This is a genomic window from Algoriphagus aquimarinus (assembly GCF_007997215.1).
Taxonomy (GTDB): domain Bacteria; phylum Bacteroidota; class Bacteroidia; order Cytophagales; family Cyclobacteriaceae; genus Algoriphagus; species Algoriphagus aquimarinus_A.
In genome coordinates, this window is sequence record NZ_VORW01000024.1 from 1 (window position 1) to 57671 (window position 57671).

Below are 57671 nucleotides of genomic sequence, written 5' to 3' on the forward strand. Positions count from 1 at the left end.
TTCCAATTTAGGCGGCCTAGCGCAGGGGTCCCACCTCTTCCCATCCCGAACAGAGAAGTTAAGCCCTGCAGCGCCGATGGTACTGGGGTTACACCCGGGAGAGTAGGTCGCCGCCTCATTTATTCAAGCCCTTTGGTTCATTCCAAAGGGCTTTTTGGTTTTTTAGACTTTCGTACACTATTCCACATATAGTAGTTCTCCAAAGGAATAAATAGCAGTAGCTTTAATTTACAAGTCCTTATGCTATTTATAGTAAGAGTTTTTGGGGTTATATACGAATTATATATTTAGGCTTTTTCGATACTATTTGAATTTACATTTTTCATTTTTAGAATATTATTGCAGTTTTGCATCAAAGCCAAATTTGAATGTCCATTCTATTTAGAGGTCTCCGTATTGTTAATTCTAATGGTTTATCACAACCAAAAGATTACGTTTTTGAAAAAGGAGAATTTACACTTGTTGCCAATAGCAATTCATCGGAATTTAATAAGGAAGTTAATGCAAGTGGTTGGCTCTTGTCTGCTGGTTGGATTGATCTCAGATGTAGTATGGGTGAACCTGGCCATGAATATAAGGAATCAATAGAAAGCCTTGCTGATTCCTTAGTAGCTAGTGGTTTTTCTGCTGCAGTGATTTTGCCTAACACTGATCCTGTAATCCAGTCTAAGGGAGATGTAGACTTTGTTCTCAATCGTGCAAAACGGTATACTCCTGAATTTTTGATCCAGGGTGCAGTTACAAAAAATACTGACGGTGAAAATCTCACTGAGATTCTAGATATGCACCATCAGTCTGGGGTATCTGTTTTTGGAGAAGGTATCAAGCCTCTATCCAATGGAGATCGTTACATGAAGATCCTCCAATATCTCCAGAAATTTAATGGAGTTCTTTTTGATCATGCATACGATCCTTTACTAGCAATTTTTGGACATATGCATGAGGGAGAAAATTCAACAATGCTAGGAGTAAAGGGTATTCCAAATCTAGCTGAGGATGTTGCAATCCAGAGAAATCTAGAGATACTCCGATATGCTGGAGGACGTGTTCATTTTCAAACAATCAATACTGCAAAAGGAGTAGATCTAATCAGACAAGCAAAGTCAGAGGGGCTTAATGTGACCGCCGATGTATCAATTTACCAATTGTTATTTTCTGATGGAGATTTGATGGATTTTGACCCAAATCTTAAAGTATTACCTCCTTTTAGAGGGGAATCAGATCGGATTGCTTTATTGGAAGGTATAAAGGATGGAACAATTGATGCCTTAGTCAGTAATCATCAACCAGAAGATCGTGATTCTAAGTTTATGGAATTTGACTTAGCTAATTTCGGCATGGTCGGTTTGCAGACATTTCTTCCTGCACTAGTCTTGCTAGAAAAAGAATTAGGCTGGGATTTATTAATTGAAAAAATCACATCTGGCCCAGAATCCATTTTGCCTCATAACCTGACTAAGTCATGGACAATTTTTGATCCAGAAGCTGAATGGACTTACAATGAGAAATCAAACAAGTCACTTTCTTCGAATTCTCCATGGTATGGAAATGAATTAAAAGGTCAAGTAAAATACGTAATTCAAAAAGGGCAATTAATAGAAGTTAATGTATAGATTCTTCAGTTCAGCATACAAGTTTGGTGGAATCGCCGGAGCTTTAAGTATTATAGCATTTATCACACTTTCTTTTTTGTATCCAGATCCAACTAATCTTAACCTGGTTTTTGGTTATGTAATTACTCCCATAGCAATATTTCTAGCAATCAAATTTTTCAAGGAATATAGTAACAATGGCTATCTGTCTTTTGCGGAAGGCATGTCAGTAGGATTTGTTGCCTATATGTTGGAAGCCATTATCTCCTTGGGTGGAATATGGCTTGTGTTGTTAATAAATCCTGATTTGTTTGATCAAGTTAAGATTTCGAAGCTTGATGTATTGGCCACCAACAGGGAATCTATTGTCGCTCAGGTAGGTGAGAATTCATTTGACATGACGCTGGAAAGCATCAAAAATATGGTGCCGTGGGACATAGCTTTGAATGATGCCCTATGGAAAATCATCCCTGGTCTTTTTTTTACTATTATTATTTCAATTATTTTAAGAAAAAATCCTAACTAATAATCTTATGGAAGAGCAACAATCTCCTTTTCAGGCTGCAATTAAGCCTGGTTTAACAATCGGCTTGGTATCTTTGGCGCTTACTTTTATAGCATATTTTATTGATGCCACACTTTTAGGGTCAGGATGGTTTGGACTAGTGGCTCTTGTCATGTTCTTTGTATTGATTATATATTTTGGTGCCCAGTATAGAACTGAATTAGGAGGTTTCATGAGTTTTGGAACTGCATTTAATTTTAGCTTCGTTACTATGGTGATTTCGGGTTTGATTAGCTTAATAGGGCAACTCCTTTTATTTCATGTGATTGATCCTTCCCTTGCTGGGGTATTGGCAGATCAGGCGTTTGAGACTAGTTTGTCCATGATGGAAAAATTCGGTCAAGATCCAGATGCTATGGACCCGGCTATGCTTGAAGAAATAAGAAAAAGTACCGCTGGAAGCTTTACCTTAGCTGGTCAAATAAAGAGTTTTGGTATTGGACTTATTGTGTATGCAATTATTGCCTTAATTTTGGGAGCAATCCTAAAGAAGAGAGACAAGTCTCTCGATTATTAAATTATGACCCAAATTTCAGTTGTAGTTCCTGTATTTAACGAAGAGGAGTCTCTGCCTGAATTAACTCTTTGGATTAGCCGTGTCATGCATGATCACGGCTTTTCTTATGAATTGATTTATATAAATGACGGAAGCTCGGATAATTCATGGGCGATTATTAATTCACTTTCCCAAGAATCTAGTGAGGTAAAGGGCATCAATTTTACCAGAAATTATGGGAAATCCGCTGCATTGGATGCCGGCTTTAAAAAAGCCTGCGGTGATGTTGTAATTACTATGGATTCTGACCTACAAGATAGCCCAGACGAAATGCCTGGCCTGTATGTAATGATCACTGAGGGAAAATTTGATGTGGTGTCTGGTTGGAAAAAAGATCGTCATGATCCTTTAGGGAAGACTATACCATCACGATTTTTTAATGGAGTGACACGCTGGATCTCAGGAATCAAACTGCATGATTTTAATTGTGGATTGAAAGCCTATCGACTTAAAGTAGTGAAGAACATCCATATCTACGGAGAAATGCACAGATACATCCCCTTACTTGCTAAGTGGAATGGCTTTGGGAAGATAGGAGAGAAAGTGGTGCAGCATCAAGCTAGAAAATACGGCTATTCTAAGTTTGGAATAGAGCGATTCTTAAATGGTTTTCTGGATTTGATCTCCGTTTCTTTTGTACATCGTTACAAAAAGAAGCCGATGCACTTTTTTGGATTCTTAGGAAGCTTTTCTTTTTTCACAGGATTTATAATCACTTGTTGGTTGATTTTTGAGAAAGTATATGGCTTAAGCAAAGGACATAAAGTACGGGAAATTACCGATCAGCCTTTATTCTTTTTGGCACTGGTGGCCTTAATTATAGGCGTGCAGTTATTTGTAACTGGGTTCATAGCCGAGTTAATGACCTCTAACCAATCCAAAGAAGCTGAGTATAAAATTGACGAGGAGATTAACTTCGATTTCTGATGAAGTTCTCGGTAATCATACCGGTTTTTAATCGACCTGACGAATTACGTGAATTACTTCATAGTCTCACCAAGCAGAGCATTGCGGATTTTGAAGTTGTAGTGATCGAGGACGGGTCCACTATTGATTCTAAAAAAGTGATTACCAGTTTTGACGATCTACTCCAATTCCAATATTTAGTACAGGCGAATACAGGGCAAGGTTTTGCCAGAAACAATGGGATGAAGATCGCCAAGAGTGAGTTTTTTGTCATTCTTGATTCTGATGTGATTTTACCAAAAGATTATTTGCAGGAATTAGCAAGAGCTATTGACATCAGAAAACTTGATGCTTTTGGTGGGCCAGATGCTGCGGATAAGGATTTTTCGGCTTTGCAGAAAGCAATGGATTTCGCAATGACATCTTTTTGGACCACAGGTGGAATTCGTGGGAAAATGAAAGATCCTGCCAAATACCAAGCTCGTGGGTTCAATATGGGAGTATCGAGAAAAGTATTTGAAGCTACTGGTGGTTTTGTAGATCCAAATCAAGGAGAGGATATAGAATGGAGTATTCGTATTAAGAAAGCAGGATTCAAGCTAGAATTGGTAAAGGATGCTTTCGTGTATCACAAACGTAAAAACACGCTTACATCATTTGCCAAGCAAGCTTTTTCATTTGGGAGGAATCGAGTGAATGTATCCAGGTTCCATCCTGGAGCTATAAAGTTGGTTCACTGGTTGCCAACAGCTTTTTTGCTGTTTAGTCTTTCAATCCCTTTTTTCTTTTTTGTGAATAAACTACTATTTCTACTCAGTACAGGTGTGTTTATAATATGGAGTGTAGGCGTTATTATTTCTTCTGCAGTGCAAAATAAGTCAGCTAAAGTCGGGATTTTAAGTTGGTTCACTTCAGTTTTGCAGCTTTGGTCCTATGGACTTGGATTGCCTTTGGAGCTTTTTAGGAAATATGTAAAAGGTTAATTACCCTTTCTACAAACAAAGATCACTTCTTCAGATGGGAGTGCGTTTTGCTTAACAATAGCTGAGGAGATTTCTTTTACAAAATGGTTTTCTTCAATCAACAATCCTGATTTTCTCAAACGCTCAGCATAGTCTTTTCCGAACTTTCGGACATGGTCTCTCTGCCCAAATATGCGTTCGCGTTCTGCTGGGTCTGTGATTTTCTTGTCTTCTAACGTCTTTTCGATAGGATAGACAGGCGACTGGAGTATCCCCCATCCACTTGGTTTCAAAACACGATTGAACTCAGCACAAGCCCTAATGTCATCCTCCACATGTTCCAAGACATGGTTACAAAAAACTACATCAAAGCTGTTTTCTGGGAAAGGAATGTCGTGTACATCCATTTTTACTTTTGCCAAAGGCGATTCTATATCTGCTGTGATGTAATCTAAATTTATCAACCTTTCGAATCTCTCAATAAAGCAATGCTCCGGCGCCACATGAAGCACTCGAAGTGGAGCTGTGAAAAAGTCTGTCTTTTCTTTAAGAAAAAGCCACATCAAGCGATGACGCTCCAGTGATAAGCAATTTGGGCAAAGTGCATTTGCTCTTGCTATTCGACCGTATGGGAGAAATTTCTTATAGCTATGATCACATACAGGACAAGTGACATCTTTACCAGAATTCATCTGAGCAAAAACTTTCATCACTAAAGGACTAACTCTCTGTAATAGCGGCCTTGGGACGTAGCGAATAACGAAACTGATAATAGATTTCATGATTGATTGTAATCAGGCTGCAAGTTAAGCAAAGGGCCAAAAGGAGCGTAATGAAAGTGAATGTTTTACTTTTTTTAGATTTTTTATGAATTCAAGTATAATAACTCTCTTGTTTGTGGGGAATCAATCAGTATTTTAGTTGATGTGAATAATTCTTCAGTTAAAATCCAAAAATTCGCCTTTATGAAGATCAGGAGATTACTTTTTTTACAGTCCTTTTTTATACCTCTTACTTTGGGAGCAGCTTTCAATTTTGCGCAAGCTCAAGAAGCCACTACGTTTACCTTAAAAGAAGTGGTGCAGCATGCCAAGGATAATTCTTCATATGCACTCCGAATAAAGACAGTTAGAGAGAATAGCTATTGGCAGTACAGATTATTCAAGGCAGACTATAATCCTCAATTAAGATTGACAGGGACTATTCCACAATATTATCAATCCTACAATCAAATTACTCAACCAGATGGTTCTATTGAATTTCTCGAAGTGAAACAAAACCTGATGGATTTGGGATTGGGATTAGAGCAAGTAATAGGAGCAACAGGTGGGACTGTTTCGGTGAATACTTCTACCAATAGGTTTGATAATTTCCTTGCTTTTCCAGGCGAGCCACAGACCCAGTATTCTGGCGTACCTGTAAGTGTGGCATTGCAACAGCCAATTTTTGCTTATAATCGATTCAAATGGGAAAAAAAGATTGAGCCTTTATTGTATGAAGAGAGCAAGCGTGAATATGTGGCGGATATGGAAGGGGTTTCTGTCTACGTGACCCAATTGTATTTTGATTATTTAATCGCACAGGTTAATGCAGAGATTGCTACTACGAATCTAAAGAATACGGAAGATATTTTCTCCATAGAAAAGAAACGGAATGAAATGGGAGTGACTCCTGAAGATGAGCTTTTGCAAATAGAATTACAGGTGCTAAATGCTAAGCAGGCAAGAGCAGAAGCACAACTATCTTTAGAAAAGACAGCTTTTGCAATGAATTCATTTATTGGACTTAATCAATCTTCCAAGCTGAATCTAATCTCACCTGTTGATATTCCTGATTTTGAAGTAGATGTTGATCGTGCAATTGAGCTTGCTTTTCAAAACAGAGCTGAGGCAATTGGCTTTGATCGACAGAAAACCGTGGCTGAATCTCAGGTGGCTCAGGCAAAAGGAGAGCGTTTCCAAGTGCTCCTAAATGCTAGGTATGGCTATAATAATGCGGCGCTTAATTTTCCTGACCTCTATCAGAATCCCAACACTCAAGCACTTGTAAGTCTAGGGCTTTCGGTTCCAATATTAGACTGGGGTAGAAATAAGGCAAGAATGTCTATGGCAATGGCTAACCAAGAGCTAGTAGAATATACTGTAGACCAGGAGTTGATTAATTTTCAACAAGAAGTTTTTACTCAAGTGAAGACTTTCATAATGATCAAAGATCGCCTAAATGTGAGTAAAGTATCGGATGACGTCGCTCAACGCAGATATGATATCGCACTGAGAAGATACCAGACAGGAAATGTGACTATTACCAATCTCAACATAGCACAAAATGAAAAAGACTCTAATAAAAGAGCCTTTTATACATCCTTGCAGGATTTTTGGGTAGCCTATTATGAGTTAAGAGCACTCACTTTGTATGATTTCGAAAATGAGACATTGCTCTATAGACCTGAATTAGATTAGCAAAACAATGAGTACTTAGGTATTTTTTTTAATGTACTCTTCTAGCTTACGCATCTTTTTGTCAAGCTTCTCGATGGACTTGGATTGCTTACTCATCTTTTTGGTGATTTTCTCCACGTCATTTGGAGAAAGCTTCCCTGCTGAGTTCTTTTTGTCATAGTCAGCTCTTGCTTTCGCAAGTTTTTCGACTGCTTTGCGGTGATCCTCTTTGTACTTTTCGAGTTGAACTTTTGATTTCTCTATTTTTTCTTGAGTTTTTGCATCTGCAGTTGAGGTGCTTACTACTTGTGCCATTACTTCAGATGGAGATAAGTATATCAATCCTCCTAAAAGTATAAATGCATAGATTAGTTTTTTCATGAATTTTCTCGAGTTATGTGACAAAGATACAACAGATAAATACTCGATCTGGTTTATTCTAAATTAGAATTCCCTGGATCTCCCTTAGGTAGGCGCCCAGCTTTTTTAAGCGATTCACGAATGACCCATTCAAGTTGTCCATTGGTACTACGGAACTCATCTGCGGCCCATTTTTCGATCGCTTTCATCATGTTCTCATCCAGCCGTAGTGCAAATGCTTTCTTCTTTGGCATAATTTATTCCTCCATCCAGTTTTCTATAAAGCCTGTAAGTTCTTTAGACTTCATCGTTCCGATCAATATTTTTTTCTTTTCTCCCACATCCAAAAGAATGCCTTCATCACCGAGCACTGAGTATGCCTTGGTCGTTTTGTTTCCCTTAATTCCCCATCCTCCATAATCTGAAATTGGACTGTATTTAATTACCTCAGCTGAGGCAATTATCGCTTTAGGGTATTGCCTCCATGTTCTGATGAAGGGCAAATACCTAAAAGAAATATTGTCATCATCTATTCTAGTCTCCAGCTTCAGGTTCAGAATTAGGGAAAGAATCAAGGCCATTGTGCCAAGAACTACTCCTAATGCAATCGCCATTTCTTGCTTGTCTTCCGAAGTAGCGTACAATACAATCAATAATATCAGTATGGGCACCTCTGCCAAGATGATAAAGTACATGACCCAAGTACCTATATAAGTTTGGCTTTCTTTGAAAATTCGATTAGCCATTGCTACTGATTTAATGTCCCGACGTTTAGCACTGGAGTTGCGCTCTTGTCAGAGCAAAGTACCACCATGAGGTTAGATACCATCACTGCTTTTTTCTCATCATCAAATTCAATGATGTCTTTCATCTTGAGATCGGCCAGAGCCATTTCTACCATTCCGACTGCACCTTCTACTATTTTATGACGTGCTGCTACGATTGCTGTAGCTTGCTGTCTTTGGAGCATCGCCGATGCGATCTCTGAGGAATAAGCCAAGTGTGAAATTCTGGCTTCGATCACTTTAATCCCTGCGTGATACAGTCGATCGCTAATTTCTTTTTCCAAGGAATGATTGACCTCTTCAACTCCTGACCTCAAAGTGATTTCAGCTCCTTCAGCTTCAAAATTATCATATGGATATAGTCCTGCCATTTTGCGTATGGCTGCGTCAGATTGTAAATGGACGAAATTTTCATAATCATCCACATCAAATGTAGCCTTGAAAGTATCTTCCACTTGCCAGACTACGATGGTTCCTATCATTACAGGGTTACCAATTTTATCATTTACCTTCACTGGTTTGTTTTCGAAGTTTCTCACTCGAAGAGATATTTTCTTCTTGGTCATGAAAGGATTGACCCAGTAAAACCCGTTGGCTTTCACGCTTCCTTTGTAGTTGCCAAAAAGTAACATAACCATCGATTTATTTGGTTCTACTATAAAGAACCCACCAAGACAGATCAAAGCTGTCACAACCGATAAAATACCGACTACTATCATGATTTGCTGAATAAAAAGTGCTACTGCAAAAATGATAAGTCCAAGAACGAACAGGATCATGAAATATCCTGACATAGGTTTGGTAATCTTTTCCATATTGTTATGATGTTAAAATGATATCATATTAAATTACGAAAAAAAAATTAGGTTGGTTCAAGTTTTACGAAAAAAAAATACCCCGATGTTGGTCGGGGTATTAAATTGGATGTGGTTTTATTATTTCTTCGTGAAGAGTGAATCGACAAATTCCTTCCGATTAAAAATCTGTAAGTCAGTCATTTTTTCTCCTACACCTATGTATTTGACTGGGATTTTGAATTGATCAGAGATACCAATTACTACCCCGCCTTTGGCTGTGCCATCAAGTTTGGTAATGGCAAGAGCGGTAATTTCAGTCACTTTCGTAAATTCCTTGGCTTGAATAAAAGCATTCTGTCCTGTGGATCCATCTAGCACCAATAAAATTTCATGAGGAGCATCAGGGATAAATTTCTGCATTACGCGTTTGATTTTCCCAAGCTCGTTCATCAAGTTGACTTTCGTGTGAAGTCGACCTGCAGTATCGATGATGACCACATCGGCATTGGTATCCACCCCTTGTTTTACCGCATCAAATGCTACAGAAGCGGGATCAGTGTTCATGCCATGAGAAACTACAGGCACGCCAACTCTTTCTCCCCAGAGAATTAACTGATCTACAGCTGCAGCTCTAAAGGTATCGGCTGCGCCCAAGATTACTGACTTTCCAGCAGACTGGAAAAGATTGGCAAGTTTCCCGATAGTGGTGGTTTTGCCTACCCCGTTGACTCCAACTACCATGATCACATAAGGCTTCTTACCTTCAGGAAGATCAAAGTCAAAGAGATCCTGTGAGTTGTTTTCTTTGAGAAGGTTCTCGATTTCTTCCTTGAGAATGACGTCAAGTTCAGCAGTGTTGACATATTTGTCTTTGGCTACTCGCTCTTCGATTCTTCGGATAACTTTAATAGTAGTATCCACCCCCACATCAGAGGTGATTAGAATTTCTTCCAATTCATCCAAAACCTCATCGTCCACTTTGGACTTGCCTACAACGGCTTTACTGAGTTTTGTGAAAATATTTTCGCTTGATTTCTGAAGGCCTTGATCGAGGCTTTCTTTCTTATCTTTTGAAAAGAAACCAAAGATTCCCATACTTATGCATTTTAAAAGTGGAATATAACGAAAAAGTCCCTGCTGACCGATGGACAGAGGGACTAGAATGCCTTATGCTGCGATGTGCAACTTATTTTTTCAAGGTTTCCTGTACCAAAGGGGAAGGAACCATTTCTTCTCTGAAGGTATAAGCGCCAGTCTTCTCAGATCTTACCGCCTTGATGATTTTGGCGTAAGACACGCCACCTTCTTTTTTAAGGGTTGCTACTACTTTCTTAGCCATGGTTTTGTCGTTTTAACGGAATTGCTTCCGAGCTAAATTACTTAATTTCTTTATGAACAGTTACTTTCTTCATGATTGGGTTGAATTTCTTCAATTCCAATCTCTCAGTAGTGTTTTTTCTATTCTTTGTAGTGATATATCTTGAAGTACCTGGCAAGCCAGAAGCTTTATGCTCCGTGCATTCCATAATCACTTGTACTCTGTTGCCTTTCTTAGCCATCTTTTATTGATTTAGGGGTCGTGACCTTGATTATCTGATTACAATCATCCCGTTATCCTGAGCTTCTTTCAAAACTGCAGTGATACCTTTCTTATTGATAGTCTTCAATGCCTTAGTACAAACTTTCAAAGTGATCCATGCATCTTCTTCTGGAACGTAGAACGTCTTCTTATGAAGATTAGGGTAGAACCTACGCTTAGTTTTGTTGTTTGCATGGGAGACGTTGTTACCTACTCGAGGTCTTTTTCCGGTAATGTCACAAACTTTTGCCATGGTAATGTATAGTAAATTGTATCCGTTTCTGTAATGAGTCTGCAAATATCGGAACTTTTCGGGGATTTGCAACAATGCGTTTCAAAAATATTCCCTTTTATCTCAACCTTTTGGATATGGGCAGTTTTTACAGCCACTTCCGCAGCAATAGCCACGTTTTAGGTGATAATTTTTTGTAAAAACCATCAGTCCCTGCTCATTAAAATAAAAGTCTTCCGAACCTAATCTAGGTGTTGGGAGAGGCTTCTTGCTGTCTTTCATGGTTGGGGTAATGGCATTTGCTATATTTGGACTTGACGAGTCCTTATTATAGTACACAAAATTACGAAAAACATGCAGACTATCACATCCAGTAAGCAAGCAATAGAATTAGAAGATAAATACGGCGCACATAATTATCATCCTTTACCTGTGGTGTTGGCAAAGGGAGAAGGGGTTTTTCTCTGGGATGTAGAAGGAAAGCGTTATTACGATTTCTTGTCTGCCTACTCTGCCGTAAACCAAGGACATTGTCATCCTCGTATCAAGGACGCTTTAATAGAGCAAGCTGGCACTTTGACTTTGACTTCTCGGGCGTTTCATAATGATGTGCTTGGTCCATTTGAAAAATATATCACTGACTACTTCGGATTTGATAAAGTGCTTCCTATGAATACGGGCGCTGAAGGAGTAGAGACTGCTATTAAAATTGCAAGGAAATGGGGATACGAGAGAAAAGGTGTAGATGAAAACCGAGCTAAGATCTTAGTGGCTGAAAATAACTTCCATGGAAGAACTACCACAATCATCTCGTTTTCTAATGATGAAAATGCACGAAAAAACTTTGGCCCATATACAGCAGGATTTGTCAAGATTCCCTACGATGATATTTATGCATTAAAAGCTGTTCTTGATGATCCGGATGTAGTTGCTTTTTTAGTGGAGCCTATACAAGGAGAAGCGGGTGTGTATGTGCCGGGTCCAAATTATTTAAAAGAAGCAAAAGCAGCATGCGAAGCAAAAAATGTATTATTCATTGCTGATGAAATCCAGACTGGTATTGCACGAACAGGATCACTCTTGGCAGTGTGCGGAAATTGCACCTGTGAAAATTCTTGTGAAAAGCAGTCTACTTATGTTAAACCGGATATGTTGATCTTAGGCAAAGCCATCTCTGGAGGATTTTACCCAGTATCGGCTGTTTTAGCTGACTCTCATATTATGGATGTGATTAAGCCTGGGCAGCATGGTTCTACTTTCGGTGGAAATCCGCTTGGTGCCAAAGTCGCTATGGCAGCACTTGACGTTGTTTCAGATGAAAACTTAGCTCAAAACGCTAGAAGGCTTGGAGAAATATTCCGCGATCGTATGCAAGTGTTAGTTGATAAATATTCCATAGTTAAACTGGTAAGAGGCAAAGGGCTTTTAAACGCTGTGGTGATTAATGATTCTGAAGAAAGTAGCACTGCTTGGGATATTTGTGTCGCGTTGAAAGATAATGGACTTTTGGCTAAGCCAACTCATGGGAATATCATAAGATTTGCTCCACCACTTGTGATGACTGAAGAGCAGATTCATGAGTGCTGTGATATTATAGAGAAGACAATATCTTCTTTTGAAAAGTAAAAGGGAGTAATTGACTGCTTCAATTAACCCTCCTGTGTTTTTGGAACTTGGGAGGGTTTTTTATTGTCTTATGCTTAATTTTGCAACTCTTAAAACTGAACCAATACATGTTAAAAGCTGTCATTTTTGATATGGATGGAGTGATTTGTCATACCAATCCATTTCATTCTGTTGCCTTCCAGAAATTTTTCGCAAAGAGAAATCTAAATCCCTCTCAAGCTGAATATGCTGAGCATATGTATGGGAAAAACAATGGTTATATTTTGAGTCATTTCCTAGGTAGGAAAATTGAGGGGGAGGAATTGGCTTTGCTTGAAGACGAGAAGGAAGGGCTGTTCAGAGATATCTATAAGTCTGAAGTAGATCCCATATCGGGTTTTAGGGAGTTCTTTGCGAAGTTGAAATCAGAGGATATGCTCACAGCTGTTGCTACTTCTGCTCCTAGGGCTAATCTGGATTTGATTATTGGTACGCTTGGAATTGGGGGACTAATGCAATCTCAGCTTGCTTCAGAAGATGTGTCAAAGCATAAGCCCGATCCAGAAGTATATTTAAAAAGTGCAGCTAAACTTGGAGTGAAACCTGAGAACTGTTTGGTGTTTGAGGACTCTTTCTCAGGAGCAAGTGCGGGATTGAATGCAGGGATGAAAGTGGTTGGTGTGCTTTCTAGCCATACAATTGCTGAATTGCCAAAATGTGACTTATATATAGACGACTACAAAAAATTAGATCTTAACCAGATTCAACAACTTTTCAATTAATCATGCTAAGAAGACCTAGAAGAAATCGAAAATCCGAAGCGGTGCGAAACTTGGTAGAAGAGACTAGTCTCTCTGTCAGGGATTTGATATTCCCAATGTTCTTGGTGGATGGTGTGAAAAAGAAAGTAGCTATTGATTCCATGCCAGGGATATATAGACACTCTCTAGATACCATGCTTTCCGAGATAGAGTCTTGTATGAAGCTGGGTATACAGGCGTTTGATGTGTTTCCGGCTTATCCAGATAGTTTGAAAGACACTATTGCATCAGAGAGCTATAATCCAGAAACTTTCTACCTAAAGGCGCTTCGCGAAATCAAAAAGGAGTTCCCTGAGGTTTGTCTGATGTCTGATGTAGCTATGGATCCTTACAGTAGCGATGGCCATGATGGTTTGGTGAAAGGCGGCAAAATCATCAACGATGATACCTTGGAGATTTTGGCAAGGATGTCATTAGCTCAGGCTGATGCTGGAGTAGATATCATTGGTCCTTCAGATATGATGGATGGGCGAGTGGGTTACATACGCGAGTTGCTGGATGAAAGTGGTTTTACTGATACTTCTATAATGTCGTATACAGCGAAGTATGCAAGTGCCTTCTATGGACCTTTCCGTGATGCATTGGATTCTGCACCTAAATTTGGAGACAAAAAGACGTATCAGATGAATCCTGCTAATTCTCAAGAAGCTTTGATCGAAGGAGATTTGGATACGGAGGAGGGAGCAGATTTTCTAATGGTGAAGCCAGCCCTTTCCTATTTGGATATTATAAAGTTGTTAAATGACAACTTCCCCTTGCCAATAGCTGCATATAATGTGTCAGGAGAATATAGTATGGTGAAGGCTTCTGCGGGAAGAGGATGGATTGACAATGACCGAGCAATGCTTGAAATCTTATTGAGTATTAAACGGGCTGGAGCGAAGGTGATTCTTACATACTTTGCCAAAGAATATGCAAGTTTGGTGAGATAGTCCTATTGGTTTTACGTATTAAGTAAAAAACCGGTATTGTCCGGTTTTTTTATGCCTATTGGTCAGAATTTGATTCATTTTATTCTAATTCTGACTATTTTTTTGAATGTCGGGTAAAATAAATATCATTTTTTTGAATTTTTATATTTTTCATAAAAGGCAACTGTTTGGTTGAAATCTTGTTTTTTCTCTTTTTCAAGAATATTGTTCCAAATCCATCTATTTTTTTTTAGGAATGTTCTGAATCGCTCAATTAGCAATCGGTTTCGTAAAATATTATAGATATTGGCCGAATAATATTTTCTTTATAGTTTGGTTCAAAAAACACCTTCTTTTTATTAATTCTTTACATAAAATGTAAAAAATGGATAAAAATTGACATCAAAAAACACTTTTGGATATCTATTTTGTAATAATGGATTTGTTTTTTTAGTAATAATATAATTACATTCGATTATATATTAGTCACACAAACCTATCGTAAATTCTGAAAAACGTTTAAAAACTATATCTAACCTATGAACTATTTCGTAACTCTGTTGGCCCAAGATGCGGCCGCGACAATGGACTTGTCAGCTGAGATTTCACAGAATCTCTTTACCACAAACAATGTTTGGATGATGCTTTCCACAGCCTTGGTGTTTATTATGCACTTAGGGTTTGCGGGAGTGGAAGCTGGATTTGGCCAGGCCAAAAACACAGTAAACATTTTATTTAAAAATACGATTACCCCTATTATCGGAATTTTGTCCTACGCTTTTGTTGGGTTTTACCTGATGTATCCTGGTTTTGAAACTCCAGGCTGGTTGAGTTTTGATTTTGCTGGCTGGAATATGTTTTGGTTTTCGCCTGCAGATGCTGACGTGACAGTAGGGTATGCTGATGGCGGTTATACTTACTGGACTGATTTCCTGTTTCAGGCTATGTTTGCAGCTACCGCAGCTACGATTGTATCTGGTGCCATCGCTGAGCGAGTGAAATTGTGGGCTTATCTAGCGTTTACTTTAATATATGTAGGTATTGTTTATCCAATAATCGGAAGCTGGAAATGGGGCGGTGGAGCATTAGATGCTATGGGATTCTATGACTTTGCTGGAAGTACCTTGGTTCACTCTGTTGGTGGATGGGGAGCTCTTGCGGGTGTGATTTTGGTCGGCCCAAGAATTGGTAAATATGTAAACGGAAAAACTGTCGATAAGCCAGGTTCAAGTGTTCCACTTGCAGTAATAGGTGTATTCTTACTTTGGTTAGGATGGTTTGGTTTTAATGGAGGTTCTGTTCTTTCCGCGGATCCTGCATTAGTATCCTTTGTATTAGTTACTACTTGTCTTGCTGCATGTGCTGGTGGGATTGGTGGCTTTCTTGCCGGAAATATAGTTTTTAAGAGACTAGATCTAGGTATGATCCTTAATGGTATACTAGCGGGTCTTGTCGGCATCACTGCTGGCGCTGATGTTATTAATCCAGCCTCAGCAGTATTGGTAGGCTTTATAGCTGGGATATTAGTAGTGTATTCAGCTGTATTACTTGATAAGCTTAAGCTTGATGATGTCGTTGGTGCTGTATCTGTTCACTTGACTTGTGGAATATGGGGTACTCTAGCGGTTGGTATTTTTTCAACAAATCCTGAGCACACCTTCTTAACTCAGTTGGCTGGTGTAGCAATTTGTGGAGTAGCGGCATTCTCTGCAGCCTTCTTTATATTCTTTGTTCTTAAAAAGACAATGGGAATTCGCGTATCAGAAGAGCATGAGCGTAACGGATTGGATTCTCACGAACATGGTATCAGAGGTTATACTATTGTTTACGACGAATAGTCAATCCCATTACCGCCAAAGAGTTGAGTATACTCATTCTTTGGCGGCATTAATACACTAATTATTATTTATAAACCTATACCTATTAAAAACATGAAAAAAATTCAACTACTAATAGTAGCCTTATTGATTATCGGCTCTACAAATTCATTTGCTCAAGAAGTAATTATTATTGAAGAGGAAGAGGAAACTTCAAAATTCAGTTTCTCTGGCTCGGTTGACGCATATTTCCGAACCAATTTTAACGCACCTAGTAAAGGTGAAAATGCGCTGGCTCCAGCATCTTCCTTTGCTAACCTAAATGGCTTTTCTTTGGGTATGGCAAATATCATTGCCTCTTATGAAGGTAAAAAAGTAGGTGCGGTTGCTGATTTGGTTTTCGGACCTAGAGGTGAAGATGCTGTTTTTGGATCTCCATTGTATGGTGGGGGTACTGGTGCTGGAAGTTCTCAAATCGTTAACCAATTGTATGTTTACTGGAATGTAAGTGATGCGGTTACTTTGACTTTTGGTAATTTCAATACCTTCCTTGGTTACGAGGTTATATCTCCAACTGGTAATTTTAATTACTCTACTTCTTACATGTTCTCTTACGGACCATTCTCCCATACTGGTTTGAAGGCGGATTTTGCTCTTTCTGACAACTGGTCTTTGATGGCAGCAGTAATGAATCCTACGGATATGACAGAATTCAATATGGCGGGTACTTATACCTTAGGAGCGCAATTGGGGTATTCAACTGATGCGAGCAGCACTTATTTGAACTTCGTTTATGGTGATCAGGATGGAAAACTTGATATGGATAACGGAAGCTTAGTACCTGGTCAAACTTCAATGGGAAGCACGTTTCAAGTGGATTTGACCACTGGATTTGATTTGACGGAGTCTTTGTTCTTAGGTATTAATACTACATATAATACTACATCTGCTGGTGAAATGTACAGCGGGTCATCTGTTAGTGATGAATCAGGAGATGGCTCTGGATTCTATGGTTTTGCAGGATATCTTCAGGCAGCTACTTCAGAAAATTTTTCACTTGGTCTTAGAGGGGAATACTTCAGTGTTTTCAACGGTGGTCTAGATGGTGTAGTTGGTCTTGATGGCAATGGAGATGGTAATGTGTTTGCACTTACTCTTTCTGGAAATGCAAAAATTGGAAACAATCTAACCTTGATTCCTGAATTGAGATTAGATAGTATGAGCGAGGACAATTTGTTCTACGATACTAAGTTAGCTCCAAGCAAAAGCCTAGCTTCATTCGTTCTTGCAGCGGTGTTTGCATTCTAAAATATAAACAGGGTCTATTGTTAATAATAAAAGCCGGGATGAATTTCATCTCGGTTTTTTCTTTTTTAGGGACTTTGGTCTAAAAGTGGGGTTTTTTGAAGTCATATTCTATCAATATGTACATTTGGAGTCTGATTTTTGGTTTATTTTTAAACTATAAAAAGTGATAATTATTAAAATTTATAAAATATAATTTTATTTTTTATCAAAAAAGATCTATAAAAAACTGATTTGCTGTAACTTTTTTAATCTTCCGAAGTATAGTTTAGTGAGAGTAACTTAAACTATACTTGTTATGAAAAGATCGGTATTGTTCATCACGATAATGATGGTATCGGTACTGGGCTATTCCCAGACTACCTTAAAAGGTCCAAAGGCAAAAAATGCAACTGCTAGCGAACTCGCTGCCAATTCCTCACCTTTAACATTTAGCCCAGTGCCAAATAATCTCAAAGGGCCAAAGCGCAAAAACCAAAAGGTTTGGAAGCAGTCAAAGAGCTATCGTAAGGCTATGCATATCCGAAAAGAGGAGGAGATACTCAAGGGGCCTAAAGCTAAAAATAGAAAAGTATGGAAAGATTAAAATATTAAATCTCTGAAAGAGATTTAACGCAAGAAATGAGAAAAGCTCGGATAGTTCCGAGCTTTTCTCATTTATAAGTCTTGTTCTCTTTCGAGCATTAATATAGCTGCCTGTGAGACGATAAAATATTTCTGAGTTTCATATACTATCTCGTGTGCTCCAGATAATAAAAAGATGGCTAAGTCACCCTCTTTCGCCTGCAGAGGTACATATCTTACCTGATCGTCTTTGTCCATCCAAGGCTCTTGGTTTTCAGTGGGCATTGGGATTGGGTATCCCGGCCCAGCTTTAATAATATAACCTTGCTGTACTTTCTCTTTTTCCTGAACTCCGGGCGGTAAGTATAAACCTGAACCAGTTTTGTCATTCGGCTTTTTCAAGCGTATTAAAACTCGGTCGCCTACCACGATGAGCTTTTTCAGTTTATTGTCAGCAGTTAGTTGCATTTCTTGAGATTTTCAAAACCAATAGTATAGAATTAAGATTCGTATGATATTCTAATTCTATTATTTAGGTGTTAAACAAAGAACGGCATCTGTATCGCTACAGATGCCGTTTATGTTGCTTTAATTTAAGCTTATTTTTTTTCTTCGCTTACCTCTTCATAATCCACATCAGAAACACCATCTCCGCTAGTTCCAGAATCTGTGCCTGATTCAGGTCCAGCTTGTGCTCCTTCTGCTCCAGCAGCGTTGTACATTTCTGTAGAAGCAGCTTCCCATGCTTTGTTCAATCCTTCCATTGCGGAATCAATTCCTTCAAGGTTTTGAGATTGATGAGCTGTTTTAAGCGTTTCAAGTGCTTCTGCGATTGCAGTTTTGTTTCCTTCGGAAAGTTTGTCTCCGTATTCTTTCAACTGCTTCTCAGTTTGGAATACCAAGCTATCCGCCTGATTCATCTTGTCGATTTTCTCTTTTTCAGCTTTGTCACTCACAGCATTTGCTTCAGCTTCAGCTTTCATTCTGTCGATTTCTTCCTGAGAAAGTCCTGAAGAAGCTTCGATTTTGATCTTCTGCTCTTTGCCAGTTCCCTTGTCTTTTGCAGATACATTTAGGATACCGTTAGCATCGATATCGAAAGTCACTTCGATTTGAGGAACGCCTCTTTGTGCTGGCGGGATGTCAGAAAGCTGGAATCTACCAATGCTTCTGTTGTCCTTTGCCATAGGACGCTCACCTTGTAATACGTGGATATCTACGGCAGGCTGATTGTCCGAAGCAGTAGAGAATGTTTCAGATTTCTTAGTAGGAATTGTAGTGTTAGACTCGATCAATTTGGTCAATACTCCACCCATTGTTTCGATGCCTAGAGAAAGAGGAGTTACGTCCAAAAGAAGAACATCTTTCACTTCACCTGTCAATACTCCACCTTGGATCGCAGCACCGATTGCTACTACTTCATCAGGGTTCACACCTTTAGAAGGTTTTTTACCAAAGAATTTCTCAACTTCTTCCTGGATTTTAGGTATTCTAGTAGAACCACCTACCAAGATCACTTCATCTATATCTGAAGGAGTCATGCCTGCGTCAGCCAAAGCTTTCTTACATGGTTCCATAGATCTTTTAACAAGATCTTCAGTAAGTTGCTCAAACTTCGATCTGCTCAAAGTTCTCACCAAGTGCTTAGGACCTGTTTGAGTTGCAGTGATATAAGGCAAGTTGATCTCTGTAGATGCAGAGCTTGAAAGCTCAATTTTAGCTTTTTCAGAAGCTTCTTTCAATCTCTGAAGCGCCATTGGATCAAGTCTAAGATCGATTTGCTCTTCAGACATAAACTCTTCAGCTAGCCAGTTCATCACTACCTGATCAAAGTCATCACCACCCAAGTGAACGTCACCGTTGGTAGATTTTACTTCGAAAATACCGTCTCCAAGTTCTAGAACTGAAATGTCAAATGTACCACCACCAAGGTCATACACTGCGATTTTCATGTCCTTATGCTTTTTGTCCATCCCGTATGCCAAAGCCGCAGCAGTAGGTTCGTTGATGATACGCTTCACTTCTAGACCAGCGATCTGTCCAGCTTCTTTAGTAGCCTGACGCTCGGAATCATTGAAGTAAGCAGGCACAGTAATTACTGCTTCAGTAACAGCTTGTCCCAAGAAATCTTCTGCTGTAGTCTTCATTTTCTGAAGAATCATTGCAGAAAGCTCCTGTGGAGTATATGATCTGTCACCAATTTTCACTGTAATAGTGTCGTTGGGTCCTTTTTCTACTTTGTATGAGGCATGTTTTTTCTCTGCAGAAACTTCAGAGAATTTTTTACCCATGAATCTTTTAACAGAAGAAATAGTGTTTTGCGGGTTGGTTATCGCTTGACGCTTAGCAGGATCACCTACTTTACGCTCACCGTTTCCGTTGTCAAGGAAAGCCACAATAGAAGGTGTGGTTCTTCTTCCCTCACTGTTTTGAATGACTACAGGTTCGTTACCTTCCATTACTGCTACGCAGGAGTTGGTTGTTCCTAAGTCAATGCCGATGATTTTTCCCATGATTATATAATTTTAAGTTGTTTCGAATTGATACTACTCCCCTTCTTCAATGGATGTGCCATCTGGGAAATTTGGTGGTTTTGTGTCAGATTGGCAGTTGTATTGACATGTGTTGGATCAAAAACCTACTGAATTGTCATTTATCCATTCCGAAGAAATCTCCAAACTGGCAGTTTATAAGAAAAAAGCATCTGCCATTGCAACCAATTGGCTGACTTCTGCATCTATTAAGTAGAATGAAACTTTTTTTACAAGGAAATATGAAAGAACGATGCAGATGGAGCCTGGCAATTTTGCTAGGAATGGGAGTACTGACTGCCAATCGAGAATTGGAAATAGTGTCATCGATGTGGGAATATCTGAAAGGAATTATTTCGGCAATGGCAATTTTTTTTCTATGATATAAGAATTTCGGTTACGGGGGCTTATTTTTAACTCATGCCTGATTCTCTAATAATTCAAGATTTATACATTTATCCAATAAAATCTCTGGGAGGCATACGTCTCACTGAAGCAAAAGTGGAGGAAAGGGGATTTGAATATGATCGCCGTTGGATGCTGATTGATGAAAATGGTCAGTTTATATCCCAGCGAACTTTCCCGAATATGGCTTTGCTACGAGTGGAGATAGGAACGGATTCTCTTTCTGTCTATCATATTTCTAATCCAAGTGAGTTAATACTCATCCCTTTTACCGAGGAAGGGGAGGAGGTCTCTTCTGTGACAGTATGGGATGATGATATGCCAGCTCGATTAGTAAATTCTCAAATCGATGAGTGGTTTAGTAATGCGCTTGGCATGAAGGTTCGATTGGTGAAAATGCCCTTGTCGACAGAACGTAAAGTAGATCCTAAATATGCCCTAAATGGAGAGTCAGTAAGTTTCGCTGATGGAATGCCTTATCTGCTTATCGGGCAAGAATCCTTGGCTGACTTAAATGAAAAATTAGAAATCCCAGTTCCTATGAATCGCTTCAGGCCAAATATTGTCTTTTTTGGTGGAGAGGCATTTATCGAGGACTCTTGGAGCGAAATACAAATTGGTGAAGTTGACTTTCAGGTAGTTAAACCCTGCGCTCGCTGTGTGATGACTACAGTGGATCAAGATACTGGTACCAAAGCTGCAGAGCCCCTCAAGACTTTGGCTACTTATAGGAAGGTAGGAAAAAAAGTGCTTTTTGGACAAAACGTTATTGCTTTGTCAAGCGGAATCATCAAAGTCGGAGACAAGCTTAAGTTGCAGTAATTCCGAATAAACATCCAACAAAGAAGCTTGTATAGATTGGTTTTAAAAAGAAAATCCTGCTTCTAGAGAAGCAGGATAACTCTGTGGACTCCGCGAAAAACTCCGTGTTCACCGCGGTTAATCTATTTGAAATCTTTTACAGTCTGTATAAAGATTTTGACCATTTCAGGATTAATATCTGGATAAACCCCGTGGCCAAGATTGGCAATGTGTCTTGTGCCTTTGAATTGCTCCATCATTGTGATGGTAGCCTCGCGCACTTGGTCCGCAGTGCCATAAAGTGCCGCAGGATCTAGATTTCCTTGTAATGTTTTCTCTGAGCCAATCAGTTTTCTTGATTCGGCAATGCCCATATTCCAGTCCAAACCGATTGTCTCGCAATTCAATTTCCCCATTTCCTCCCGGGCAAAAAATGCTCCTTTAGCAAAGACAGTTTTTGGTACAGTAGTGATGGCATCACATATCTGGGCGATATAAGGCATTGAGAATTCTGCGTATTGCTTTGGTCCAAGAATTCCTGCCCAACTATCGAAGATTTGCACTAATTGTGCACCTGCTTCGATCTGAGCTTTTAGGTAATTGATTGTGCTATCAGTGATCATCTGAAGCAGTTTATGAGAAAATGCCGGTTGAGTATACAGCATCTCCCTAGCTGCTGAGAGTGTTTTGCTGCCATGACCTTCCACCATATAAGAGAAGATAGTCCAAGGTGCGCCCGCAAAACCGATCAAAGGTACACGGCCATCTAATGCTTTCTTGGTGATGCTAATCGCATCAGTTACATAACGTAGTTCTGATCCGTCAGAAACGTGAAGCTTCTTGAGATCGGCTTCAGATCTTACTGTTTGAGGGAATAATGGGCCTCTTTTTTCTACCATTTCATAAGGCAGCCCCATCGCCTCAGGAATCACTAATATGTCTGAAAAAATTATCGCAGCATCTACACCCAATAAATCCACAGGTTGGATGGTCACTTCAGCGGCTAGTTCAGGAGTCTGAGCAAGCTCAATGAATCCACTTACACTGTCTCGTACTTTTCTATATTCAGGCAAAATTCTTCCAGCTTGGCGCATCAGCCATACGGGAGTTCTTTCTGTTGTTTCGCCTTTGGCGGCTCGAAGTAGGAGGTCGTTTTTCAAATGCATGGTGTAAAGATAAGCGCCAAATTATTTTTGGCAGGAAAATAACTACATAAAAAAGCTGGACCTATGTAAGACATCGATCCAGCTTGTGGTAATCAGTTGGTTTAGACTAATATTTTCTGAGAATTATTTTAATTCTATTCGCTTAAAGTCTTCGTCTGTCAGTCCTAGAAGTTTGGTGACAGCATCGTAATCAGTTAAATCAATTCTAGCATTAGTGGAAGCAAAATCTCCAGGAAGAACAACTACACGGAAAACCTGATTATCTGTCCAATCTGCACTGAGTGTACTCAGGTCTAAATTCCCATCTAAGAATATGCTGAAATCGCTACTAGTGAAATCGTAATTATACACTAAGATGCCTCCTTCTTGAAAATATGCAGTTTGGGGCATTGCTCTCCAAATAGGAGTTCCACCATCAACTTCCCATTGGACGAATGAGAGCACTACATCGCTTTCAACAATAACAGGATTGAATTGAAAGATTTCACTATAGTTATTGGCAGCATTGAAATCTACTTCAACTTCAAAAACTTCAGATACAATATTTATCCCAGGTTCACCTACAGGTCCCTGTGCTCCTTGAGGCCCTTCTGGTCCTTCGCAAGCTTGGAATACTACCAGCCCAAAAAGAGCCAAGATTAATGTGTTGATATTTTTCATAGGAGTAGTTTGTTAAGGTTAGTAAGATGTTTTCACGAATTGTGCCATTAAATGGTTGGTTAAAAATCCTTAACAATTTTTCACTTGATTGGAGCGATGACCTGAATTTCGTTTTTAGAGATGATTTTGTCTATATAAACGCCACTAAGCTCCAACTTATTCTCTTTAGCATATTCCGACAATTTTTCCTTTACAGTCTCTGGACTAGGCATTACCCATTTATTACTTTGGATTTTTGCAAGCAAGTAACTTTCATTTTCGAAGGATCGAAATTCAAGATCATCTATTGGTAGAATTTGATTAATTCCTACAAAAACAATCATGGTGTCAAGTTTACCAGCGGGCTCGACCTCATAGATAGTGTGAAGATGACTTCCTGGATGAAGCACTTTTTGAGACTCCATTTTATTAAAAATCTCACCCAGTTCTTCATTTGCTGGAGTACCTCTATATGTTAATCCTGCAAGATTCTCTGGCTTGTTCTCAATAAGCTGAATTTCGATAGGCGCATTTCCTCCTAATTTCTTGAAGCTCCAAAATCCTACAATTACCAGAATTGATAAGACCCCAATGGCCAATATGAATTTTTTCTTCATTCTTAGAAAAGATAACGAACACCTACGCCGCCCTGTGCCTTCATGTGTCCGATACGATCAATCAACTCCAAAAAGAATCCGGCTTCTCCAAAAATAGAGATAGGCACATCGTCAAAATAATACTCTGCACCCACAAATACCTCTGGACCAAAATCTACGTTAGTCCTGTTTTCAACCCTTATGGCTGAGCCAGTTCCCGTTTGTCCATCCGTATAGCTATAAGATACTTTGGTTGTTCTCAGTTGTACACCAACTCCTCCATATCCAAGTAGGTATCCCTCGGTGATTCCGAAAACGTCAGTGATGTCCTCGTGGTAAGCAGAGCGCACATTGAAAGAGACTCCTTTTTTTGCACTATGGGAAATGTAGAATGCGTTGGATTGAGGGAGGTTGGTTTCAAAATCTCTTTGATAATAACTCGCTCCATTTATACCGGCGCTACCGATCATTCCTTCGATAGAAATGTACTCCGAGATGAAATCTTTGTAGGTAATTGAAAGGGGCTCCCCGAGGCGGATACCGACTCCTCTTTCTTGTGCAAAACTGACGAATGGCAACAATACCAATAGGGTAATTAATCTGTATTTCACTTGATACATGGTTTTTATAATAGAAGTCAAAAATCAGGCTAGATAGCCATAGTCTTAAGTTGCATCTGATGCAATTGGGTGTAGTATCCGCCTAATTCCAGTAAATAATCATGCGTGCCTGTCTCTACGATTTCTCCTTTATTGAGAACAATAATTTTATCTGCTTTTTGAATAGTAGATAGTCTATGCGCAATTACGATGGACGTTCTTCCTGTCATCATCGTTTCAATTGATTCCTGTATCAATTCCTCCGTTTCTGTATCCACAGATGAGGTAGCCTCGTCCAGAATGATGATTTCAGGATTGTAAACCATCGCTCTGACAAAAGAGATTAATTGTCGCTGACCTACAGAAAGTGTAGCGCCACGCTCCATTACATTGTAATCAAGCCCACCAGGTAGTCTTTCTATAAATCTTTTTGCGCCAGCAAGCTCCGCAGCATACATCACCTGTTCGCGGGTGATGTTTGGATTACCTAACGTGATGTTGTAGAAAATTGTATTGGAAAAAAGGAAAACATCCTGAAGAACAACGCCAATATGCTTCCGCAACGTGTCTAATTCAAATTCCCGGATATCATGTCCGTCTATGGAAATATGACCTTTATTGATCTCGTAAAACCTGGAAATCAGATTGATGATGGAAGATTTACCAGCTCCTGTTGCACCTACCAGCGCCACTGTCTGACCGGATTCTACTTCGAAGCTGATATCTTTCAGTACATAGTCTTCGTCCACATACGCAAACCACACATTTTCAAGCTTGATATTTCCGCTTACTTTTTCAGGTTTATAGTCACCTTCATTCGCGATATGCTCCCTGCTTTCAAGTAATTTGAAAATACGGGAAGAACTCACCACTCCCATCTGTAATGTATTGAAACGGTCAGCAATCATCCGGATAGGTCTGAAGAAAAGCTGCAAATACATGATGAAAGAAATCAAAACACCGATTTCAATATCCATCCCCAATACACCTACAGCTCCGTACCAAACCACTAAGCCAATTCCTATTGCCTGGATGATTTCAGCTACTGGGAAGTAAATGGAATAATAAAGAACAGATCGGATGTGCGCTCTTCTGTGCTCCTTGTTTATTTCTTTAAACTTCTCAAACTCCCGATCTTCCCTGTTGAAAATCTGCACGATGTTCATTCCCGTGATATGTTCCTGAAGAAAAGAATTCAGGTTAGAAACGGCATTTCTTACATCATTGAAGGTTATCTTGATTTTCTCCTTGAATACATAAGTAGAAATAATCATCAGAGGCAAGGTGCATAAGCTCACTAGCGTAAGTTTCCAGTCAATGTAAAACATGACGCCAAGGATAGTGACCAACTGTAGAAGATCTCCAACAATCGCAGCCAATCCTTCAGAGAATACGTCAGCAAGGGTTTCTATATCGGAAATATTACGGGTGACCAATCTTCCGATTGGGGTATTGTCAAAGAATTTTAGGCGGAGCTTGAGCAGATGCTTATACAACTTTACTCGGATGTCACGGATAATTACCTGACCAATCCAGCCAGAATAATAGGTGTGTGCCCACTGCACCAATGCTTGGATAAGCATCAGTCCTACAAGCAAATAAATAATGCGTAAAAGACCTGCGGCGTCACCCACAGCTACATAATCATCTATTGCTATCTGTATGAAGTATGGCCGGGTTGGTGCCAAAATAGCAAGCGCAATGGTAAGAAAGATCAGAAAATAGAACTGAGGTTTGTATGGCTTTACAAAACCGTAGAGCTGCTTGAGTACTTTCGAATCGACGATCTCGCCGGATGATGTTTTTTCTTGTTCTAGGCTCAAGGTAAACTAGTCTAAATAAATGTCTTCTGAATATTCAACTCGGCTGAAAAACAAGCCACTTGCGGGGGCTGATTTCCCTGCATTTTCTCGATTTCGTGATTCTATAATTTGGTGCAACTCTTCAGGTTCCCTTTTTCCAAGTCCAACGGAAACAAGTGTTCCCACGATTGCCCTTACCATTCCACGCAAAAATCGGTTCGCAGTTATATGAAATTGCAATTCACCGTCTTTTTGTTCCCAATGAGCCGATTTTATTTCACAGCGAAAATGTTTTACCGCTGTATGTATTTTACTGAAGCACTCAAAATCATTGTATTCCAACAGGATACGGGCCGCCTCATTCATTCTATCTATATCTGGATTGAAGTAATGTCTCCACACATAGTCTTCTATAAAAGGACTTTTTTGCAAAATCATTCTATACACGTAAGATCTGTTTTTGGCACTGAATCTCGCATGTGCATTAGCCTTGACTTCTCGAATAGAATTAATCGAAATGTCTTTGGGCAAAATGCCATTAATCGCACGTAGAAATTTTTCTCTATCAATATCCTGATCCGTCTCAAAATGGCAAACTTGCGAATAGGCATGCACCCCTGTGTCAGTACGGCCGCTACCCATTACAGAGATTGGATTTCTGAAATAGGTAGAAAGTCCAGTTTCCAAGGCTTCCTGAACTGTAAATGCATTTTCTTGGATTTGCCAGCCATGATAGCGTGTGCCTTTGTAGCTTACGTCCAGGAAATATCTTTTGCTCTCACTCATACGGCTGCAAAGATACTATTCCCAATCAAATCACGGCGAGAAACCTGCTTTCCTTGTTAATGAAGTCATAAGACCTTTTCTTTGCCAAAAAATCAGAAAGAAATGATCCAGCGCTTACAATCAATTTTCCTTTTCCTAGTGGCAGTGGCCATGGGGTTAACTTTGGGTTTAGACCTGTGGGTACAAGAAGTAGCAGATTCCGGTGAAATCTGGAAACTCAATGCTTTATTCATGAACCAGCTAGATGCTTCAGGTGAAGTGCTTCAGTCTTCTTCCAATTGGTACGTTGCGGCTTTGGCCTCATTTGTAGGCCTTATGGCTATTATTTCGATCTTCCAATATAGAAACCTTGGCAGACAGATGATGCTAAATATGGTTAACTCCCTTTTGATGGTTGCCCTTGTTGCTATTGTTTTTTTGACCACAAGTGGAGTGAACTCAGAAATCTCCGCAGCAGACAATGGTACGTATGAAATTGGTTTTTGGGCAATTTTGGCTGCTATGGTCTGTAATATGCTAGCCAATCGCTTCATCAGAAAAGATGTGGCTTTACTTAAATCTGTGGACAGAATCAGGTAGGATAGAATTTAGACATAAGAATCAAGACATTAGATTTACGTCATTGCGAGCGACGAAGGAGCGAAGCAATCTCAAAGAAACATAAAACCAAAAAAGCCAGCAATTCGCTGGCTCTTTTGGTTTGTTTACCTATTTCATTTTTAAGCTTGCTTTCACTTTTTTGATCGTCATCTCAGCAATGAAGTAGCTTCGCTGACCTGTCGCCTTTGAGGACGTTTGATATCAGGTTGGTGTTTAGCTTTTGATTGTTCATAAATGTGCTTCTGCCTTAAAGAGTCGCTCCATGAGCAAAAGGTTGGAATGGCTACCAAATTTTTTAACATAGACTTCAGGGCATTTTACAAAAACTTTTCTGGCTCAAGGAAATATTGGTAATTTTAAGCTCAGGCTTTTGCATGTATTAACAATCAATTTATGAAATCGAGCCTTCCTTAGGCAGACAGGCATGACTCAGTTGACACCAAGGAGGATGATCATCAACCATGCGAGATTCTCCCGAATTAAGTTCGGGACAGGCTATGAGACCAAAAAAAATCAAATTATAATCACATGAAACTCGAAACACTCGCTATCCACGGAGGAAATATTATCTCTGATTCCGAAAAGCCAGTTGTCCAGCCAATCACGCTGAGCACCACTTTTATTCATCAGCCTGAGTCGATGATCTATGCCCGGGCAAATAATCCGAATCGTCATGCTTTGGAGCAATTGTTGGCAGGTCTGGAGAAAGGTGCGGATGCTGCTGCATTCTCTTCTGGAAATGCTGCAGGAGTTTCTGTGTTCCAGGCGCTAGAACCGGGTTCGCATTTGATCGCTCCAGATGACATGTATCATGGCTTGAAGAATGCGATTCTTTCGATTTTCAAAGGAGTTCTTGAAGCCACTTTTGTGGATATGACAAATCTGGAGAATGTGGAAAAAGCATTCCAGTCTAACACGAAGTTGGTTTGGGTAGAAACGCCTTCAAATCCCTTACTGAAAATCACAGACATTCGTGCAGTTGCGAAACTGGCAAAAGCTAAGGGAGCAATGGTAGCTTGTGATAACACCTTTGCTACTCCAGTTTTTCAAAATCCTATTGATCTAGGGGTTGATATCGTGATGCATTCCAGTACCAAGTATTTTGGTGGACATTCGGATATTTTGGGAGGAGCTTTGATTACCAAAGAGGCCGATGCGTTTTGGGCAAAAGTGAAAAATGTCCAGATCGGTGGAGGTGCTGTGCCATCGCCGATGGATTGTTATTACCTATGCAGAAGCATCAAAACTTTACCTTATCGTATGAAAGGTCACGCAGAGCATGCGATGGTGCTGGCGAATTTCCTTTCAAATCACTCAGCTGTTGAAAAGGTTTATTATCCAGGTTTGAAAGCTCATCCGGGTCATGAAATAGCTGCAAGTCAGATGACTGGTTTTGGAGGAGTTGTTTCATTTCAGGTAAAAGGAGGCGCAGAAGTAGCCGATCGAGTGATATCCAAACTCATGTATTTTACCAATGCGACTAGCCTTGGAGGAGTAGAGAGTTTGATTGAGCGAAGAGCTGCTTCGGAAGGACCAGATACGTTGACTCCACAGAATCTAATCCGAGTTTCGGTTGGTTTGGAGCATTTGGATGACTTACTCGAGGACATGGAAAATGCCTTAGCTTAAATCATTTTAGATCCCAATCGTCTATTGCTTTTCTATGAACTGAGCCAGGTACAGTTCCTATGAATTCAATATTTACACCATCCATGTCTTTGGTGGTTCCTATGTGGATTCCTGTCAACGTGCTGATTCTTGGACTATTGATGTCCAGACCCAAATCTCGAAGATGGTCTAGTAAAGATTCCGTACCACTAGTTTCCAAACCGAAATGCTCAAGGCCAGCAGGTCTGTTTGCTGTCGCGGGTACAAGTTCTATAAAGGTGCTTTTACTCACTTGGAAATAGGAAAATGCAGGATTTCCCTTGTCATCTTTGTATTCAATAGCCAATGGAAAACCTAAGGTGTCCCTATAATAACTGACTGATTTCTCAAAATCCTCCGCCACAATGGCGATATGATTGATGCCGAGGATTCCCCCTTTCTCATCCGCGTGTAGCTTTGTTCCCACAGCGATCCCTGCCGTTAAACCAATTGCAAGAAAGAGAACTGCGCTGAGTAATTTTGGTAGGGATAATTTCATGATCGGCGATTTTGGGTTTGATTAGCAGTGGAATATAAAAAAATGAAATCAGAAACTGCCTATTCCTTTCACCATCATCTCAGTTTATAACGGGTGATGTTAGAAGGGCTAAAATGAAAAATGGCGGAATAGAAGTTAATCTATTCCGCCATCTTTTTATGATTTACCGTTTATTGGTACCAGTTTCTAAGACGTACATCCACATTTGGCGCTGCCTCATTTACCAAATTTTTGAATTTTTCCACATCGCTCAACCCATTCGTTCCTCTGTAATGGTATGGATATACAATAGTAGGCTTGAATTCAGAAACAGCACTTGCTGCCTGATCCACATCCATAGTATAAGGGAGATTCATACAAACAAAAGCGACATCAATGTTCTTCAATGCTCTCATTTCGGGAATGTCCTCTGTATCTCCAGAGATGTAAAACTGTTTCCCGCCAAGATGAATTATGTATCCATTTCCGCGACCTTTTGTGTGTGGAGATTCAGAACTTTCTGGAAGATTATACATGGCAAGTGCCTCAATCTTAATTCCATTGACAGCTTTAGACTGGCCATTACTCATAATGACTACGTTTTTCCCAGTTCCTTGGGTAAGCTGATCGGCTACTGCTTGTGGTGCTATGATAGTTGCGTCAGAAAGATCCAGGCCATCAAGTGTTTCTTGGTTGAGATGATCCCCGTGAATGTCCGTGATCAGTACCAAGGTTGGCTTCTTCTGTCCTTCAAAAGCAGCTGCACCTCCATAGGGATCCACGTAAATAACTTGGCTGTCATGCTCTAGTACTAAAGTGCCGTGCGTGATTGGATTGATCGTTACATCTCCTTTTTTAGCAGGAATCATATCCTGCGAAAATGCTCCAAAGGAGATAAATAGAAGGAGTAAAGTGAGATATTTCATAGTTCTAAGTTGATTTTTTGAAAATTGACTAAATGCAATGGTAATGTAAGGTTTTGTACCATTATCCAAAATACCCGATTCCTTTTGCCATCAATCCGGCCAGGAGAGGGATAATGAATAATAGCAGGAGTTCTAACCTCAGCAGCATAATAATTGTTTTTGGGATTTGAACAATTTCATCAGGGTCACCTTTTCTGTTCTTGATGAAAAAGACAGTAGGGTAAATTGATAGTATTCCGATAATGGCAAAAAGAGTGATTTTGATATGGAAGATGAAATTGTAAGTATAAAATTCGGTAGGTTTTCCATGTCCACCCAACCACAGCGTAAGACCGACAGGCAAAAGGGTTAAGCACCCATTCCATAAACCCCGTCGATAGTAGCAATTTTTTTAATTTCTTTTCGGCTCAGTGCTTTTTTCAGCAAAAGATGCTCAGAAGCCAGGGAGCCAACAATCGCGAAAATGCTAGTAAAATGAAGGTATCGGAGGAGGATTTCGAGGGACATGGAAAATGTGTTTGTTATAGTGCCATACCTAACGGCACAGCGGGTCCACTATTATTTAAAATTCCACCCATAGTTTGTTCCTAACGGGACTTGTCTGAAATCACCAGATGTTTCATGGATGTATATAGTGTCAAAAATTTTTTGACCGAAGTTTCCATTTCTGACGGATAAAACGCCAAAGCTGATTTCGTAAATGTTACTTTAAACTTCAAATTTCATCATTTTAAATTCCTAACCCGCCCAGCCTTCTCTATCCAAACTTCTATACTGTATCGCTTCCGCCAAATGCTCGACTTTGATCTCTTCAGATCCTGAGATATCAGCTATGGTTCGGGCTACTTTCAATATTCTGTCGTAAGCACGAGCTGATAATCCCAATCGCTCCATGGCGGTTTTCAGAAGCATTTTTCCAGCTTCGTTGATCTGACAGATTTGCTTAGTGATATGCGATGGCATCATGGCATTGCAGAAGACTTCAGGATTGTCTTTAAACCGTTCTTTCTGACGTTCTCTGCCTTGGATCACACGCTCACGGATCTCTTTGCTGGATTCAGTTTTTCGGGTGGAGGTCATCTCATCAAACTTCACAGGAGTAACTTCCACATGCAGATCGATACGGTCTAAAAGAGGCCCTGAAACTTTGTTCAAATAGCGCTGTACGATTCCTGGACCGCAGACACATTCTTTCTCAGGATGATTATAATACCCGCAAGGGCATGGATTCATACTGGCGATCAGCATAAAGTTCGCGGGAAATTCTACCGAAACTTTCGCTCTGGAAATCGTTACCCTTCTTTCTTCCAGCGGTTGACGCATAACTTCCAGTACTCCACGCTTGAATTCTGGTAATTCGTCTAGAAATAATACACCATTATGGGCAAGGGAAATTTCTCCTGGCTGAGGATTTCCTCCTCCACCCACCAATGCAACATCGCTAATGGTGTGGTGAGGTGATCGAAAAGGGCGATTGGCAAGCAATGATCCGTTTTTGCCAAGTTTCCCTGCGACGGAATGAATCTTTGTCGTTTCCAGAGCTTCGACCAAAGTTAAAGGCGGAAGAATTGAAGGAAGTCGTTTGGCTAGCATGGTCTTACCCGCTCCTGGAGGTCCGATCATGATTACGTTATGCCCACCTGCGGCTGCAATTTCCAACGCCCGTTTGATGTTTTCCTGACCTTGCACATCTGCAAAATCAAACTCGATGTCGTCCAGCGAATGGTAGAAAATCTCTCGTGTATCGGTTACTAGCGGTACTATTTCCAATTCGCCCATCAAAAAGTCAGTGGCTTGTTGGATTGTTTCTACTGCTATGATGTCCAAGTTATTGACAATAGACGCTTCTTTAGCATTTTCTACAGGTAGAATAAAACCCTTGAATCCTTTCTTTCTTGCTTCAATGGCAATAGGCAAAACGCCTTTGATCGGTCTGAGATTACCATCTAGAGAAAGCTCTCCCATGATTACATAGTCGCCCAAAGTAGGGAACTCTACCTGCTCGGAAGCTTGCAAAATCCCCATGGCAATGGGTAAATCATATGCTGAGCCTTCCTTACGAATGTCTGCTGGGGCCAGATTAATTACTACTTTTTGGCGAGGCATTCTATAGCCAAAATATTTCAATGCACTCTCCACCCGTTGCTGAGATTCCTTCACAGCAGAATCGGGGAGGCCAACCATGAAGAAACTGGTGCCTTGTCCTACATTCACTTCTATTGTGATGATGTTTGCATCTACTCCAGATACTGCGCTTCCAAAAGTTTTCGCTACCATATGATATAAAAAAAGGAGACCTGATTGGCCTCCTCAATATACTAGTTTGACAAATTCAAAATATTACTTATCCATAATATTTTGTCTTGGAGGAAGGGTACTTTGATCCGTATCAGTTGGGATTGTAGGTTTTGTAGGCTGGCTAGTTGGAATTCTTGGATGCTCAAAATCGTAGATTTTAGCTTTCAAAGAATTTGCATCAATTTCCATTTTCTTAATAGTTGAAGCTAGACTAGCGTAGGCAGCGTAGCTGCTTCCCCAAGCTGCCAGAAAAAGGATAAAGCCAATCAGTATAATGGTCACCATGGAATCTGATGTGATTTCATCCATTCCAAAGATTCCTCCTAGAGTATCAAAAGCTATGAAGAAAATAAGAAAAGCACCAAAATAGACCAAAAGGGCTATTTGGAGGATTTGGTGAAGTTTTTTCATGGGTTTTAAAATTAAGTTTAACGAATATACTAAACCGACTGAATACTAGAAAGTTTCTGGTACAAGCCCTCAACTTGGCTCAAATCGGTATGAGTACCTCTTTGAACGATTTCTCCGCGTTCGATCACCAAGATTTCATCAGCGTGCTGAATCGTGCTCAATCTATGTGCGATTACAAGGGTTGTTCTATTACTCATTAATTTGGTTAGTGCTTCCTGTACCAAATGTTCTGATTCGGAATCCAAGGCGGAAGTCGCCTCATCGAGTATCAGAATTGGAGGGTTTTTCAGGACGGCTCTTGCGATACTTAAGCGCTGACGTTGACCACCAGAGAGCTTAGAACCTCGCTCTCCAATGCTGGTTTGATAGCCATCTTCCATTGTCTCAATAAATTCATGGGCGTTGGCAATTTTGGCGGCTTCCAACACTTGGGCTACTGTAGCTCCTTCTACTCCGAATGCGATGTTATTAAAAACGGTGTCGTTAAATAGGATGGACTCTTGAGTCACAATCCCCATTAGGCTACGCAAATCTTTTAGATTGAAATCTTTCAGATTATTGCCGTCGAGTAAAATTTCACCTTCGCTAGGGTCATAAAACCGTGGCACAAGATCAGCCAAGGTAGATTTTCCTCCACCTGAAGGTCCCACCAAAGCAATAGTTTTACCTCGATTTAGCGTAAAGCTGATATTCTTCAACACTAGTTGGTCTTCATAAGCAAAGTTTACCTTTTTGAATTCAACTGAATGTTCAAACGTATTGAGAACCGAAGGTGATGCCGGAGATTTAATTTGCGAAGGAGTATCTACAACAGTGAAAACCCGCTCCGCAGATGCGATTCCTCTCTGAATGCTGCTCACAGCTCTAGAGATTTCTTTGGCCGGATTCAGCACTTGTGTGAAAATAATGATGTAGGTAATGAAGTCCGAAGCTCCCAAATCTGAGTTGCCGCTAAGTACCATACTACCTCCGTAAACCAGAATTCCAGCGACTACGAATACACCTAAAAACTGTGAAATAGGAGAGGCTAGCTCATTCTTACGGGCCATGTTCACATTGACATCGGCATAGAAATCCGTTTCCCCATCAAACTTCTTTTTCATGAAGCCTTCTGCGTTGAAGGCTTTGATCACGCGCATTCCGCCTAGAGTTTCGTCCAGAATATTTACAATTCTGCCCAGAGATTCCTGACTTTGCACCGCTTTTTTCTTAAGTCTTCGTGTAATTCCGCCTATGATCGCTCCTGTGATCGGGATGATCAGAATGGTGAAAAGTGTCAACTTGGCAGACATAAAAAAGAGCACTGAGAAATATAGAATAATGGTCACAGGCTCACGAAAAACGACACGCAGAGACTGCACAATGGTGTTTTCTACCTCCTGCACATCATTGGTCATTTTTGACATGAGATCACCTTTTCGCTCATTGGAAAAGTAGCCAATGTGAAGCTTACTGACCTGCGAGAAAATGTCCATTCGCATCCGCTTGATAACCACTGCTCGCACTTTAGCTAAAACTACTCCTGATAAATAAGTGAAGAGGTTTGAAAGAAAAACTGAAATTACGATGATAATGCAGACGTAATACAATGAGCCCATTTTCCCATATTCTTCAGCGACTTGGAGGAAGTTGTAATTGAAGAGATGTGAAAAGTATTCTATGGAAAAGCTGAACTCAGGTTTCTCCGCATATTTCGCCAGAGACTCAGGATCTATCTGCTCAAAGATCACATCGAAAAGTGGCTTTAGGAGCGTGAAATTCAGTAGGCCAAAAACGATGGAAAGGAAGGCATAAATAATATAAGTAGGCACGAACTTCCCGTATGGCTTGGCATAAGAAAGAATTCGCAGATAGGTCTTCATAAACTAGTATTCATGGAATAATCACGCAAGTTACGCAAAAATGGCAGTGGAGGTTCCTTGTTAATAGTTGTAATCTGGTCGGATAAAGTTCCACCGGAAGGCTAATTGTAGGTATTGCTTGGTCTCTGGACTGTCTAGATCCTGTGCAGTTCTTCTACGGAAAGTATGGGATGCATCGATAAAGAAGTTGTGGCGAAGCATATAGCTAACATTAAGATTTGTCTGAATCACTTTGTTTTCGATTCCCTGCCCGATCACGTTACCAAATAATCCGGTGGGACTTCCCTCAAGTCTATTTTTCAAAATATCTCCTCCCCAGTTTGTTTCCTCATCAGGATCTCCTCCGTACAGTTGATACATAGTTTGAAGTGTAAGATTCAGTTTAGGGATTGGCTGATATCTGATGATACCCAGCATTTCGCGGAAATTAGCTCCTCTTGGGTGAGTAAGTGGCGTTTGCCAATTGCTATATGACTGATAGTCGACTTTCTCTTGGAATGTATAGGGTCTTGCGGAATTGTATTCCAACTGCAAATCAAGATTTGAAATCTTAAATAGGTCAATGTATTTGAACCCTGCTTGAAGTCCATATTTATTTCGTTTGGAGTTTTTCCCGTCTTGGCCGAAAAACTCAGAGAATACAAATTCGTCAAGCGCGAATTGCCCATAAAGCTGCATAGATGGGTAGAGATTCCACTTATAATCCATTCCTAGCATGACTTTGTCTGGAGTTCCGAGTGATTGCTCCACCCATCGGTAAAAAACAATAGGATTGTAATAATTGAAATCTGCTTTATCAGTCATCACTGACTCGAAGAATCCCAGGTTGAAGTTTTTCCCAACATTCAGGCCTAAACGATGAAAGGAGAACCATTTCTGTGGATATCTACCGTCGGTTGGTCTCCCTCTGTCGTAATCCACGTCGGCAGTCATCTGAGTCCAGATATTTGTCAATTGGAATTTCCATATCTGCGTGTTTAATTTCACAAACATGTAGGGATTGGAAAAGTCAGAGAGCAGGAAAGATCGATATCCTTCTCCGATAAAGTTACGGTCATGACCTAATTCCACTTGGATATGCTTGGTGATGTTGAAACTTACATGTCCCAAAGCTGAGAAATAGCTGTATCCATCCGAATTGTATTCCTTCCAAAATCCTTCGCCGGGCACAGCTCCATTATGCTCTGCATAGCCTTTTACCCAACTGGGAAAAAATGTCTCAGAGGAAGTGAAATACGTATAAAAACCCACTTTTTTATCTATTGATCCACGCAAGACTACGCCTCTAGAGAGACGGTTAGGGTTTTGGTCATTGTTTGGTTCGATGCCGCCGTTTAGGTATAGAACAGGACTCACATGAATATCAAACTCCTCACTATAATAGTGTCCCAAATCTCCCGGCCTTCTATAAAGTTTATTCAGGAAAGGTTTTTCGGACTCAGGAGTTTCTCTGCTCACAAATTCCCAATTGTCCTGACTTAAATATGCCAGATTAAAGCGATCTACACTGGTGCGGATGACGGCGTCATTAGCAATGCTGTCAAGGAATTGGGCTACATGATCTCTTCGGTAGGGTTTTGTTCCAGTATGGAACATCGAGTTATTACTTCCTTTTAGGATTTCATAACGCTCGATTTTGTGATAGTAATCCCGATCGAATGGAATATAGCTTCCCTGTGCAAAAGTGAAAAATGGAAGCAAAAATGTGCCTATAAATATAAGCAACCGGAACTTTGGGTTGTGACTGTATGGCTTTAGCATTGGCTAAATCTAAAAAACATTCCTGAAAATGAAATACTATTAAAGAGGTTTGAAATTATAGCATATGTCAGGAGTTTAGAGGGGCGTAAGTATTTTTGCATCCAAAACTGGGTAATATTTATTTTATTTTTGAGGCTAAAGCCCTTCATTTGTGTCTAGAAATCCCCTTTTTAAATCCTTTTGATCAATTGACTTAGAAATACTTGATAAAGATTTGGTGGATTTTCTGAAAAAGGGTAGCTTTGTGCCTCATTTGAAAGACGTACATAATAACTAGCAATAATATGAAAGCTGATATCCATCCAAACTACAGAGACGTCGTTTTCTACGACACTTCTAGCGAGTTTAAATTTCTTACGAAATCAACTATCGAAACAAGCGAAACAATCACTTGGGAAGATGGCAACGAATACCCTTTGTTTAAAGTGGAAGTGAGCTCTCAGTCTCATCCTTTCTACACTGGTAAGAAAATGATGCTTGATACTGCGGGTCGTGTTGAGAAATTCAACAGAAGATACGCTCAGAAGAAGTAATTCTTCCTTATCTCAGGCTAAAAAGTCTCCCGGAGCATGGATTCCGGGAGACTTTTTTATTTTTGCCACATGGACTCTATTTTGTTGTTTGATGACCCCGCCATTCGCGGATCATTGCTCCCCTTTACTTTTACCAGACCGGTGGCGGATATCCGCATCGGGATCTTGAAAATCTCTGAGAAATGGGAGAGGGTAACTGGAGCTTCAATTTCATTTCTCACGCAAGACTATCTTCAAAAGAAATTCCCTCCTAAATCAGGAAATGCACTCGCTATAAATGGCGCTTTGCTTCCTGATAGCAGAAGTCTTGCCTTGATAAAATCACTTTCTTCTAATCAGGCACTCTATTTCGGTAAAACTCTGATCGCTACTTATATCGGCGAAACCGAAAAGAATCTGGGTGCTGTGAAGAGTAAAGAAATCATCCAGATGGATTATGAGCCAACACTTCTATTGAAGACCTGGAATATCTTCCAATTCAATGGTGCTGAAATCAGAAAGGATTTTGATCTGATTACTCAAGGAAGAAAATCCGCTAAGATCACCGACCCTCATACTAAGTTATATTCTCCCGAAAATATCTTCATTGAGGAAGGTGCTGTGATCCGTGCCACAGTTTTGAATGCTGACGGTGGGCCGATTTATATTGGTAAAAACACAGAGATTCAAGAGGGGTCATTAATTCGTGGGCCATTTGCGCTTTGCGAAAGCTCTACCATCAACATGGGGGCGAAAATAAAAGGGGATACTACCGTTGGACCACACTGCAAAGTAGGTGGCGAAGTATCCAACTCAGTGATCTTTGGCTTTAGCAATAAAGGTCATGAAGGTTTCTTGGGCAATTCTGTGATCGGGGAATGGTGTAATATGGGCGCTGACACAAACACAAGCAACTTGAAAAACAATTATTCTCCAGTGAAATTGTGGGATTACACCGTTGGGAATTATGCCAATACGGGTTTGCAGTTTTGTGGCTTGATGATGGGAGATCACTCCAAATGTGGTATCAATACCATGTTCAACACAGGAACTGTAGTCGGTATTGGATCCAATGTTTTCGGTCCAGGATTTCCGCGTAAATTTATCCCTTCCTTTGCCTGGGGTGGAGAAGAAGGATTTTCTACCTTTTTGTTTCCGAAGTTTCTAGAAACAGCAAAAGCCGTAGTGGCAAGAAGAGGGCTTGAGTTGGATGCAGAAGAACAAGAAATATTGCGTTTGATTTTCGAAATGTCCAAAAACTATAGAATTTGGGAAACCACATCCTGATTAATTATTCCATGCAATTCGCAGATATACCGGGGCTTCCCGAGACCAAAGAAAACCTGATCAATGCTGTCAAAAACAATCATTTGGCGCATGCATTGTTATTTCACGGGCCTGAAGGTTCCGCTAATTTGACTATGGCGCTGGCGCTGTGTACTTATTTGTACTGCGAAAAGCCTGGAGAAATGGACTCTTGTGGTGAGTGTTCTTCCTGCCAGCGGATGAGTAGATTGGTTGTGCCTGACTTAAACTTTGCTTTTCCGACTATAGCCAAGGTAAAGGAAGACGATAAGGAAGATGAGGAAAAGATAGATGTATTGACCAGTTGGAGGAAATTCGCGATAGAGCAACCTTACGGAAATGTACATGACTTTATCTATTTTAATAATTTCGAAAAGAAGCAATTAAATATCTCCAAAGGAGCCGCACGCAAAATCATTCAAGCCCTTTCTTTGATGTCCTTCGAGGGAGGCTATAAAATAATGATGATTTGGGCACCGGAATTTCTTCATCCTTCCGCAGCAAATGCGCTTCTGAAAATTCTCGAAGAGCCGCAGCCTAAAACGCTTTTTATCCTAGTGACCAGTCAAGCAGACCAGTTACTCACAACTATACTTTCTAGAACGCAGAAAGTGACGATTAGAGGTTTCTCGGATGAAGAAGTGAAAAGCCATCTTATCACTAAGGGACTTGCTGACGAATCCTCTGCAGATCAAATCGCAATGCTTGCAGATGGGAATCTCCGTGAAGCATACAGATTAGTGGATCAGGTAGAAGATCTTCAGGTGAAAAAAATCAGAGAGTGGTTTTTGTCCTGCTATAAGGCAGATTTCAAAAGCATTTTTGGGTTAGCGGATGATTTTCACAAGTCAGATAAAGAAGCCCAAAAATCACTAATGTTGACGGGACTGAATGTCCTTCGTGAGATTCTGTTAAAGAATGCTGGTTTGGATCAGCTTCTTCGTACGCATGATGAGGATCGTGCCTTTGTGAATAATATCAGTGGGAAAGTACTGAAGGAGGAGCACGTGGGTAAGCTTTATGGGGAATTCAACATGGCTCATTATCATTTGGAAAGAAATGGCAATGCTAAATTTATCTTCACGGATCTTTCTATGAATGTGGCCAAATTGATGGCAAAAATCAGCTGAAATGGATCGAAAAATAATTGGCAGAAAGGAAAAAGTCTCTCTTCCAGAGTTAGGATTAAATCTAGTCTGGGCTAAAGTGGATACAGGAGCATATACGAGTAGTATTCATGCGGAGAATTTGGAAGTGGTTGAAATTGATGGGAAGCGCGTGTTGAAATTTCTGCCTTTACTTCCTGGTCACAAATCATTTACTGGGAAGGTGGTTACCTTTGAGCATTTCAGAGAAAAAAAAGTGAAAAATTCCTTTGGTCATGCTGAGATTCGCTATTTGATCGAGACTACCTTTGAGCTAGCTAATGAGACCTATTCCGCAGAATTCACGCTTTCGGATCGGTCGAGCATGAGAAATGCCATCCTCCTCGGGCGAAAAATCCTAAGAAATCGTTTTCTTGTAGATGTATGTAAAGTCAATTTGGCTAAACAATACAGAAAGAAATAAGTAAATACTGATTTACCTTACGAGTCAAGTAAGAGACTCATACTCTAAAAATTTTCTAATGAAAATTGCAATCCTTTCTAGGAACCCAAATTTATATTCTACCAGAAGACTTTTTGAAGCGATTCAAAAAGCTGGACATGAAGCAATAATTGTAAATCATAGCATCTGCGACTTGATTATTGAGCAAGAAGGTCCTTCCATAATCTATAAAGGTGAAAAGCTCACGGACATAGATGCAATCATCCCTAGAATTGGAGCTTCGGTTACGTTTTACGGAACTGCTGTAGTTCGTCAGTTTGAACTGATGGGGGCTTTTTCTGCAGTACATTCTCAGGCCATTGTAAGGAGTAGAGACAAATTGAGAAGTCTGCAGATTCTTTCAAGCGCAGGATTGGGGATGCCAAAAACGGCTTTTACCAATTTCTCTAAAGGCGGGGAAAAGCAAATCATCGAGCATGTAGGTGGTGCTCCGCTGATCATCAAATTGCTGGAAGGAACTCAGGGGCTTGGGGTGGTTTTGGCAGAAACAAGGAAAGCGAGTCAATCTGTGATAGAGGCTTTCCACGGGTTGAAAGCAAGAATTATTGTTCAAGAATTCATCAAAGAAGCAAAGGGTGCGGATATACGTGCATTTATAGTGAATGGAAAAGTGGTAGGAGCCATGAAGCGTCAAGGTGCTGAAGGTGAGTTCAGATCCAACCTTCACCGTGGAGGAAAAGCTACCATTATTAAATTGAGTCGAGTAGAGAAGGCTGCTGCTTTGGGCGCGGCAAAAGCACTTGGGCTTGATGTAGCTGGAGTGGATATGCTTCAGTCTGACAGAGGCCCTTTGATTCTGGAAGTGAATAGCTCTCCAGGGTTAGAAGGTATAGAGAAAGCAACGGGGATTGATATCGCTGGGGCTATTATAAAATTTATAGAAGAAGGGGTGAATAAGCGCCCTATGAAAATATCAAATCAATGAGTCAGTTAGTGAAAATAGGTACGCGTGGGAGCAAACTGGCGCTGTGGCAGGCGTATCATGTGGAGGAACTTTTACTAAAAGCAGGGTTGAAAGCAGAGATTGTTGTCATTGATACAAAAGGCGATCAAATCCTTGATGTGTCAATTGCTAAGATTGGGAGCAAAGGAGTTTTTACTCAGGAATTAGAAGATCAATTGATGGACGGACGAATTGATATCGCAGTACATAGTGCGAAAGATATGCAGTCCAATTTGCCGGAAGGCTTTGAGATTATTGCCTTCACGGAGCGTGAAAAGGAAAATGATGTGCTTGTCTCACATGACAAATCTGTTTCGCTAAAGAAGAATGTTGTTTTAGGTACTTCATCTACACGTCGGGTTTCTACTTTAAAGCATTTTTATCCACATGTAAAAACAGTGGATGTTCGTGGGAATCTGCAAACCCGAATCCGTAAAATGGAAGAAGGACTTTGCGATGCTTTATTGCTTGCATACGCAGGTGCGCATCGCATGGAATATGACCACATGATTGTAGCTGAGCTGGATTTGGATGAATTTACTCCAGCTGTAGGACAAGGCTCTGTAGCCATCGAAGTAGCAGAGAAATTAGATCCTGTTTTGAAGACTAAGATAGCTACAGCTTGTAATCACTTGGAGACATCTTTGAGGCTGCGTGCTGAGCGAGCATATCTTAGAGTACTGGAAGGGGGATGTAGTATCCCCGTTTTTGCGCTTGCAAATCTCTTGGGCGATCAACTTATCCTAAAAGGCGGAATTGTGAGTTTGGATGGAAAAGAGCGGATTTCCATCGTAGTTGAAGGAAATGCTGATCAACCAGAAAAGCTGGGGCAGGAGCTCGCTGATAAGGTTTTTGCCGCAGGCGGAAAAGTAATATTGGATCAAATTAAACTGACTTTGAATAAATGAGATTTCTAAGAAACCTCTGCTTTGTCTTCTTGTTCGCAACTACTGCCGCTTGCGGTGGAGAGAAAGACTACCTGATTACTATCGAGACTAGTCACGGCAATATCGTGGCGGTGCTCTTTGACGATACACCTGAGCACAAATCCAATTTCATCAAATTGGCAGAGGCTGGGAGATTTGATTCTACCGAATTCCAACGTGTCATGAAGAATTTCATGATTCAGGGTGGGGATGTTTTTACAAAAGAAAATCTTCCACCGCAAGAATGGCCAACTTTGCCAGCGGAAATCAGACCTAACTATTTCCACAGGAAAGGAATGATAGCAGCAGCTCGTCAACCAGATGGAATCAATCCAGAGCGACGGTCCAATGGATCTCAATTTTATATTACAATCGGGAAAGTTTACAATGAACTGGAGTTGACGACGGATATGGAGCAACTTCAAAAATCACTTATGAAGTATATGGAGTTGGGAAGTCAATTAGACTTTAAAAATGAATACATCCGACTGTATAACGAGCAGAAATTCGATAGCTTGACTACATTGATTCTTTCCAAAAGAGATGAGTTAGAGTCATCACTAAATGTGAATTTGACCAAAGATTTTACTAAAGAACAAATTGAAGCTTACACGACAGTGGGCGGGGTTCCACATTTGGATAAGGAATACACGGTCTTTGGCGAAGTGATCCAAGGATTAGAAGTGGCAGAAGAGATTTCAAATACATCCACTAACACGAGAGATAGGCCCATTGAACCTGTTTATATGACGGTGAAAGTGGAGAAAATGTCCCGAAAGAAAATTGAAAAAGAATATGGCTACAGCTACCCAGATGGCAAGTAAGAAGAAAATATTTATCACCGGTGCTAATGGATTACTTGGGCAAAAGCTTGTCTCCCAATTGGTGGAAAAAGGAGATTTTCAAGTCGTAGCAAGTGGAAAAGGTGACTGCAGATTGCCTGGTGGCGGATTTGAATATGCTTCTCTAGATATAACCAATGAGACTGAAGTCGAAAGTACTTTGACTAGTATCAAACCAGATATTATTATCCATGGTGCAGCAATGACTAATGTGGATCAGTGCGAATTGAACCAGGAGGCTTGTTATGACTCAAACGTCAACGCGACAGCTTATTTGATTAAAGCCGCTGAGGTAATAAAGGCTCATTTTATTTTCGTCTCTACAGATTTCATTTTCTCCGGTGAAGAAGGGCCATTGGATGAAAATGCCATACCTGCTCCTGTGAATTATTATGGAGAGACCAAGCTGATTGGAGAAGAAATGGTGATGAAGTCCAAAACTAAGTGGACCATAGCGAGAACTGTATTGGTATTCGGAATCGCCCACGACATGAGCCGTACCAATATTGTACTTTGGGTGAAATCCTCCCTCGAAGCAGGGAAAGAAATTCAAGTTGTGGATGATCAATTCAGAACGCCAACACTTGCAGAAGATCTTGCCGCAGGATGTATTTTGATAGCAGAAAAGGAAGCGGAAGGGGTTTTTAATATTTCAGGTTCAGATTTTTTGACTCCCTATGAAATGGCAAATACGACTGCCGAATTCTTTGGACTTAACAAGGGATTAATCAAGCGAGCTGATTCGAGTACTTTTACCCAGCCAGCAAAAAGGCCTTTAAAAACAGGTTTTATCATTACTAAAGCTCAGGAACAGCTTGGTTTTGAGCCGAAAACTTTCCGAACGGCAATTGGTATTTTGGCAAAACAAATTATCTTAGCCCGCACTTAAAAAGCAGTCTATACACCCTAATTTAACTTTAAAACAATTTATGGCAGTTAATAACGAAACTGAAGAAAGAGGTGAGTTTGGTTCTAGTCTCGGGTTTATCATGGCAGCTGCCGGATCTGCCGTAGGTCTTGGGAATATATGGAGATTCCCATATTTAGTAGGTGAAAATGGAGGCGGAGCATTTGTATTTGTTTATATTCTATGTGTGCTATTTATAGCTTTGCCTCTACTATTTAATGAAATAGCCTTAGGTAGAAAATCTGGTAAAAACCCAATTGGAGCTATCCGAGACACGGGAGGAAATAAGTTCTGGCAGCTTGCTGGTGTACTTTGCGTGCTAGTTTGTTTCTTCGTGTTTAGCTATTATTCCGTTATAGCAGGTTGGACAGTAGGTTATATTATTACTGAAATAATCAATGTGCCGGTAGATTTTTCGGAGTTTGTGAAGACACCCTTGTACGTGATTCCTTTGACTTTCATCTTTATCTTGATGACTATTTTCATTGTTTTGGGAGGTGTATCTGGAGGTATAGAGAAAGCATCTAAATTTTTGATGCCAGTATTGTTTATCATTATTATTTTTATTGCAGGAAGAGCTGTTACTCTAGAAGGTGCAGGCGCTGGTATTGAATATTATTTGAAGCCTGACTTCAGCAAAATTAATCCAGCGGTTATACTTCAGGCACTTGGTCAAGCCTTCTTCTCTATGTCTGTAGGTTGGGGGTTGATGATCACTTTCGGGTCTTATTTACCTAAGAAATCTAATATCATACAGTCTGCGGGATGGATTGCAGGGATGGACACTTCAGTCGCTTTGTTAGGTGGACTAATGGTTTTCCCAGCTTTATTTGCTTTGCTTCCGGGAAAGGATCCTGCAGCAGGTCCAGCATTGGTTTTTGACGTATTACCAAAAGTATTTGCTGCCATGCCTGGTGGTCACATTGTAGGGGCGCTTTTCTTTATCTTATTGATGGTAGCGGCATTGACTTCTACCATTTCCATGCTTGAGGTTCCGGTAGCTTATATGATCGATGATAGAAAGTGGGGCAGAAAACGTGCTACTTGGACAATTGGTATTGCGGCGATGGCTCTTTCTGTTCCTTCAGCTTTGTCTCAGATCCCAGGTACATTCTTTGCCAACTTACATATCAACTTCTTTGGAAACAGACTTGAAGGATTCTTTGGGATCATGGATTTTGTGTTCGGTACGTTTGCCGTGATCGTGATTTGTTTGATGCTGGCGCTTTACACAGGTTGGGCATCAAAAATCTCTGATTATGCAGATGAGCTTAAATTGGGAGCGCCTAAGTTTAAGGGGCCTTTCAGAGCAGGTTGGATATTCTTCGTTAGATGGATTTGTCCTATCGTAATCATTCTATTAATACTAAATATGGTTGGTGTCTTTGGTACTGAGCAAGCGGCATAAAAGGTATACGCATAGATATTTGAAAAGGAAGTCTTCGGGCTTCCTTTTCTTGTTTTGGCTGGTAATGGTGTATTGGCAAGGGAATTGCTAATTTTTCTTAAATTCTTTCGTTACTAAGCTTACTAAACCAATAACTATAAAGCCATGAAAAAGCTCGTTCTATCCCTAGCCTTACTTGCGATCACGCTTGCGGGCTATTCACAAGGATTCTCCTTTGGCCCTAAAGTGGGACTAAGTCAGACCAGTCTGGATCTCAAAAGTGATCAATTCAAAAATGGGGAATCCAAATTCGGATACCATGTGGGCGTTTTTGCCAGAATCGGTCTTGGAGGATTATACCTTCAGCCGGAAGTGTTATACACTCAGACCCAAGGACAATTTACATTCGATCCGGACGACCAGCCGATTAAGGAGTATGAAGCAGATTTCAATAGAGTAGATATTCCAGTAATGCTCGGGTTTAAGATGTTTAAATTGCTTAGAGTTCAGGCTGGGCCGATTGCCAGCATTAATGTGAATTCGAAGCTGAAAGAAGCAGGGCAAACTGTGCAGAATGCAGACTTTAAGGACGCAACAATTGGCTATCAAGCCGGACTTGGATTGGATATTGGCAACCTGATAATAGATGCCAAATATGAAAGTTCATTGGATAAATTCAGCGGAAACGTAGGTAACTTTCAAACTGACCAACGGACAAACCAATGGATTCTCTCAGTAGGTTTTAGATTGTTCTAAACTCCAGATCCCAACAAAAAAGCCCGATTGAAAATATTTTCAATCGGGCTTTTTTGTGAGTTTCTTAGAAAAGAATCAATAATCATCATTTATTTCGAGCCACATTCCATCAGGATCCTGGATGTAGATTTGTCTAACTCCATCGACTCTAACCGTCACTTTTCCTTTCTCTCCCGGCCAACTTTCGAATGGATAATTTGTGTTTTCAAGTGTTTTGATAAAAGCATCCATGTCCTTCATGCTAAAACAAAGATGATTCACTTTTGAGATTTGAGTTGGTACGTTTGGTGCCTCGATGATATGAAGTGCAGCTCCTCCTCCGATATCATACCAAGCATGCACCCCGTCTTTGAAAGGCTCTTCAATTTCTTCTAAGCCCACAATTTTCTGATAAAACTCTTTGCTGGAATTCAAGTTGCTAACATGGACGGCGATATGATTTACTTTGATTTGGGCAAAAGTACTCATAGTGATTCCTAACAATAAAAAGGTGAATAAGGCTTTCATAGGCTTTTGGGTCATTTAAATTAATAAGACAGTCTAATGTTAGCATTTTTGAGGATGGATTGAAAATAAATTCAGATAATAAACAAGAAAGCACCCGACTAGGCGGGTGCTTTCTTGTTCTTCTAATTCACAGAATCACTCTTAGCTATTCTTCCTCTTCGTTGTGAAGGTCAGTAGCTAAAGCTAGTTTCTCTGCTTCATCAAATAATTTGATGGCTTGCAAATAAACTTCGTTGATGTCATTGACCACTTTATAGAAAGCGCTATCATCATAAATCTGTCTTCCTAAATGCGCTTTCACCAAGATTTTTAAATACTCTTTAGACTTATTAAAGTCTTTAGAATCATATTCGACTTTGTTCTTCTTGCCGTACTCTACCAATTTAGTAAGCATAGCATCACTGACTGTGTAATCCGTGTAGTACTGATCCAAAGTCATATTTTCGAATGTGGTTTTGTTTTCATTGACATAGTCAAGAATGAATTCTCTAGACGCATCAGAATTGAACAGCTTACTCACATAAGGAGAAGACATCGTAGTGTCCCATGGCACGAAGTAGTCAGGCATAATTCCTCCGCCACCATAGACGGTGCGCCCTTTGACGGTTTCATATTTCAAACTGTCATTGAACTTGATACTATCAGCAGAGAAGAACTCTCCATGCTTGTAACGATTCATGTAATCACTTTCGTAAGCTTCATAATTCGCACCATAAGGCTTTTGGATAGATCTTCCTGATGGCGTATAATATCTAGCAATAGTCAATCGCAACTCTGCACCATCTGATAAATCGATAGGCATTTGCACTAATCCTTTTCCAAAGGATCTTCTACCAACGATCAAACCTCTGTCATTATCTTGGATGGCTCCGGCCAGGATCTCAGAAGCGGAAGCAGAACCTTCATTTACAAGGACGATTACAGGCCCTTCTTCAAACATTCCAGGTTTGAAAGCATATGCTTTTTGATTGTATTGCTCTACTTTTCCTTCTTGAGAAACGATCAATGCTTTTTCGCCCAGTAGCTCATCAGCCATATTGATAGCCGCACCCATGTATCCACCAGGATTTCCTTGAAGGTCGATTACCAGTTTCTTCATCCCTTTGCTTTTCAGGTCAGCGATGGATTCTTTGAATTCGTCATAAGTGGTCGCCGCAAATCGGGTTACTTTGATGTATCCGATCTCATTGTTGACCATATAAGATGCGTTAATGCTGTATTGAGGGATCTTGTCGCGAGTTATCCTGTATTCGATAAGCTCTTCCTGGTTTTTACGCTTCATGTCCACGACTACCACAGAGCCTTTTGGACCACGTAGTTTTTCGAAGACATCACGATTAGTTACCCCGACACCGGCCATAGTTTCTCCGTCTACTCGGATGATTTGATCACCAGATTGAATGCCTAGAGCCTCAGAAGGTCCACCAGTTAAAGGAGCTACTACATAGATCGTATCACGTATAATCCCGAATTCAACTCCAATGCCATCAAATTCCCCGTCAAGCTGGGATTGTACAATAGATGCATCCTTTGCAGGGATATAGCTAGAGTGTGGATCTAAGTGCTCAAGCATTTTGGTGATGCCATACTCTACCAGTTCGTTGGTATTGACACTGTCCACATAATCTCTGTTGACATAGGTCATTATCTCCTGAAGCTTATAAAGTGCAGCTCTAAGATCATTTTGATTTCCTTTTGGCTCAGCAAAAGTTGCCCCGATCCAGATACCTGCAGATATGGCAAGCGCCAATATTATAGGAAGTCTGATTTGGGATTTGGTATTTTTTGTCTCGCTCACAGCTTTCTCTTTCAGTTGGTTATTGTCTTTATTGTTACTGTAAATTACCCAATTTTGCCCTCTTTCCGGGTAGTCATTTGATAAATCTATCAAATGTTTATACGGGGGGTGAGTATAATGGCTCAATTTATTCCCCTTTTTTCTGTTAAAAAAAATTATTTTTGCAAGATGCGAACCGAAGGCGATTTTGAAAAGGCACTTGTAGGCGACTTAGTTTCTGAAAACTATGTCTTTGCTTCTGTGCTACACTATTTCGGAATTAGCTTTTATCAATACCCTACGGAGTCATTGGAGATGGTTTGTAAAAAGCATAGGGTTCATTCTAGCCAACTAATAACAGAGCTGGAATCTTGGGCTCAAAGGAAAGAGCCTACCACTGAGGATCTTTACCTGAATCCCATTGAAATTTTGGTGGCCTATTTGAAGAAAAAGCACTACTATTTTGTGCGTCAAGAATTACCTTTTCTTTCTAATATTATCTCTGGAATAGACCCAGAGCCTAAGTTTGCGCCCTTAATGGCAGATCTTAGGATTATGTTTCCGCTATTTGTGGAAGATTTTATTCATCATATTCATGAAGAAGAAAGCAGGCTTTTCAAGAGAATAGAATTGCTTCAGGATATTGAGGAAAATAGGTTTTCACTGAATGATGCCATCACAATTTTGGAAAGGGACCCAGTTCATTTGCTCGCGGATCAGCATGAAGTCCACGATGATGAAATGGAAGGGATCAGAAAGCTCACTGTTGATTATTCATTGGAAGCGGATGCACCGCTTACGATGAAGGTGCTTTATCACGAACTGCAGAACTTCGAACAGGAACTTAGAATCCACGCAAAAATCGAAGACGAACTTCTTTTCCCTAAAGCTGTTGAGCTGGAAAGGGAGGCTTTGCGCCAATTCAAGAAAAAAACCAGAAAAAACTGATGCCCAGAATACTCGCGATTGACCTGGGAACCAAAAGAACCGGCCTAGCTGTTACCGACCCATTGAAAATGTTGGCTAATCCATTGGAAACCATTGAGACTTCCACGCTGCTTGACTATCTGAAAAGTTATTGTGAAAGAGAAGAGGTGGATACGTTGGTATTAGGCTATCCGACCCGATTGAATGGGCAGGATAATGAGATGACCCCTAAAGTGATCACCATGAAGGATAGGCTTTCAAAGGCTTTTCCAGATAAAAAAATAGAACTCGTCGATGAGCGGTTCACTTCTAAGACGGCCATGCAAAGCATGATTTCCATGGGAAGTAAAAAGAAAGACAGAAAAGAAAAAGCTGGAAACCTGGACAAGGTGAGCGCGGCAATTATTCTACAATCCTATTTAGAAAGACAATGATTTATCCTATAGTTGCTTACGGTAACGCGATATTGAAGAAAGAAGCCGAGGAAATTACCGAAGGAACAGAGCTCGATGAGCTGATCAAGAATATGTTTGCCACGATGGACAACGCCAGCGGCGTGGGTCTTGCAGCGCCCCAAATCAATCAAAGTATAAGCCTTTTTGTGATTGATAGTACGTTAATGCTCGATGAAGAAGATGAAGAAGTCGGTATTCGCCGTGTATTTATCAATCCTATAATTTTGGATGAATATGGCGATGACTACAGTTTTGAAGAAGGTTGCTTGAGTATTCCGGAAATCCGTGCAGAAATCACCCGTCCTGAGACCTTGACGATCGAGTATTACGATGAAAACTGGAATCTGAAAGAGGAGGAATTCTCAGGAATGACCGCTCGCGTGATCCAGCATGAGTACGATCACTTGGAAGGGATATTATTTGTGGACTATTTGAAAGGTCTTAAAAAACGACTTGTCAAATCCAAACTGATCGATGTCAGCAAAGGAAAAATATCTACAGATTACCGAATGATTTATCCTCTAAAATGATCAAAGCTCCCCAACTCAAAATAGCACTTGTACAAACCAATCTTTATTGGAAAAATAAAGTGGCAAATCTGGCGATGCTGGAAGAGAAAATGTGGGAGATAGATAATGAGGTTGATTTGATTATTCTGCCGGAAATGTTTCCGACTGGATTTAGCATGGATGCTGCAGAGCTTGCAGAGCCGATGAATCTCAACGTTTGCAAGTGGATGATTCAAATGGCTACGCAAAAGAAAGCAACCATTACTGGAAGTGCGATTATTCAAGTTGATGGCAAGTATTACAATCGCCTGCTCTGGGTACATCCAGACGGGATGATTCAGCATTACGACAAGCGACATCTTTTTCGGATGGCTGATGAGGATCAGTCTTTTTCCGCGGGAGAGAGATTGCCGATTTTTGAGCTGAATGGCTGGAAGATTTGTCCGCAGGTCTGTTATGATCTGCGATTCCCAATCTGGTCTAGAAATAGATTGATCGACGGGGAACTGGGTTACGATCTGATTTTTTATGTGGCATCATGGCCTGCAGCTAGAGTTTCGGCTTGGGATGCGCTTTTGCCAGCCAGAGCAATTGAGAATTTAGCCTACGCTATAGGTGTGAATCGGGTAGAAGAGGATGGTAATGGGATAAAGTACAACGGACATTCCGCCGCATATGACTTCAAAGGGACTCAGATTGAGTTTTTGGGAGAAAGTGAGAAGATCACTTTAGTGACTTTGGATGCTGAGGAGCTCGATTCTTATCGAAACAAATTTCCCGCCTGGATGGATTCAGATGACTTTGTTGTCAAATAAAATCTATGTTTCCTTTCTACTTGAAAAAGTAAAAGGCGGCTTTATGTATGCTAAACATTAGCATGGACGCCACTTCGGTCACCCGTCTTCTGTCTTCGGTCTGAACAAACAAAGGAAAGAAGGAGACTGATGAAGTAGAGTGCTTTAATATCAAGTAATCCTTTTTTCATACACTCAGTACTTTACGCGAGCGGAATTTGAAACAAGGATATTTTGCGTATTTTAGCCCCAATATTTTAAGACCCTGTTTCCTCTTTTTTCCAATCCAAATACATTTTGAAATGGATCTGACCTAGCTAGGTCAATTGAAGGCTCAGGGTATAACATGTCTTTTTAGAACTCTTAAAACCATGAGTAACCAAACTCCAAAAATCCTTTATACGCTGACTGATGAAGCTCCGGCTTTAGCTACGTATTCCTTATTGCCGATTGTAGAAGCATTTACTAAATCTGCCGGTGTATCGGTAGAGACTCGTGATATTTCACTTTCTGCCAGAATCATCGCTAATTTCTCTGCATTTCTGACTCCAGAGCAGCAGATGCCAGATACTTTGGCAGAATTAGGTGATATCGCAAAAACTCCAGAAGCTAATATTGTAAAGCTTCCGAATATCTCTGCATCTGTGCCGCAACTCAAAGCTGCTATCAAAGAACTTCAATCACAGGGATATGCACTTCCAGAATATCCGGAAGAGCCAAAAACTGAAGAAGAGAAAAGTATTAAAAGTAAATACGACAAGATCAAAGGTTCTGCCGTGAACCCTGTGCTTCGTGAGGGGAATTCTGACCGAAGAGCACCACTAGCAGTGAAAGAGTACGCAAGAAAGCATCCTCACTCCATGGGTAAATGGTCTGCTGACTCTAAAACTCATGTGGATAGCATGACAGAGGGAGATTTTTACGGAAGTGAAAAATCCCACGCCATGGCTGATGCCGCTATTATTTCAATTGAGTTGCATGGAGCAGATGGGAAAAAAGAGATACTTAAGTCTGGCTTGAATATTCTGGCTGGTGAAGTGATCGATGCTTCTACCTTGAGCATTTCTGCTTTGAATGCATTTTTGAGAAAAGCGAAAGCTGATGCAAAAGATAAAGGCGTTCTATTCTCTATACACATGAAGGCAACCATGATGAAGGTGTCAGATCCTATCATCTTTGGTCATGCAGTGAAAGTGTTTTTTGAGCCAGTTTTCGCCAAGCACAGCGCTACCTTCAATGAAGTTGGGATCGATGTGAATAATGGATTTGGAGATTTGATTTCCAATCTTGATAAACTTTCTATTCCAAAAAGAACCGAAGTGGAAGCTGATATAGCAGCTTGTCTTGCCGATAGCCCAGACTTGGCTATGGTGAATTCGGATAAGGGGATCACCAATCTACACGTGCCAAGTGATGTGATTATTGATGCGTCTATGCCTGCAATGATCAGAACTTCTGGACAGATGTGGAACAAGGCTGGCAAACTTCAGGATACTAAGGCTATCATTCCAGATAGAGCTTATGCTGGTGTTTACGAAGCTACGATCAACTTCTGTAAGGCTCATGGAGCTTTCGATCCATCTACGATGGGTTCTGTTCCTAACGTGGGTCTGATGGCTCAGAAAGCTGAAGAGTATGGATCTCACGATAAAACTTTTGAGGTTCCTTTTGCCGGAACTGTAAAAGTATTGGATCAAAAGGGAATCGAAATCTTCTCTCATAAAGTAGAAGCTGGAGATATCTGGAGAATGTGTCAGACTAAAGACGCACCGATTCAGGATTGGGTTAAGCTTGCGGTAACTAGAGCTAGACTTTCTGGCACACCAGCGATTTTCTGGTTGGATCCGCTTAGAGCACATGATGCGGAGTTGATCAAAAAAGTAAATAAATACTTGTTAGATCACGATCAGACAGGGTTAGAGATTTCTATTCTTTCTCCTATTGAAGCTACTAATCTTTCTTTGGCGAGAATCAAAGAAGGTATGGATACCATCTCTGTTACGGGTAATGTGCTAAGAGATTACTTGACTGATTTATTCCCGATTTTGGAATTAGGTACTTCTGCAAAAATGCTTTCTATTGTTCCGTTGATGAATGGTGGAGGTTTGTTCGAAACTGGAGCTGGTGGATCCGCACCTAAGCATGTGGAGCAGTTTGTGAATGAAGGTCACTTACGTTGGGATTCCTTAGGTGAATTCCTTGCCTTGGCAGTTTCCTTGGAGCATTTGGGACAAACATTCCATAACGATAAAGCTTTACTATTGGCAGAGACACTTGATCAGGCTACTGGTAAATGGTTGGAGAATGACAAGTCTCCGGCGAGAGTTGTCGGTAAATTGGATAACAGAGGAAGTCATTTTTACATCGCGCTTTACTGGGCTCAGGCACTTGCTGCGCAAAACAAGGATGCTGATCTGAAAGCTAAGTTCACGACACTTGCTACTGCTTTGGAGGCAAACGAACAAGTCATTGTCCATGAATTGAATACTTCTCAGGGCTCTCCGCTGAACATCGGCGGTTACTTCAAGCCAGATGCGGCTCTGGCTTCTCAGGCAATGAGACCAAGTGCAACGCTGAATGATGTGCTGACAACTTTGGTTTAAGAGAACTTTAAAACTATAGAAAGCCATCCGAGGAATCGGGTGGCTTTTTTGTTTTTGTTTAAACCACGGTGGACACAGAGTTTAGCGCAGAGATTACAGAGGTTATTATTAAAAAATAGAAAATCTAACCCTCTTTACTTACCAAAATAGTATTTGTCTAAATCCGCAATCAAAAATCCCAAATCATCTACTCTTCCTCAAAACTGACATTATTTGCCCGCATGAATTCCTTGATCACAGAAACGTGGATACATTCTCCCAAGTGGATAAAGGCGTAGTCGTTTACTTTTTTGGCTTTACCATGGGCGATTATCTCTTTATCTTCTATATCAAAACCTAGGTGTAAATGCTTCGTTCGACTTTGCATTCCGCAGACTTTTCCAGAAGAGTCAAAAAGTGGCCCGCCGCTTTGTCCTCTCAGTCCGGGGGTACTCATTTCCATTCCGTAGATTTTTCCATTTTGATTCCCTAAAAAGCGGGTGAGCATTCCTTCGATAGGGAATCGGGGAGAGCGCATCGCGCCAGTTTTGGTCCATTCTAAGGACTGACTTTGTGCATTCAACTGATAATTTGAAAATTCTGGAAAAGGGAAGCCCAGTCTGCATAGCATTGCTCCGGGGCTGATTTCAGAATCCTCCTTTTTGAATTTGGGTACATTATTGAATAATGTTTTGTCAAAACCCTCGAATTTGATCAATGCCAGATCAAATTCTGGATGGAGAAAAAACCTCATGTTTTTAATTTGATCTACACAATCTACAAACGTGATTCGCGTCTCAGACACAGCATCAGATTTCAGCCCCAGCTTTTTTGCTAAAGCAGAGCGTTGGCCTCCGCTTAGGTCTTTGCCTTGCTGCAAAAAAGAAGTGTATTTTTGATTGATTTGATCTGCTTGAGACAGCCATTGGGCTACATGTTTACACGTTAGCGCATAGCCTTCGTGATTGACGAAAAATAGAGTAGCGGCACCTCTTTGAATTTGAGTACTTCCAAAATTTCTGGAGATGGAATGTATCGCTCTGGTATAGCCGGCGGTTTCGAGAATTGCTTTTTCAAACATTAAAAATTGCTTAGGTAAGGCTTGAAAATAGGGAAAAGCTTTGTGAAATGTGTTTTTTCAGAATTTTTAAGAAATTATTTTTCCTCGAAATCGATTGAATGGAGTAAGAATTAACCTGGTGCCACAGATAGTTTGGGCTAGCCAAATAAATGTAATAACTTAGCCATCCCTCAGGGATTTTTAGCCAAAAGTGGCATACCCTCCAAAGGGAATTTTAGGAATCAAACCTATACTCAAATCAAAATAAATATGAGCAAGATTAAAGTTGGAATAAACGGATTCGGTAGAATCGGACGCTTGGCGTTCAGAGTTGCGCAAGAAAGAGAAGATATCCAAGTAGTAGCGATCAATGATTTGATCGACGTAGACTACATGGCATACATGCTTAAGTATGACTCTACTCACGGTAACTTCAAAGGTACTGTAGAGGTAAAAGACGGTGCATTAGTAGTGAATGGAAATAGCATTCGTGTTACTGCAGAGAAAAGCCCAGCTAACCTCAAGTGGGGTGAAGTAGGAGCTGACTATGTAATCGAATCAACTGGTATTTTCTTGACTAAAGAAACTGCACAAGGTCACATCGATGCAGGTGCTAAGAAAGTAGTAATGTCTGCTCCATCTAAAGATGATACGCCGATGTTCGTAATGGGTGTAAACGAAGATTCTTACACTTCTGACATGATTTTCGTGTCTAACGCTTCTTGTACTACAAACTGTTTGGCACCAATCGCCAAAGTATTGAATGACAACTGGGGAATCGAGGAAGGCTTGATGACTACAGTTCACGCGACTACTGCAACACAGAAAACTGTTGACGGACCTTCTGCGAAGGACTGGAGAGGTGGACGTGGCGCTGGTCAAAACATCATCCCTTCATCAACTGGTGCTGCTAAAGCGGTAGGTAAGGTGATTCCTGAGTTGAACGGTAAATTGACTGGTATGGCATTCAGAGTTCCTACTCCTGATGTTTCTGTTGTCGATTTGACAGTTAGATTGAAAAACCCTGCTACTTACGCTGAGGTTTGTGCTAAAATGAAAGAAGTTTCTGAAACTACTATGAAAGGTGTTCTTGGATATACTGAAGATGATGTGGTTTCTAATGACTTCCTTGGAGATCCTAGAACTTCTATCTTCGATGCAGGTGCTGGTATCCAGCTTTCTGACACATTCTTGAAAGTAGTTTCTTGGTATGACAACGAGTGGGGTTACTCTAATAAAGTAATTGACTTAGTTAGCTTCATCGCAAGCAAATAAGGAGAAGTAATTCTCAAAATATACATGAAAGCCGATCTTAGGATCGGCTTTTTTGGTTTCCGGTGAAAACAAAAATTGGGGCTACATACGTTGTATAAAAAAAGCATTTCTATGATTCTTCCTTTTTTTCCATTGAAACTGGTAGTTTTTCCAGGAGAAGAACTTAACCTCCACATATTTGAGCCTCGATACAAAGAGTTGATCAAGGACGTGGAGGAAGGAAGTATGACTTTTGGTGTTTGTACATTCACTGATCAGCTTTCTGGATATGGTACTGAAGTGAAGTTAGGCGAGATTCATACCAGATATGATGACGGTAGAATGGATATAAAGACAACTGGTCAGCGGATTTTCAAAATAGCAACTTTTGATAACCCTTCACCTGGCAAAGGATATGCAGCAGGTGCTATCGAGTGGTTGGGAGATGACCTCAGAGTCCCTGAGTTTTTGCATCATGAATATATTTTTTACCTGAGGGAAATGCTTCATTTATTGCATTATGAAGTGAGTTTCAATCCTTCTGAAGTTGATTCATTTTCTTTTTCTCATAAAATCGGACTCAAGCTGGAAGAAGAGCTAGAGCTGATAAAAATCCCTTCTGAAGAAAACAGAACTGAATTTCTTATCAAACATTTCAAGCGAATCATTCCGGCGCTACAAGCAGCGGAGCATGCCAAAGAGAAAATCAAACAAAATGGACATTTTAAGCACCTTGATCCATTAGATTTCTAATTATCACCGGATTACTTGCACTCGCATCAAATCATCTGTAGCCTGAAGTATTTTGTTTTTTAGGATTGGATTATAGCCTGGGTTTTTATCTAGAAAGTCTGAGACGATTTTGGCTGCTTCTGAGGAAGTGTATTGTCCAGCGGTAACCGAGGCCCATCTTTTAGGGAAAAAGATGTCTCCAGTCTTCTGAATGTCTTCTAAGAGATGCAGAGCAAGTGGGAGATGCTTGATTGAGTATTCTTGGCGCAAAGGGTGGTGGATGTAGCTGCAAGCTGACAAGACCCATGATTCCTTCTCACGGTTGGAAGCCTCGCTGAATGATTCGAAGAGTACATCTCGCTCTGCTTCATTTTGAGATAAAGCAGGTAGTAGAAAATCAAAGCGATCAAGTTTATCAGGATTGCTGATTCTGGTTCGTTCTTCAGCTAGTATTTCTGTGGATTTTGTATGACCATAGAGTGCTAGAGTCATAGCTAGACTGGTGAAATTATCCGGGTTGAGTTTCAGGTCTTTGATCTCGAAATCTTTTGCCCAGACTTCATAAAGTCGTTCTTGTCCAGTTTGGGAATAGGCAATCCCGCTATAAAGAGAGAAGATGGTTTTCTTCAGATTTGTAGGAAGATCTCTCTGTAATTGATTCCAAAGTTGGGTTTCTAAGGCAGGGAGCACTTTTTCACGTTGATCGACTGAGAAATATTTCCAGAAAATAGTGCTCAGTTCTGAGGAAATCAGACGAGCTAAAATCTCATTTTCTTCTTTGGCTA

60 protein-coding genes, 1 rRNA gene and 1 pseudogene (1 of these 62 running past the window's edge) are annotated in these 57671 nt (G+C 40.4%); 33 read left to right on the forward strand and 29 right to left on the reverse strand.

The features are described 5' to 3' along the window. Positions 1–7 precede the first annotated feature (7 nt). From rrf to ESV85_RS19875, 6 genes are all read left to right on the forward strand, one after another. Positions 8–119, forward strand: a 5S ribosomal RNA gene (rrf, locus tag ESV85_RS19850). 249 nt (positions 120–368) lie between these two features. Then, positions 369–1613: a dihydroorotase gene (locus ESV85_RS19855; protein ID WP_146920730.1), complete on the forward strand. Its 1245-nt coding sequence runs from the start codon at positions 369–371 to the stop codon at positions 1611–1613. After that, the gene (locus ESV85_RS19860) at positions 1606–2118 is read left to right on the forward strand and encodes a DUF4199 domain-containing protein (protein ID WP_146920732.1); all 513 of its coding nucleotides are present in this window, start codon (positions 1606–1608) and stop codon (positions 2116–2118) included. The genes ESV85_RS19855 and ESV85_RS19860 overlap by 8 nt, the downstream gene beginning before the upstream one ends. Positions 2119–2125: 7 nt before the next feature. Then, positions 2126–2674 (forward strand): DUF4199 domain-containing protein, encoded by a 549-nt coding sequence (locus ESV85_RS19865; RefSeq protein WP_146920734.1) that lies wholly within the window; start codon positions 2126–2128, stop codon positions 2672–2674. Positions 2675–2677: 3 nt separating this feature from the next. Beyond that, on the forward strand, positions 2678–3640 hold the full coding sequence (locus ESV85_RS19870) for a glycosyltransferase family 2 protein (RefSeq protein WP_146920735.1): 963 nt from the start codon (positions 2678–2680) through the stop codon (positions 3638–3640). Further along, the gene (locus ESV85_RS19875; RefSeq protein WP_146920737.1) at positions 3640–4602 is read left to right on the forward strand and encodes a glycosyltransferase; all 963 of its coding nucleotides are present in this window, start codon (positions 3640–3642) and stop codon (positions 4600–4602) included. Before ESV85_RS19870 ends, ESV85_RS19875 begins: the two co-directional genes overlap by 1 nt. Here ESV85_RS19875 and ESV85_RS19880 read toward each other — a convergent pair. Continuing rightward, on the reverse strand, positions 4599–5363 hold the full coding sequence (locus ESV85_RS19880; RefSeq protein ID WP_146920739.1) for a class I SAM-dependent methyltransferase: 765 nt from the start codon (positions 5361–5363) through the stop codon (positions 4599–4601). The genes ESV85_RS19875 and ESV85_RS19880 overlap by 4 nt on opposite strands. 183 nt (positions 5364–5546) lie before the next feature. On the opposite strand from ESV85_RS19880, the gene ESV85_RS19885 reads away from it, so the two are divergent. After that, a complete protein-coding gene (locus ESV85_RS19885) occupies positions 5547–7040 on the forward strand; it encodes a TolC family protein (protein ID WP_146920748.1) in 1494 nt (497 codons plus the stop codon). A 15-nt stretch (positions 7041–7055) separates the two neighbouring features. Here ESV85_RS19885 and ESV85_RS19890 read toward each other — a convergent pair whose 3' ends face one another. From ESV85_RS19890 to ESV85_RS22380, 9 genes are all read right to left on the reverse strand, one after another. Beyond that, a complete protein-coding gene (locus ESV85_RS19890; protein ID WP_146920750.1) occupies positions 7056–7400 on the reverse strand; it encodes a hypothetical protein in 345 nt (114 codons plus the stop codon). Positions 7401–7453: 53 nt separating this feature from the next. Next, positions 7454–7633, reverse strand: coding sequence for an Arc family DNA-binding protein (locus ESV85_RS19895; protein WP_146920751.1), 180 nt, complete (start codon positions 7631–7633; stop codon positions 7454–7456). 3 nt (positions 7634–7636) lie between these two features. Next, entirely contained in the window at positions 7637–8125 is a 489-nt protein-coding gene (locus ESV85_RS19900) for a hypothetical protein (protein WP_146920753.1), read from the reverse strand. Positions 8126–8127: 2 nt separating this feature from the next. Then, positions 8128–8979 (reverse strand): SPFH domain-containing protein, encoded by an 852-nt coding sequence (locus ESV85_RS19905; RefSeq protein WP_146920755.1) that lies wholly within the window; start codon positions 8977–8979, stop codon positions 8128–8130. Positions 8980–9099: 120 nt separating this feature from the next. Beyond that, entirely contained in the window at positions 9100–10056 is a 957-nt protein-coding gene (gene ftsY / locus ESV85_RS19910; RefSeq protein WP_146920757.1) for a signal recognition particle-docking protein FtsY, read from the reverse strand. A gap of 91 nt (positions 10057–10147) precedes the next feature. After that, on the reverse strand, positions 10148–10300 hold the full coding sequence (locus ESV85_RS19915) for a DUF4295 domain-containing protein (protein WP_092900920.1): 153 nt from the start codon (positions 10298–10300) through the stop codon (positions 10148–10150). Positions 10301–10337: 37 nt separating this feature from the next. After that, positions 10338–10520, reverse strand: coding sequence for a 50S ribosomal protein L33 (gene rpmG, locus ESV85_RS19920; RefSeq protein WP_057939355.1), 183 nt, complete (start codon positions 10518–10520; stop codon positions 10338–10340). A 30-nt stretch (positions 10521–10550) separates the two neighbouring features. Next, positions 10551–10793, reverse strand: coding sequence for a 50S ribosomal protein L28 (rpmB, locus tag ESV85_RS19925; protein WP_057939354.1), 243 nt, complete (start codon positions 10791–10793; stop codon positions 10551–10553). A 102-nt stretch (positions 10794–10895) separates the two neighbouring features. Beyond that, positions 10896–11054 carry a DUF5522 domain-containing protein gene (locus tag ESV85_RS22380; protein WP_191322071.1) on the reverse strand — a complete coding sequence of 53 codons (159 nt, stop codon included), beginning with the start codon at positions 11052–11054 and terminating at the stop codon, positions 10896–10898. A 72-nt stretch (positions 11055–11126) separates the two neighbouring features. Between ESV85_RS22380 and rocD the strand changes: the two genes are divergently transcribed. The 6 genes from rocD to ESV85_RS19955 all read left to right on the forward strand — a co-directional run bounded on the left by rocD (position 11127) and on the right by ESV85_RS19955 (position 17817). Continuing rightward, complete coding sequence (gene rocD, locus ESV85_RS19930; protein WP_146920759.1) at positions 11127–12398, forward strand: ornithine--oxo-acid transaminase; 1272 nt, start codon at positions 11127–11129, stop codon at positions 12396–12398. A gap of 107 nt (positions 12399–12505) precedes the next feature. Beyond that, positions 12506–13159, forward strand: a complete 654-nt coding sequence (locus tag ESV85_RS19935; RefSeq protein WP_146920760.1) for an HAD family hydrolase — start codon at positions 12506–12508, stop codon at positions 13157–13159. Between the two features lie 2 nt (positions 13160–13161). Continuing rightward, positions 13162–14130 carry a porphobilinogen synthase gene (gene hemB, locus ESV85_RS19940; RefSeq protein ID WP_146920762.1) on the forward strand — a complete coding sequence of 323 codons (969 nt, stop codon included), beginning with the start codon at positions 13162–13164 and terminating at the stop codon, positions 14128–14130. A gap of 518 nt (positions 14131–14648) precedes the next feature. Next, positions 14649–15947, forward strand: coding sequence for an ammonium transporter (locus ESV85_RS19945; RefSeq protein ID WP_146920764.1), 1299 nt, complete (start codon positions 14649–14651; stop codon positions 15945–15947). A gap of 93 nt (positions 15948–16040) precedes the next feature. Beyond that, on the forward strand, positions 16041–17234 hold the full coding sequence (locus tag ESV85_RS19950) for a porin (RefSeq protein ID WP_146920766.1): 1194 nt from the start codon (positions 16041–16043) through the stop codon (positions 17232–17234). 295 nt (positions 17235–17529) lie between these two features. Beyond that, complete coding sequence (locus ESV85_RS19955) at positions 17530–17817, forward strand: hypothetical protein (RefSeq protein ID WP_146920768.1); 288 nt, start codon at positions 17530–17532, stop codon at positions 17815–17817. 71 nt (positions 17818–17888) lie between these two features. Here the strand turns inward: ESV85_RS19955 and ESV85_RS19960 are convergent, their stop codons facing one another. Both ESV85_RS19960 and dnaK read right to left on the reverse strand, forming a co-directional pair. Beyond that, the gene (locus ESV85_RS19960; protein ID WP_146920770.1) at positions 17889–18263 is read right to left on the reverse strand and encodes a co-chaperone GroES family protein; all 375 of its coding nucleotides are present in this window, start codon (positions 18261–18263) and stop codon (positions 17889–17891) included. A gap of 131 nt (positions 18264–18394) precedes the next feature. After that, positions 18395–20308, reverse strand: a complete 1914-nt coding sequence (dnaK, locus tag ESV85_RS19965; RefSeq protein WP_146920771.1) for a molecular chaperone DnaK — start codon at positions 20306–20308, stop codon at positions 18395–18397. A 438-nt stretch (positions 20309–20746) separates the two neighbouring features. Between dnaK and ESV85_RS19970 the strand changes: the two genes are divergently transcribed. Next, positions 20747–21553, forward strand: a complete 807-nt coding sequence (locus tag ESV85_RS19970) for an MOSC domain-containing protein (protein WP_146920773.1) — start codon at positions 20747–20749, stop codon at positions 21551–21553. A gap of 122 nt (positions 21554–21675) precedes the next feature. Here the strand turns inward: ESV85_RS19970 and hemE are convergent, their stop codons facing one another. From hemE to truA, 6 genes are all read right to left on the reverse strand, one after another. Next, positions 21676–22698 (reverse strand): uroporphyrinogen decarboxylase, encoded by a 1023-nt coding sequence (hemE, locus tag ESV85_RS19975; RefSeq protein ID WP_146920775.1) that lies wholly within the window; start codon positions 22696–22698, stop codon positions 21676–21678. A 123-nt stretch (positions 22699–22821) separates the two neighbouring features. Next, positions 22822–23358: a hypothetical protein gene (locus ESV85_RS19980; RefSeq protein ID WP_146920777.1), complete on the reverse strand. Its 537-nt coding sequence runs from the start codon at positions 23356–23358 to the stop codon at positions 22822–22824. Positions 23359–23438: 80 nt separating this feature from the next. Further along, positions 23439–23954, reverse strand: a complete 516-nt coding sequence (locus ESV85_RS19985; protein WP_146920779.1) for a hypothetical protein — start codon at positions 23952–23954, stop codon at positions 23439–23441. 2 nt (positions 23955–23956) lie between these two features. Beyond that, positions 23957–24553: a hypothetical protein gene (locus ESV85_RS19990; protein WP_317130809.1), complete on the reverse strand. Its 597-nt coding sequence runs from the start codon at positions 24551–24553 to the stop codon at positions 23957–23959. A gap of 29 nt (positions 24554–24582) precedes the next feature. Further along, positions 24583–26355 carry an ABC transporter ATP-binding protein gene (locus tag ESV85_RS19995; protein WP_146920783.1) on the reverse strand — a complete coding sequence of 591 codons (1773 nt, stop codon included), beginning with the start codon at positions 26353–26355 and terminating at the stop codon, positions 24583–24585. Between the two features lie 6 nt (positions 26356–26361). Further along, entirely contained in the window at positions 26362–27120 is a 759-nt protein-coding gene (truA, locus tag ESV85_RS20000) for a tRNA pseudouridine(38-40) synthase TruA (RefSeq protein WP_146920785.1), read from the reverse strand. A 102-nt stretch (positions 27121–27222) separates the two neighbouring features. On the opposite strand from truA, the gene ESV85_RS20005 reads away from it, so the two are divergent. Next, positions 27223–27699: a DUF4293 domain-containing protein gene (locus ESV85_RS20005; RefSeq protein ID WP_146920787.1), complete on the forward strand. Its 477-nt coding sequence runs from the start codon at positions 27223–27225 to the stop codon at positions 27697–27699. A 549-nt stretch (positions 27700–28248) separates the two neighbouring features. After that, positions 28249–29349, forward strand: a complete 1101-nt coding sequence (locus ESV85_RS20010) for a trans-sulfuration enzyme family protein (protein WP_146920789.1) — start codon at positions 28249–28251, stop codon at positions 29347–29349. Position 29350: 1 nt separating this feature from the next. On the opposite strand, the gene ESV85_RS20015 is transcribed toward ESV85_RS20010, so the two are convergent. The 7 genes and pseudogenes from ESV85_RS20015 to ESV85_RS20045 form a co-directional block, all read right to left on the reverse strand. Further along, positions 29351–29866 carry a VOC family protein gene (locus ESV85_RS20015; protein WP_146920790.1) on the reverse strand — a complete coding sequence of 172 codons (516 nt, stop codon included), beginning with the start codon at positions 29864–29866 and terminating at the stop codon, positions 29351–29353. Positions 29867–30036: 170 nt separating this feature from the next. After that, positions 30037–30771: an MBL fold metallo-hydrolase gene (locus tag ESV85_RS20020; RefSeq protein ID WP_146920792.1), complete on the reverse strand. Its 735-nt coding sequence runs from the start codon at positions 30769–30771 to the stop codon at positions 30037–30039. A 61-nt stretch (positions 30772–30832) separates the two neighbouring features. After that, a pseudogene (locus ESV85_RS22800) lies at positions 30833–31278 on the reverse strand (DUF2214 family protein). Between the two features lie 231 nt (positions 31279–31509). Continuing rightward, positions 31510–33048 carry a YifB family Mg chelatase-like AAA ATPase gene (locus tag ESV85_RS20030; RefSeq protein ID WP_146920794.1) on the reverse strand — a complete coding sequence of 513 codons (1539 nt, stop codon included), beginning with the start codon at positions 33046–33048 and terminating at the stop codon, positions 31510–31512. A 63-nt stretch (positions 33049–33111) separates the two neighbouring features. Beyond that, positions 33112–33480 (reverse strand): hypothetical protein, encoded by a 369-nt coding sequence (locus ESV85_RS20035; protein ID WP_146920796.1) that lies wholly within the window; start codon positions 33478–33480, stop codon positions 33112–33114. A 29-nt stretch (positions 33481–33509) separates the two neighbouring features. Continuing rightward, entirely contained in the window at positions 33510–35342 is a 1833-nt protein-coding gene (locus tag ESV85_RS20040; RefSeq protein WP_146920798.1) for an ABC transporter ATP-binding protein, read from the reverse strand. Between the two features lie 60 nt (positions 35343–35402). Next, on the reverse strand, positions 35403–37103 hold the full coding sequence (locus ESV85_RS20045; RefSeq protein WP_223276061.1) for a hypothetical protein: 1701 nt from the start codon (positions 37101–37103) through the stop codon (positions 35403–35405). Positions 37104–37387: 284 nt separating this feature from the next. Here ESV85_RS20045 and ESV85_RS20050 point away from each other — a divergent pair, with 284 nt between their 5' ends. The 10 genes from ESV85_RS20050 (at position 37388) to ESV85_RS20095 (ending at position 46289) form a co-directional block, all read left to right on the forward strand. Next, a complete protein-coding gene (locus ESV85_RS20050) occupies positions 37388–37636 on the forward strand; it encodes a type B 50S ribosomal protein L31 (RefSeq protein ID WP_057939325.1) in 249 nt (82 codons plus the stop codon). 69 nt (positions 37637–37705) lie between these two features. Then, on the forward strand, positions 37706–38902 hold the full coding sequence (locus ESV85_RS20055; protein ID WP_146920799.1) for a GlmU family protein: 1197 nt from the start codon (positions 37706–37708) through the stop codon (positions 38900–38902). Beyond that, positions 38884–40050, forward strand: coding sequence for a DNA polymerase III subunit (locus ESV85_RS20060; protein WP_317130810.1), 1167 nt, complete (start codon positions 38884–38886; stop codon positions 40048–40050). The genes ESV85_RS20055 and ESV85_RS20060 overlap by 19 nt, the downstream gene beginning before the upstream one ends. Before the next feature lies 1 nt (position 40051). Next, a complete protein-coding gene (locus tag ESV85_RS20065) occupies positions 40052–40489 on the forward strand; it encodes an ATP-dependent zinc protease (protein WP_146920801.1) in 438 nt (145 codons plus the stop codon). Positions 40490–40547: 58 nt separating this feature from the next. Further along, complete coding sequence (gene rimK / locus ESV85_RS20070; RefSeq protein ID WP_146920803.1) at positions 40548–41453, forward strand: 30S ribosomal protein S6--L-glutamate ligase; 906 nt, start codon at positions 40548–40550, stop codon at positions 41451–41453. Next, the gene (hemC, locus tag ESV85_RS20075) at positions 41450–42379 is read left to right on the forward strand and encodes a hydroxymethylbilane synthase (RefSeq protein ID WP_146920805.1); all 930 of its coding nucleotides are present in this window, start codon (positions 41450–41452) and stop codon (positions 42377–42379) included. The genes rimK and hemC overlap by 4 nt, the downstream gene beginning before the upstream one ends. Further along, the gene (locus ESV85_RS20080) at positions 42376–43221 is read left to right on the forward strand and encodes a peptidylprolyl isomerase (RefSeq protein ID WP_146920807.1); all 846 of its coding nucleotides are present in this window, start codon (positions 42376–42378) and stop codon (positions 43219–43221) included. Before hemC ends, ESV85_RS20080 begins: the two co-directional genes overlap by 4 nt. Beyond that, positions 43193–44128, forward strand: a complete 936-nt coding sequence (locus tag ESV85_RS20085) for an SDR family oxidoreductase (protein WP_223276062.1) — start codon at positions 43193–43195, stop codon at positions 44126–44128. Before ESV85_RS20080 ends, ESV85_RS20085 begins: the two co-directional genes overlap by 29 nt. A gap of 40 nt (positions 44129–44168) precedes the next feature. Next, complete coding sequence (locus ESV85_RS20090; RefSeq protein WP_146920809.1) at positions 44169–45554, forward strand: sodium-dependent transporter; 1386 nt, start codon at positions 44169–44171, stop codon at positions 45552–45554. Between the two features lie 144 nt (positions 45555–45698). Next, complete coding sequence (locus tag ESV85_RS20095) at positions 45699–46289, forward strand: porin family protein (RefSeq protein ID WP_146920811.1); 591 nt, start codon at positions 45699–45701, stop codon at positions 46287–46289. Positions 46290–46364: 75 nt separating this feature from the next. On the opposite strand, the gene ESV85_RS20100 is transcribed toward ESV85_RS20095, so the two are convergent. Then, entirely contained in the window at positions 46365–46796 is a 432-nt protein-coding gene (locus ESV85_RS20100; RefSeq protein ID WP_223276063.1) for a VOC family protein, read from the reverse strand. Positions 46797–46941: 145 nt separating this feature from the next. Continuing rightward, entirely contained in the window at positions 46942–48594 is a 1653-nt protein-coding gene (locus ESV85_RS20105; RefSeq protein WP_146920842.1) for a S41 family peptidase, read from the reverse strand. A 168-nt stretch (positions 48595–48762) separates the two neighbouring features. On the opposite strand from ESV85_RS20105, the gene ESV85_RS20110 reads away from it, so the two are divergent. From ESV85_RS20110 to ESV85_RS20130, 5 genes are all read left to right on the forward strand, one after another. Continuing rightward, positions 48763–49521 (forward strand): hemerythrin domain-containing protein, encoded by a 759-nt coding sequence (locus ESV85_RS20110; protein ID WP_146920813.1) that lies wholly within the window; start codon positions 48763–48765, stop codon positions 49519–49521. Beyond that, positions 49521–49934: a Holliday junction resolvase RuvX gene (gene ruvX, locus ESV85_RS20115; RefSeq protein ID WP_146920815.1), complete on the forward strand. Its 414-nt coding sequence runs from the start codon at positions 49521–49523 to the stop codon at positions 49932–49934. The genes ESV85_RS20110 and ruvX overlap by 1 nt, the downstream gene beginning before the upstream one ends. Continuing rightward, positions 49931–50485: a peptide deformylase gene (def, locus tag ESV85_RS20120; RefSeq protein WP_146920817.1), complete on the forward strand. Its 555-nt coding sequence runs from the start codon at positions 49931–49933 to the stop codon at positions 50483–50485. The genes ruvX and def overlap by 4 nt, the downstream gene beginning before the upstream one ends. Continuing rightward, positions 50482–51279, forward strand: a complete 798-nt coding sequence (locus ESV85_RS20125; RefSeq protein ID WP_146920818.1) for an amidohydrolase — start codon at positions 50482–50484, stop codon at positions 51277–51279. The genes def and ESV85_RS20125 overlap by 4 nt, the downstream gene beginning before the upstream one ends. 350 nt (positions 51280–51629) lie before the next feature. Beyond that, positions 51630–53861 (forward strand): NADP-dependent isocitrate dehydrogenase, encoded by a 2232-nt coding sequence (locus tag ESV85_RS20130; protein WP_146920820.1) that lies wholly within the window; start codon positions 51630–51632, stop codon positions 53859–53861. Positions 53862–54048: 187 nt separating this feature from the next. On the opposite strand, the gene ESV85_RS20135 is transcribed toward ESV85_RS20130, so the two are convergent. Continuing rightward, positions 54049–54921, reverse strand: coding sequence for a serine protease (locus tag ESV85_RS20135; protein WP_146920823.1), 873 nt, complete (start codon positions 54919–54921; stop codon positions 54049–54051). A 249-nt stretch (positions 54922–55170) separates the two neighbouring features. On the opposite strand from ESV85_RS20135, the gene gap reads away from it, so the two are divergent. Together gap and ESV85_RS20145 are read left to right on the forward strand one after the other, a co-directional pair. Next, positions 55171–56175, forward strand: coding sequence for a type I glyceraldehyde-3-phosphate dehydrogenase (gap, locus tag ESV85_RS20140; protein WP_146920825.1), 1005 nt, complete (start codon positions 55171–55173; stop codon positions 56173–56175). Between the two features lie 111 nt (positions 56176–56286). Next, the gene (locus ESV85_RS20145) at positions 56287–56907 is read left to right on the forward strand and encodes an LON peptidase substrate-binding domain-containing protein (RefSeq protein ID WP_146920827.1); all 621 of its coding nucleotides are present in this window, start codon (positions 56287–56289) and stop codon (positions 56905–56907) included. A 3-nt stretch (positions 56908–56910) separates the two neighbouring features. On the opposite strand, the gene ESV85_RS20150 is transcribed toward ESV85_RS20145, so the two are convergent. Beyond that, positions 56911–57671 carry the final stretch of a M1 family metallopeptidase gene (locus ESV85_RS20150; RefSeq protein WP_146920829.1) on the reverse strand. Its footprint extends 1795 nt past the window's final position, so the window shows 761 of its 2556 coding nt (coding positions 1796–2556); the start codon falls outside the window, past its right edge — the gene reads right to left on this strand; it ends in the stop codon at positions 56911–56913.

Bases quoted from the DNA above. Each gene is read 5' to 3' on its own strand.
- ESV85_RS19855 (WP_146920730.1), top strand. From the start codon at position 369: ATGTCCATTCTATTTAGAGGTCTCCGTATTGTTAATTCTAATGGTTTA.
- ESV85_RS19860 (WP_146920732.1), top strand. From the start codon at position 1,606: ATGTATAGATTCTTCAGTTCAGCATACAAGTTTGGTGGAATCGCCGGA.
- ESV85_RS19865 (WP_146920734.1), top strand. From the start codon at position 2,126: ATGGAAGAGCAACAATCTCCTTTTCAGGCTGCAATTAAGCCTGGTTTA.
- ESV85_RS19870 (WP_146920735.1), top strand. From the start codon at position 2,678: ATGACCCAAATTTCAGTTGTAGTTCCTGTATTTAACGAAGAGGAGTCT.
- ESV85_RS19875 (WP_146920737.1), top strand. From the start codon at position 3,640: ATGAAGTTCTCGGTAATCATACCGGTTTTTAATCGACCTGACGAATTA.
- ESV85_RS19880 (WP_146920739.1), bottom strand. From the start codon at position 5,363: ATGAAATCTATTATCAGTTTCGTTATTCGCTACGTCCCAAGGCCGCTA.
- ESV85_RS19885 (WP_146920748.1), top strand. From the start codon at position 5,547: ATGAAGATCAGGAGATTACTTTTTTTACAGTCCTTTTTTATACCTCTT.
- ESV85_RS19890 (WP_146920750.1), bottom strand. From the start codon at position 7,400: ATGAAAAAACTAATCTATGCATTTATACTTTTAGGAGGATTGATATAC.
- ESV85_RS19895 (WP_146920751.1), bottom strand. From the start codon at position 7,633: ATGCCAAAGAAGAAAGCATTTGCACTACGGCTGGATGAGAACATGATG.
- ESV85_RS19900 (WP_146920753.1), bottom strand. From the start codon at position 8,125: ATGGCTAATCGAATTTTCAAAGAAAGCCAAACTTATATAGGTACTTGG.
- ESV85_RS19905 (WP_146920755.1), bottom strand. From the start codon at position 8,979: ATGGAAAAGATTACCAAACCTATGTCAGGATATTTCATGATCCTGTTC.
- ftsY (WP_146920757.1), bottom strand. From the start codon at position 10,056: ATGGGAATCTTTGGTTTCTTTTCAAAAGATAAGAAAGAAAGCCTCGAT.
- ESV85_RS19915 (WP_092900920.1), bottom strand. From the start codon at position 10,300: ATGGCTAAGAAAGTAGTAGCAACCCTTAAAAAAGAAGGTGGCGTGTCT.
- rpmG (WP_057939355.1), bottom strand. From the start codon at position 10,520: ATGGCTAAGAAAGGCAACAGAGTACAAGTGATTATGGAATGCACGGAG.
- rpmB (WP_057939354.1), bottom strand. From the start codon at position 10,793: ATGGCAAAAGTTTGTGACATTACCGGAAAAAGACCTCGAGTAGGTAAC.
- ESV85_RS22380 (WP_191322071.1), bottom strand. From the start codon at position 11,054: ATGAAAGACAGCAAGAAGCCTCTCCCAACACCTAGATTAGGTTCGGAA.
- rocD (WP_146920759.1), top strand. From the start codon at position 11,127: ATGCAGACTATCACATCCAGTAAGCAAGCAATAGAATTAGAAGATAAA.
- ESV85_RS19935 (WP_146920760.1), top strand. From the start codon at position 12,506: ATGTTAAAAGCTGTCATTTTTGATATGGATGGAGTGATTTGTCATACC.
- hemB (WP_146920762.1), top strand. From the start codon at position 13,162: ATGCTAAGAAGACCTAGAAGAAATCGAAAATCCGAAGCGGTGCGAAAC.
- ESV85_RS19945 (WP_146920764.1), top strand. From the start codon at position 14,649: ATGAACTATTTCGTAACTCTGTTGGCCCAAGATGCGGCCGCGACAATG.
- ESV85_RS19950 (WP_146920766.1), top strand. From the start codon at position 16,041: ATGAAAAAAATTCAACTACTAATAGTAGCCTTATTGATTATCGGCTCT.
- ESV85_RS19955 (WP_146920768.1), top strand. From the start codon at position 17,530: ATGAAAAGATCGGTATTGTTCATCACGATAATGATGGTATCGGTACTG.
- ESV85_RS19960 (WP_146920770.1), bottom strand. From the start codon at position 18,263: ATGCAACTAACTGCTGACAATAAACTGAAAAAGCTCATCGTGGTAGGC.
- dnaK (WP_146920771.1), bottom strand. From the start codon at position 20,308: ATGGGAAAAATCATCGGCATTGACTTAGGAACAACCAACTCCTGCGTA.
- ESV85_RS19970 (WP_146920773.1), top strand. From the start codon at position 20,747: ATGCCTGATTCTCTAATAATTCAAGATTTATACATTTATCCAATAAAA.
- hemE (WP_146920775.1), bottom strand. From the start codon at position 22,698: ATGCATTTGAAAAACGACCTCCTACTTCGAGCCGCCAAAGGCGAAACA.
- ESV85_RS19980 (WP_146920777.1), bottom strand. From the start codon at position 23,358: ATGAAAAATATCAACACATTAATCTTGGCTCTTTTTGGGCTGGTAGTA.
- ESV85_RS19985 (WP_146920779.1), bottom strand. From the start codon at position 23,954: ATGAAGAAAAAATTCATATTGGCCATTGGGGTCTTATCAATTCTGGTA.
- ESV85_RS19990 (WP_317130809.1), bottom strand. From the start codon at position 24,553: ATGTATCAAGTGAAATACAGATTAATTACCCTATTGGTATTGTTGCCA.
- truA (WP_146920785.1), bottom strand. From the start codon at position 27,120: ATGAGTGAGAGCAAAAGATATTTCCTGGACGTAAGCTACAAAGGCACA.
- ESV85_RS20005 (WP_146920787.1), top strand. From the start codon at position 27,223: ATGATCCAGCGCTTACAATCAATTTTCCTTTTCCTAGTGGCAGTGGCC.
- ESV85_RS20010 (WP_146920789.1), top strand. From the start codon at position 28,249: ATGAAACTCGAAACACTCGCTATCCACGGAGGAAATATTATCTCTGAT.
- ESV85_RS20015 (WP_146920790.1), bottom strand. From the start codon at position 29,866: ATGAAATTATCCCTACCAAAATTACTCAGCGCAGTTCTCTTTCTTGCA.
- ESV85_RS20020 (WP_146920792.1), bottom strand. From the start codon at position 30,771: ATGAAATATCTCACTTTACTCCTTCTATTTATCTCCTTTGGAGCATTT.
- ESV85_RS20030 (WP_146920794.1), bottom strand. From the start codon at position 33,048: ATGGTAGCGAAAACTTTTGGAAGCGCAGTATCTGGAGTAGATGCAAAC.
- ESV85_RS20035 (WP_146920796.1), bottom strand. From the start codon at position 33,480: ATGAAAAAACTTCACCAAATCCTCCAAATAGCCCTTTTGGTCTATTTT.
- ESV85_RS20040 (WP_146920798.1), bottom strand. From the start codon at position 35,342: ATGAAGACCTATCTGCGAATTCTTTCTTATGCCAAGCCATACGGGAAG.
- ESV85_RS20045 (WP_223276061.1), bottom strand. From the start codon at position 37,103: ATGCTAAAGCCATACAGTCACAACCCAAAGTTCCGGTTGCTTATATTT.
- ESV85_RS20050 (WP_057939325.1), top strand. From the start codon at position 37,388: ATGAAAGCTGATATCCATCCAAACTACAGAGACGTCGTTTTCTACGAC.
- ESV85_RS20055 (WP_146920799.1), top strand. From the start codon at position 37,706: ATGGACTCTATTTTGTTGTTTGATGACCCCGCCATTCGCGGATCATTG.
- ESV85_RS20065 (WP_146920801.1), top strand. From the start codon at position 40,052: ATGGATCGAAAAATAATTGGCAGAAAGGAAAAAGTCTCTCTTCCAGAG.
- rimK (WP_146920803.1), top strand. From the start codon at position 40,548: ATGAAAATTGCAATCCTTTCTAGGAACCCAAATTTATATTCTACCAGA.
- hemC (WP_146920805.1), top strand. From the start codon at position 41,450: ATGAGTCAGTTAGTGAAAATAGGTACGCGTGGGAGCAAACTGGCGCTG.
- ESV85_RS20080 (WP_146920807.1), top strand. From the start codon at position 42,376: ATGAGATTTCTAAGAAACCTCTGCTTTGTCTTCTTGTTCGCAACTACT.
- ESV85_RS20085 (WP_223276062.1), top strand. From the start codon at position 43,193: ATGGCTACAGCTACCCAGATGGCAAGTAAGAAGAAAATATTTATCACC.
- ESV85_RS20090 (WP_146920809.1), top strand. From the start codon at position 44,169: ATGGCAGTTAATAACGAAACTGAAGAAAGAGGTGAGTTTGGTTCTAGT.
- ESV85_RS20095 (WP_146920811.1), top strand. From the start codon at position 45,699: ATGAAAAAGCTCGTTCTATCCCTAGCCTTACTTGCGATCACGCTTGCG.
- ESV85_RS20100 (WP_223276063.1), bottom strand. From the start codon at position 46,796: ATGAAAGCCTTATTCACCTTTTTATTGTTAGGAATCACTATGAGTACT.
- ESV85_RS20110 (WP_146920813.1), top strand. From the start codon at position 48,763: ATGCGAACCGAAGGCGATTTTGAAAAGGCACTTGTAGGCGACTTAGTT.
- ruvX (WP_146920815.1), top strand. From the start codon at position 49,521: ATGCCCAGAATACTCGCGATTGACCTGGGAACCAAAAGAACCGGCCTA.
- def (WP_146920817.1), top strand. From the start codon at position 49,931: ATGATTTATCCTATAGTTGCTTACGGTAACGCGATATTGAAGAAAGAA.
- ESV85_RS20125 (WP_146920818.1), top strand. From the start codon at position 50,482: ATGATCAAAGCTCCCCAACTCAAAATAGCACTTGTACAAACCAATCTT.
- ESV85_RS20130 (WP_146920820.1), top strand. From the start codon at position 51,630: ATGAGTAACCAAACTCCAAAAATCCTTTATACGCTGACTGATGAAGCT.
- ESV85_RS20135 (WP_146920823.1), bottom strand. From the start codon at position 54,921: ATGTTTGAAAAAGCAATTCTCGAAACCGCCGGCTATACCAGAGCGATA.
- gap (WP_146920825.1), top strand. From the start codon at position 55,171: ATGAGCAAGATTAAAGTTGGAATAAACGGATTCGGTAGAATCGGACGC.
- ESV85_RS20145 (WP_146920827.1), top strand. From the start codon at position 56,287: ATGATTCTTCCTTTTTTTCCATTGAAACTGGTAGTTTTTCCAGGAGAA.